Here is a 55,208-nt window from a genome sequence, read left to right on the forward strand (position 1 = left end):
TAGGCGTCCTGACCCCGGAGTTGATGGTAGCGTTTGGCTGTATCAGCCACAATGGTGGTATAAGCGTGCCCCAGGTGGGGACGGGCGTTTACATAGTAAATAGGAGTGGTTATGTAAAATGGTGAAGCCATGATGCTTCCTCCTTATTTTTTTGCTATATTTCTAAAGGCGCCGGTTTAAGAATCGCCTCCGGTGTTATTTTTCGGGGCCGGCTGGTCAGCATTCGCCGTATTCTTTTTGTCCGGGTTTTGCCTGTTTCGTTTTTTATTTCTTGGACGCCGGGGCTTCCCTTTGCCTTGCTTTTGATTGGGATTTCCCTGCTTTTGCTTCGGTTTGTCCTCTTTAGACTGATCCTGGTCCTGATTTCCTTTGGTCTGCCTGGGCTTTTTCTTTCTCCGAGGCCTTCTTTTCTTTTCAGGCCTGTCCGGCCTTTGGTCCGCCTGAGCATCTTCGGCCATGGACGGCCTTTGATCATTTTCCTCAGGCGCGGGAGCGGCGATTTTGGGGGCAGGCTCGTCAGGCGGAGCGCAATGATCGGCGGGCAGTTCGATTTCGGCCCCCTCTTCCAGGCGCACGGACACCAGCCCTTTCAACAGATTATGGCGAATCACCTTGCCTTTGCCGGAAGGCGTATTGACCCTTTTGCCCAGTTTGGGAAAGCCGTCCTTGAGCTCTTTATAGATTTCGTGCTCAAAGGTCAGACAGCACATGAGCCGCCCGCACAATCCGGAAATCTTTGTGGGATTGAGGGACAGGTTCTGGACCTTGGCCATTTTGACGGAAACTGGAACAAAGCCGCTCATAAACGAGGTGCAGCAGGTTTCCCTGCCGCATCGGCCCAATCCTCCGCACATTTTAGCCTGATGCCGAACCCCGATCTGACGCAGTTCAATGCGCACCCTAAAATGGCGCACAAGCGTCTTGACCAATTCCCTGAAATCCACACGCCCATCAGCCGTAAAAAAGAAAGTCAGCTTGGAGGAATCAAAGGAGGCGTCCACGGAAAAGAGGTTCATTTCCAATTTAAGCTCGCCGATGGCCTTTTCGCAATAATCAAAGGCGTCCTTTTCCAGCAAAAGAACGGACTCGTACTGGTCCAGGTCCTCCTGAGTGGCGATCCGGTGAATTTTCTTTAAGGGCAGCTTGAGCATTTCCTCCGAAACCTGGCGGGCTGTTGTCGCCACGGTTCCGAAGCCCAGACCCTGCTCGGTCTCCACCACCACTTTGTCGCCCTTGGCTAGGACGTATACGCCAGGGTCAAAATCATAGGTTTTACCCTGGGGTTTGAATCTAATCCCGACTACCTTACCCATCTATCCTCCTGACGACAAACGCATGCACAGGTTTTCCATGGAAAGCCTGGTGTTTACGTTTCTTGTCAGATCATTTTCACAATCCGCGACGGCCTGGAGCTTTTCCAGCAGAACTTCCGGGGCGGTTTTAGCGCTCCGGCTGTTCACCAGGCCCATGAGATCCCTGTTAATCACCCGCTGAGGCGCGTACCGGCTGACCAAAAGGTCCCGCAGCCAGGTGCGAATCCAATTCAAGTCTTCCTGGGCGGCGTTTTTGTCCTTGGCCAGAAACTCCGCCAAAAGCAAGGCCTGTCCCATGCCCTGGTCCTCCAGGGCGCAAAGCTGATTGACAAGCCAATTCCTGCGGGCCAGCCCCTGGTCCGAGGCCAGAGCCCGGGCTTTATCCAGACTGCCCGAGGCTATAAAAGCGCAGGCATGGGCCAGATCCGGGTCGACTCCGTCATTTTCCAGGCTTTCAATAAGAAAGGAAACCGGCAAAGGAGAGAAGCGGATTTCCTGACACCTGGAAACCACGGTGGGGAGCAACTCCGATTTTTGCCCGGCCAGCAGAACAAAGCAAGTGGTGTCCGACGGCTCCTCCAAGGCTTTTAGCAGGGCGTTGGAGGACGAAGCGGTCATGTCGCCGGCGCCCGAAATCAAAACAACCCGGGTCTTCCCCTCGGAAGGCCGCATGGCCAAAACGGATAGAAGATCCCGGATTTGTTCGATTTTTATAGACGCGCCTCGTTTTTCAACAAAAAGAACGTCCGGATGATTGCCGGAAAGAATCTTGCGGCAGGAGCCGCAGACCCCGCAGGGCCCCTGGCTTCCAAACATGGCGCTTTCCGGGTCGGGAGTTCCCTCGCAATTGCGCGCCATGGCAAAGTGCACAGCCGCCTGCCTTTTGCCCAGTCCCGCGTCGCCGGTAAAAACCAGGGCATGGGCGACATTGTTCTTTGCCAGGATTCCCGACAAAAAACCCAAAGCCCGTTTTTGATGCCGAACCGGATCCATTTGCAGGGCGCTGCCTAAATGCTTCTGATCAATAATCCACCCGCTCTTTGAGTTCTTTGCCGCACTTGAAGAACGGGAGCTTTTTGGGACTTATCTTTACGGGCTCTCCAGTCTTGGGGTTCCGACCGGTGTAGCTTTTGTACTCTTTGACGAAAAAGCTGCAAAGCCCCCGGATTTCCACCCGCTCGCCTTCTGCGAGAGCGTCAGCCATGGAATCAAAGAATATCTGAACGATTTTGGCGGCATCGGTTTTGGATATGCCAGCCCTGTTTTTCAACGTGGACACCAGTTCCAGCTTGTTCATATCGCCTCCTGGAAAATCATCTTGCGCAAGGAATTTCGCCCCGTTCATAAGCCAGCGCCGTTCTTTCAAGGCAGGGGGCCGCCTCTATGGCCGGCGCCCGCCGCGGGGCTAATTAGCTTAACAATTCTTAATGCTTAATTTCAAATGGCCAAAAAGTCAAGCCATGGAAAAACCAAAGATTAAAATTACGGAAACCATTCTCTCACACCTTGCTATCTGTGTAAAGCAAAGCATGGTTTTTTATTGACAATTCTTGCAGCAGCGGGTACGAAAAGGACGATTTATCAACGTCCGGTAAAGGACAGCACTGGAAGGAGGGGTCTAAGAGTATGTTGAAGAAAGCTGTTTTATTGTGCGTGTTTTCGGCCTTGATTGCGGCGGCGTTCGTCCCCGGGGCGAATGCTGAGGAGCAACAGACTTATTGGAAGTTCGCCACCCTGGCGCCCGACGGAGTGGGTTGGGCGAAACAAATCAAAATCCATGTGCTGCCAGCCGTGGAAGAGGTGACCGACGGCTCCATCAAAATCAAGATATATTGGGGCGGCGTCATGGGCGATGATGAAGACATCATCAAAAAATTGCGCATCGGCCAGTTGGACGGGGTCGGCCTGTCCGGTCAGGGCGTAACCCTGGCCTGCAAGCCCATGTCCGTTGTGGAACTGCCCTTTTTGTTCCGGTCCTGGGAGGAAGTGGACTATATTAAGGAAAAAATGCGCGCCCAGTTCGATCAACTGCTCGCAGACGACGGATACATGGCCCTGGCCTGGAACGACCAGGATTTCGATCAGATGTATTCCACCAAGTCCCCTCTGGCCAACTTGGACGACTTCCGCGCAGCCAAGTTCATCACCTGGTACGGTCCGGTTGAAGAAGCTCTGCTGACCAACCTGGGCGCCTATCCGGTCAAGGTGAACGTCCCGGAAGCCGCCACATCCGTGCGTCAGGGCATCGTGGACGCCGCCATCGCCCCCGCCGCCTTTGTGGTGGGCAGCCAATTATACGCCAAGATTCCTTATGTGAATCCCATTAAGGTGCGTTACTCCCCGTCGCTGATCCTCCTGTCCATGGACGTGTGGGAGGACCTGCCCGACGAGTATAAAGAGGAATTTTTCAAACGCCGTCCCGATGTGGAGAAAAAGTATTGCGAAGCCGTTCGCAAGGACAATGAAAAATCCCTGGCGGCCCTGATCAAATACGGCCTGAAGGAAACCAAGATGACGGAAGAAGACTTCGCCATCGTCCGGGAGAGGGCGACAGCCATCTGGGACGAACTGGCCGGCGAGGAATACCCCGAAGAGGTCCTGGAAGAAGTCAAAGGGCACTTGGCGGACTATCGCAAGGCCCATTCCGGATAGACCAGTTTGTATAAGCGGATTAATAGGCCGGGCTTGCGGCGCTCCTTTTTGGCGCCGAGCCCGGCTTTTTTATCTCCTGTCGCCCTTGCGGGAGTACGCAGGATATTGGTTTAAGCTAACCAAGTCTGCGTTAACGCAATTCATCATAAAATACAATTACCTAATAATATTAGAAAACACAATTGACAACCTTTATCGGCGGCGGAATTTCATTTCCATACTTTTCCATGGACAAGGAATCTTATGATGTTATATAGGCAACCATTATGCCAAGGAACCAACGCAAAGAAGCCTTTGACCTAAAAGGCAGCATAGACAGAAATTCATACGAACCCGCCTACGTTCAACTGATGAATCTTTTAAAAAGCCAGATAGCCTCGGGCCAGTTTCCTCCGGGAAGCCGCCTGCCCTCAGAGGCGCAGCTTTGTAAAAAGTACAACATCAGCCCCATGACCGTCCGCAGGTCCATCAACCTGCTCATTGACCAGGGCATGGTGGATACGACCCAGGGCAAGGGCACCTTTGTTAAGCCCATCGCCTTAAGCTCGGTTAATTTCTCCCTGACGGAGTTTGTGGACATCCTGAAAGAGGACGGAGCCAGCGTGCGCTTGCTGGAGTTAAACGCCGTGAAAGCCTCATCGGAAGCGGCGGCTCATCTGGCCATCGATCCCGGAGACAGGATTATTTACATCCGCAGGCTGATCTATCTGGATAAAGACCCTGTTTTGTATCATCAGGAGCAGCTGGTGTGCGACCCCAAAAGGCCCATTGTGGAGGATGAAATGGAGGTCACCTCTTTAAAAGGGCTGTTCACCGGCTTGAATCAAAGCGGCTTGAAAAAAGGCCAGGTCGCCATCAACGCAACCCAGCTCAGCGATCAGGAAGCCGGATGGTTTAGGTTGCCCATGGGGTCGCCGGCCATCCGCCTGGAGCATTTATTTTTTGATTTTGCAGACCAGCCCGTAAGCTGGGGTTGGTTTGTCTGTCATAGCGAACGCGTCCTGTTCAGGGCGGCCGTAGGGCCGTGGTAACAGCAAAGGACGAGCGCCCGCCCCAAAGGCCGGAACAGCCCGGCGCAGCAACGATTCTCAACGAGGTCCAAACCATGCCGAACAACATTTTTAGCCAGCCCCTTCCCGAACTGGTCACCGCCCTGAAAGAGAAAGAGGTCCACGATCAAGTGCTCGCCCGTCTGGAGCGAGGGGACGATCCCATGGAGATTCTCAATGAATGCCAAAGGGGCATGGAGGGCGTGGGCCTTTTATACGAAAAAAAGGAGTACTTCATCTCGGGACTCATCATCGCCGCCGAGATACTCAAGGACGTGGTCAACCTCACGGCCCCGCACATCCGGGAAATCCATTCGGGAAAAAGCGCCGTGACCGTGCTGATCGGCACGGCCCAGGGCGACATCCACGACCTGGGCAAAGACCTGTTCATCACCCTGCTCCAATGCTACGGGTTCCACATCATTGATTTGGGCGTGGACGTTGCGCCCCAGACCTTCCTGGAAAGTTTTATTGAACATAAACCGCAAATCGTCGGAATTTCCGCCCTGTTGACCAGCGTGATCGACGCCATGAAGGAAACCATCGCTCTGATTCGATCCGAAGTCCCGCAAGGCGCCTCCGTACCCCTCTTTATAATAGGAGGCGGCATCGCGGACCAAATTTTCGCCGACATGGTGGGGGCGGATTTTTGGACCCAGGACGCCATGGCCGGGGTTCGGTTTTGCCAGGACGCCGTGAAGGCATGATTTTTATTCTTTTGGATCTCCGAAAATGAAAAATCCGGTTTAAAAACCCTCGATTTCGCCTTTCAACGCCGAGATTATCTAAATTTAACCATTTGATATAGCAATAGAAACAAAAAAAATTGAGGCGGCGAAATTTTTTCTTTGACAAACTTCCCTATAGAACTATATATTTAGACCGCTTTGGACAAGGAAGAAGCCGAAAGGCCCTTCCAGGGCTCTCAGCCAGGATGGAAAAGCCGACAGGTTTTAAAACCATGAAACAACCGTCGCTCCATCTGAACAAGATGCAGCCAATACGCGCTGCCCAAGCTCTTTAAAAAGAAGACGCCAATTTTGCATTGCGGCGGAAACCAAATGCCATGCCGTCCTCCAAGCTGCAACCGGATGGTTCCGAAAATAAAACGTCGTGTATCCCCTAAGCGTACGTCCTACTTAACCAACCTGCCGCACATGCAAAACCACCGGCTCCCTTTTTCCGGCGTGAGGCCTTTCAGGCCCTCTTCCGCCAAGATCTCGCCGGAAAAAGGGGAGTCCGGAATTTTTAATATGCAGGTGAAAACGGCCGGCCTTTTTTTGGGAATCCTGAAAAAAGCCGGCCTATGAATAATTTTAAAACGGACAGGTCCGACAGAGTCATGAACCAAATAGCCTCCGAATGCCAAATAGAAATCCAGCCCATGGGGTTGCGAGCCTACGCCTTTTACGGCGCCGGTTTGCATGAATTTCTGGTTGATGCCGGAGTCGCCCTGGCGTCTGACTGCGAGAGCGGGTCTTGCGGGCTTTGCAAGGTCGTGGACTTGGGCGCCGGAGTCAGTATGATGCTGGGATCATTGCAGTACAGGCTCCGGGCTGGTCGCATCGCCTCCTCCGCTATACACTTGAACATAAAGAAGCATCCGGGCTTTAACCGGCGTTTCGCTTTGTCCCTGCGTTTTCCACCCCCCCAAAGCCACGGGGCGTTGTCAGTAAACGCGGGTTCAAGCCCGGCGCTTCCTTATGCTTTTGGAAACTCGGCAGCGCACGGCCTCAACTATCTGCAAGACCATAATCAAGCTGCTTGCAAACTATATCGAGGCCGGAATAAAGCGTTTGCAGAATAAAAATTTTGCGCACCCGCGAAAAACGCCAATTTCAATCGGCGCGCAAAAGGCCCGGCCCGCAGTTAGCCGGGCGGTATTGGTTCTTGCATTGTCAGCAGGACTAGATACAAGGCCGTAAGGAACATAACAGGCAAAAAACGAAAGAACGCCCCCCCCTCTTTCGTCAACAATTTTGACCTGCCGTTGTTTTACATGGCCGAAGCATGAACTTTTCGCTCAGGGCCCCCAAACCCTGCCCCCAACAGCGAAAAGTCTGATCTCCTCTCTCCATCCAGGACGCCCATCCCCGTTTTCGGGGATGGGCGATCCCCTTTTTGGCTTACAAAAAAATGGGCGGGAAGCCCAAGGCCGCCGCGCCCATTTAAAATGTCTCGTTCCCTTAAAACCAATGGGAACTATCCGATTATGCGAATCATGCTTTCGTGGGGAATATACGCCTTGTGCGGCAAGCCCGCTTCCTTGGCGATATGCTCCGGGACGATCATCCCGGAATCGAACTGAGCGTGGCGCGAGAATCCCCGCCCGTCAAACATGACTTTCATGCCCGGCGCCGAGTCTTTCAGGGGCGCAAAGGCTGTCGCCCCCCGGTATTTATCCCGGATTGCGCCGTAGCCCAGTTTTTCGGCTTTGCTTGCCAAATCCACTTCCAGCAAATAGGTGGAATCCTGGCTGATAGCGGACTCATACTCCTTGCCTATGCTCTTGATGACTTCCTGCAATTCGTTTTTCATGGAATTTTCCTCCCCGCCCTTTACCCTGTCTAGGAACAGACAGGGCGCATAAAGGTTAAAATCCCGGCCAGGGTATATAAATAATAATCATTATCGATTAAATAACAAGGAGGTTTTGAAAAGCAAGCAACGAAGCAAAAAAGGCGCCCTTTCGACGGCTTGCTATTCGGCATAGTCATTGCAATAAAAAGATACTTGGCCGTTGGTTTTTAGAAGAAAGCAGAGATTAATGGGAAACGAAGTGCTTATATTAATTGCGGAAGCCATGGCGGTGTATTTTCTGGTTCTATGGGCGCACTCCCTGCGCCACCGATTCGGACCGGTGCATTTTTACGCTATCATCGGAGGGATAACCGCAATCATGTCCTGGGTTACGGACGCGGGGCTGAGCGTTCAGTTTGGAGGAGTCACCTTTGTTATTGGGTCCACGGTGTTTTATACCTCGTTGCTGTTGGGAGTTTTTGTCGTCTACGTTTTTGACGGCCCCCGCGCTACGCGCATAGCCATTTCCACGGTGGCCGGGGTTTCCATCCTGGTCCCGATGATCGCCGTGGCCTTGCACATCCAAATGGCTTTGATCGGCAAGCCCAACCTGGCCTATATTCCCCTGCCCAGTTTAAGGATAAACACGGCCTCGGTCATAACCACCTTGATTGACCTGATTTTCTTGGGCATTGCCTGGGAGTATCTTGGACGCCCCGGATTGGGGCTGAAACTCTGGCTCCGGGCGTACGCCACCCTGCTGGCTGTCATGTGGCTGGACGTCATCCTGTTTTCCACAGGCGCCTTTGCCGGAACGCCCCATTACCGCGGAATCCTTGAAGGCACGTTAATCAGCAGGTTCATTATTTCCCTGTTCGCCCTGCCGTTTTTATACGGATACCTGTATTGGCAAAACCAAAAAAAAGGCCTGGCCATTGAAAACCGGCCGGTCCTGGCCATTCTTAAACAGGTTGCGGAAATCGAGGTGGAGTTGGGCGCGGCCCAGCAGGAAATTGAAAGAAGAAAAATAGCCGAGGCGGAAAGGGACAAGTTGATCGCGGAGTTGCAGCAGGCCCTTTCCGAAGTGAAAACCCTCCGGGGCTTTTTGCCCATCTGCTCGCACTGCAAGAGCATCCGGGACGACCAGGGATACTGGAATCGCCTGGAGGCCTATCTTTTGGAGCATTCCGACATCGAACTGAGCCACGGCGTTTGCCCGGAATGCGCGAAAAAATTCTATCCAAACGTCAAAATGTACGAAGACGAGTAACGGCCAAGGGGAAATTTACAACGAGGGAAGGGCGGGAAGTCCCCCCTTCCCTCGTTTATGCAAAAGATCAGCTAATATCCTGGTGGTATTGCTGGAGAGGCTTGACCTCCGCTTGATCCTCAATGTGGGCCGCAATGCCCCTGACCGCTGCGATGGCCGCCGCCGTGGTGGTGATGTACGGCGTCTTGAATTTAATGGCGGTCTTTCGAATATAGGAATCGTCGTACTGGCTCAGCCGGTTGCTCGGGGTGTTGATCACTAACTGGATTTCGCCGTTCTTTATGGCGTCTGCGATATTGGGCCGCCCCTCGTGCATTTTGTTGATCAGCTTGGCTTCCAGGCCGTTTTCCTGAAAATAACTGCACGTGCCTTTGGTGGCCCAAATGCCGAATCCCATGCTTTTCAGCCTTTTTGCAGCTTCAAGAGCTTCGGATTTGTTATCGTCCGTGACGGTTAAAAGGACGTTTCCCGACGTTGGAAGGGCCGTTCCCGTAGATTCCTGGGCTTTGTAAAAGGCCCTGCCAAAAGAATCGGCGATGCCCAGCACCTCGCCTGTGGAACGCATTTCCGGCCCCAGGACCGGATCCACCTCCGGAAACATGTTAAAAGGAAAGACCGACTCCTTAACCCCAAAATGGGGCACGGTCTTTTCCGTCAGATTCAGGTCCGAAATCTTTTGCCCCAGCATAAGGCGGGTGGCCAGCCTGGCCATGGAGACGTTGCACACCTTGGAGACGATGGGCACGGTCCGCGAAGCCCTGGGATTGGCCTCCAGGACGTAAACCCTGTCCTCGCAAATGGCGTATTGGATGTTCATGAGCCCCACCACATTCAGAGCCTTGGCGATCTTTTTTGTGTACTCCTTGATGGTCTCCAAATGCTTGGCCGGAATGCTGATGGGAGGAATTACGCAAGCCGAATCGCCGGAATGTATGCCGGCCAGCTCGATATGCTCCATGACGGCCGGCACGAAAACGTCCACGCCGTCGGACAGAGCGTCCGCCTCCGCCTCGATGGCGTGGGGCAGGAACTTGTCAATGAGGATAGGCCGTTCGGGTGTGACGCCCACGGCCTTGCCGACGTAGTGTTTGAGCATTTCCTCATCGTGCACCACTTCCATGCCGCGGCCGCCCAATACATAGGAAGGCCGAACCATGAGGGGATAGCCGATTTTCGCGGCGACCTGAAGTGCATCGTCCAGGTTGCTCGCCATGCCGGCCTCGGGCATGGGTATGTTCAACTCGGCCATCATGGAGGCGAAGCGGTCCCTGTCTTCGGCAAGGTCAATGGATTCCGGCTGGGTCCCCAAAATGGGAACGCCCGCCTTTGCCAGCTCTCCGGCGATATTCAACGGAGTTTGGCCTCCGAATTGAACGATAAGGCCTTCGGGTTTTTCCTTCTCGTAAATGGACAGCACGTCTTCCAAGGTCAAAGGCTCGAAATACAGGCGGTCGGCCGTATCGTAATCCGTGGAAACGGTTTCCGGATTGCAGTTGACCATGATGGACGACAGGCCTTCGTCCCGCAATGCAAAGGCCGCATGGACGCAGCAATAGTCGAACTCGATGCCCTGGCCGATGCGGTTTGGGCCGCCGCCCAGGACCATGATTTTCCGGCCGGGCGCCGAGTCCACCTTGTCCGGGGCGTTGTAGGTGGAAAAATAATAGGCCGCGTCTTCCACGCCCGAGACGGGCACCGGCTCCCAGGCTTCGGCCAAACCCAGCCCAAGCCGTTTTTCGCGGATTGCCGCCTCGTCAAGCCCAAGCAACTGGGCCAGGTACCTGTCTGCAAAGCCGTCTTTCTTGGCCTGCAAAAACAGTTCGTCCGGCAGGCTCTGGCCTTTGTACTTGAGAATTTCCTCCTCCAGATCCACCAGTTCCTTCATCTGCTCGATAAACCAGGCCTTGATAAAGGTCTTTTTATGCAGATCCTCCACGGAAGCGCCTTTGCGCAAAGCCTCGTACATGATGAACTGACGCTCCGACGTGGGCTGAGCCAGCATATCCATGAGCTTTTCCAGGGAGGCGTCGTGGAAACCCTTGGCGAACCCCAGGCCGTAGCGCCCGGTTTCCAGGGAGCGGATCGCCTTTAGCAGGGCCTCCTTGTAATTTTTTCCGATGGACATGACCTCGCCTACGGCCCGCATCTGGGTGCCCAGCTGATCCTGGGCGTCGGGAAATTTTTCAAAGCCCCAGCGGGCGAATTTCACCACCACGTAATCCCCGGAAGGCGTGTATTTTTCCAAAGTTCCGTCGCGCCAGTAGGGAATCTCGTCCAAGGTCAGGCCGGCGGCCAGGAGGCTTGAAACATAGGCGATGGGGAAGCCCGTGGCCTTGGATGCCAGGGCCGAACTGCGGGAGGTCCGGGGGTTGATTTCAATGACCACCACCCGGCCGGTTTCGGGATCGTGGGCGAACTGCACGTTGGTTCCGCCGATGACCTCGATGGCCTCCACGATGTCGTAGGAGTATTTCTGCAAACGGTCCTGGAGCTCCTGGGATATGGTGAGCATAGGCGCGGTGCAGTAGGAGTCGCCCGTATGCACGCCCATGGCGTCCACGTTTTCAATAAAGCAGACCGTGATGCGCTGATTCTTGGCGTCGCGCACCACTTCCAGCTCCAACTCCTCCCAGCCCAGGACGGACTCTTCAATGAGCACCTGGCCCACCCGGCTGGCGGACAACCCGCGGGAGGCGATGACGTCCAGCTCCTCCCGGTTAAAAACCATGCCTCCGCCGGTGCCGCCCATGGTGTAGGCGGGCCGGACCACCACGGGAAAGCCCAACTCGGCGGCCGCCTTTTGCGCGTCCTCCACGGTGGTGACCACGGTGTTCTTGGGCATTTCAATGCCCAACTTATTCATGGTGGCCTTAAATTCGTCCCGGTCCTCGCCCCGTTTGATGGCGCTTTCCTGCACGCCGATAATCTTTACGCCGTATTTTTTCAGGACGCCTTGCTGAGCCAGTTCGGACGAAAGATTCAGGCCCGACTGCCCGCCCAGGTTGGGCAGAAGTGCGTCCGGACGCTCTTTTTCTATGATGCGGGTCAGGCTTTCCACGTTCAACGGCTCAATGTAGGTGGCGTCCGCCATTCCCGGGTCCGTCATGATGGTGGCCGGGTTGGAATTGACCAGAACGATTTCGTATCCCACCTGCCGCAGGGCTTTGCAGGCCTGAGTTCCTGAATAGTCGAATTCACAGGCCTGGCCGATGATAATGGGGCCTGATCCGATAATGAGAACCTTGTTTACGTCATCCCGTTTGGGCATACGAGCCTCCCTTTTTCTTTGAGTTAGTATATTTGAATTTTAAATGGCATTCTTAAAAATAACTGGAGCCGTCCCAGCAATGGGTGCAAAGACGGGATTTAGGCAGGCCGATGGCCTCCACCAGATCCTCGAGCCTTTGGTATTTGAGGGAGTTCAGGCCGATCTCCCCGCCGATCCATTCATTGAGGGCCTGCTTTTTTCCCCTGCCGGAGACGGCGTAGTCATGGACCTTGTCCAGCCCTCCGTCCATGGCCATGACCGCCCTTCTTCCAATAAGATCCATGGAGGACTGGGACGTGGAGAAATTGAGAAAATCGCAGGGAAAAATAAGGCAGGGGCAGGCCAGGCGCATATGCACCTCTCGGGCGCCGGCCTTGAAGATGCCCTGGATGGTCCCTTTAAGCTGGGTTCCCCGCACCACGGAATCGTCGCAAAACAAGGGGGCTTTCCCTTCGATGAGTTCGGCGACCGGGATGAGCTTCATCTGAGCCACCAGATCCCTGACCTTCTGATTTTGAGGCATAAAAGAGCGGGGCCATGTGGGGGTGTATTTGACAAAAGGCCTTTGGTAGGGGATGCGTTTTTCATTGGCGTAGCCCAGGGCGTGGCCGATGCCTGAGTCGGGTATGCCGGCCGCGTAATCGGGCCTTACATCGTCGTTTTTAGCCAAGGCGGCGCCGCACTTGTATCGCACGGCCTCTACGTTGATGTTTTCATAGGATGACGCGGGATATCCGTAATACACCCATAAAAAGGAGCAAACCTGCATCTTGTCCCCGGGCGGCAGTTTTTGCTCCCAGCCTTCCGGGTCGATAAACACGGCCTCTCCAGGCCCTATGAAATAATCCAGCTCAAAGCCCAGGTTCGGAAAGGAGCTGCTTTCCGAGGCCACTGCATAGGCGCCGGCTTTCTTTCCGATTACCAGGGGCGTGCGCCCCAGCTTGTCCCTGGCCGCCCACAATCCCTGGGGCGTCAGAAGCAGGATGGAGCAAGAGCCTTGCACGGAGGCCTGGACGTTCCGGATTCCCGCCTCAAAACTGTCTTCCTGACAGATCAGCATGGCCACCAATTCCGTGGGGCTGGCGCCGCCGATCTTTGACTCCGTGAAAAAATTGCGCGAGGCAAAGGCCTGCTCAATCAACTGCTCCATGTTGACAACGCGGCCTACGGTGACGATGGCGAAAGGGCCCAAATGGGAATTGACTACCAGAGGCTGGGGATCGTTGTCCGAAATCACTCCAATGCCTTTGTTTCCGGAGAACTTGTCCAGATTCGGCTCAAACTTGGAGCGGAAGTAATCGCTTTCAATATTGTGAATGGAGCGGTGCACGTCCGCGCCGTCCATAAAAGCCATACCGCCCCGTCGCGTCCCCAAGTGGGAATGATAATCCGTTCCGTAAAACACTTCGCTTACGCATTCATCTTTTGAACAGCAGCCGAACAACCCTCCCATAAAACCTTCCCCCTGCTTACGATCTCAGTTATGTAGTAGAAATGAAATATTACGGTTAATATTTGATTTTGCTAATATAGAATTTGCGAACAAATGGCAAGAGAAGATCCCAAACAAACGCCCGGACGCCATTTCCCCGATCCATGAAAAATCAGCCCAGAGGCCCTTTCCCCCTTTTTTTGTTGACCAGCGGCAAAAATGGGCTAAACATAACGTCCGAACCATGACAATCGGTCCTAACGGAATTCATGCAAGGCGGCGCAAAAGGAGCCGCCGGGCGCCGTCGCCCGCCTTGTTATAAAAAAGGGGAAGCCCTGGAGAAATTATGGCTCTACGCCTCATACGCATCGTCATTCCAGAGCAGGAAGAACAGGCTGCAAAAAACCTTTTGGAGGACCAGGGCGTCAAACGGTTTTGGCTGGAAAACGCCCCGGACGGCCTGTTTGTCGCCAATGTGCTGGTGAGTTCGGAGTCCACGGAATCCTTGCTGGACGTTATGGAAAAACGGTTTGCTTCATACACCCGGTTTCAAATGGTGATCCTGCCCGTGGAGGCGGCCTTTCCCAGGGAAATCAAAAAACCGGGCGGCGCAACCGGGAATGGAAACGGCGAGGAAGACGGCAAAGCGACTGCGGCGAAAAAGAACCGGGGCCGGGTGCATCGCCAGGAGTTGTATACGGACGCCCGGGACGTGTCGTCCCTGACTTGGAATTACTTGATCATGGTGCTGCTGTCATCCTTTGTGGCGGCCATCGGGCTGTTGCGGGACAACGTGGCCGTGGTGATCGGCGCCATGGTCATCGCGCCGCTTTTGGGGCCTAATGTGTCCCTGGCTTTGGCGGCGACCCTGGGAGACCCCGACCTGGCCAAGCGGGCGATCAAAACCCTCATGGCCGGAGTGGCTTTGGCCTTTGTTCTGAGCATCGGTCTGGGGCTTAGCCTTCACGTCGACGCCGCCGGGAGGGAAATCGCCTCCCGCACCACCGTGGACTTTATCGACCTGGTTCTGGCCCTGGCGGCCGGAGTGGCCGGCGCATTGTCCTTTAATCAGGGAACCTCGTCTGCGTTGATCGGCGTGATGGTGGCGGTGGCTCTGCTGCCGCCCCTGGCGGTCTGCGGCATGCTGTTGGGCTCGGGGCATACGCCCCAGGCTGTGGGCGCGTTCCTTTTGTTCGGCGCAAACACCATTTGCGTGAACCTCGCCGGGGTGATCACCTTCGCCGCCCAGGGCGTGCGTCCCAACACATTCTGGGAGGCGGACCTGGCTAAAAAATATTCCCGCTACGCCGTGGAATTCTGGATTCTTCTTTTGTGTGTATTAGCCTTTTTTTTGGTTCAATCCCGGTGATGCGGATAAAAGGGAAGGATTCGGAAGGCCCTTATACGCCTTGACACTCAACCGTTTAGGAAATATAAAAATTCCTGATTATTAATGATGCGCAGACTTTGGCGGCTTGAGGCCTCTTCCGGAGGGGGGCGGGAGGACGAGAGGATTCACCGCGTCGGGCGCCGCCCATCATTAAGCCTTTCCCCCCGCAGTATAGGCCCGAAAAGCAGCTTCGACAACACCCTATGAAAAATAATACGCCCAAAATCAGCATTATCGTGGTCAATTATAACGGCCTAAAATTCCTTGAAGACTGCTTTACCTCCCTGACGCAAACGGACTGGCCCAAGGAAGCCCTGGAAGTCATTTGCGTGGATAACGGATCCACGGACGGCTCTCAGGAATATCTGAAAAAGAACTTCCCGGACGTCGCGGTCCTGGACCACCAACCCAACAACTATGCAGCCGCCAATAACGCGGGAATAAAACGCGCCTCCGGCGATTACGTCATCCTTCTCAATAATGACGTGAAAATGGACCCCGGCTGGCTGCGGCCTCTGGCCGCGGCCATGGAGCTAAATCCGCGGTTGGGGGGAGTGCAACCCAAGCTGCTTTATTTTGACGGCATGATCCAAAGTTTGGGCCACATAAAAAGTCCTGATTTTTACTGGACGGACCGCGGGATGGGGGAGCCGGACCTGGGACAGTATGGGGATGCTCTTATGGAGGCGGACAGCCTGTGCGGGGCGTGCGCAATGTACCGCCGGGAATGCCTGGACCAAGCAGGACGCCTGGACGAAGACTTTAACATGTTTGTGGAAGATGTGGATTTTGGCGTGCGATGCCTGGACCATGGATGGCCTCTGGCCTGCCAGCCTCAAAGCCGGGTGCACCACCTTTTTCATGGTTCCATAGCCGGCGAAAGCCGGGCCAGGCTTTTGATTGAGTCCAATCGCCTGCTTCTCATCGCCAAACACTGGCCGGACAAGCTGGCGGAAAATCTGACCGGCCGTGGTTTTTTCTTGCAGCCCGATCCCGAAAAGCAAAGGGCTTTTATCCCGGCCGCCTCCAAGGCCTGCGGCAAGTTATTGACCGAGCATCCCCCTGAAAAGGCCCGGCGAATCCTGGACGATGTTTTTATCAAACTCGCCCAGGCGCTGGACCCGCAAAAGGACGCCCTGGTCCGCAAAGCCATGCTCCATCAAAAGGAGGCGGCCAGGGAGTTGGAGGTGCAAAAGGAGCGCGCCCGGCTGGACTTGCGGGATGTGGAATCCCGGTTATACGCGGAGATAGACCGGCTGCGGGACCTGGTCATCCAAAGGGAAGAGGAGTTGCGGCTTCTGCGCGAGTCTTTATCGTACCGGTACGTTCTTAAACCCGTGCAAAAGGCTGCGGACCGCGTCAAAGGCGCCCTGCCCCGAACCCAAAACGCTCCTCCGCCCTCCCCTGCCCTGCCCCGGATCGTTTCCATGAAGTTCACGAACAACTGCCAGTTGAAATGCCGTATGTGCGGCATCTGGTCTCAGGAAAAGGAAGCGGAGCTTCCCGGCGAGCAATGGCGTAAGGCAATCGACAAGGTTTTTCACTGGCTGGGGCCGTATCGCCTGGACATTGCAGGGGGAGAGCCTCTTCTAAGACCGGACAATGACGAACTCACTGCCTACGCTTCGGCCATGGGCGTTGAAACGGTGTTACTGTCCAACGGCGCGCTTATCACCAAGGCCAGAGCGCGCAAGCTGCTGGATTCGGGCCTGGACTCCATTCACGTCTCCCTGGACAGCCTGACCCCGGAAGTGCACGACCGGATGCGCGGGAAGGCCGGAACCTTCGCCAAAGCGACAAAGGCCCTAAAGCATTTGCAGGAGCTTCGGCGTTACAGGAGCAAAGACTTCTCCATAGGGGTGGCCTCAATTGTCATGGCGCCCAATGTGGAGGAACTGCCCGCCCTGGCCGAATTCGTGTATCAGGGAGGCGCGGATTTTATCAGCTTCCAGGCTTTGGATCAGAATTTCCATGACAAATACGATCCACAGTGGTTCGCCTCCAATCCATATTGGATCAAGGATCTGGACGCTTTAAACCGGTCCATGGACAAACTGCGGGCCATGAAACTGCGAGGCGCCCCCATAGACAATAGCCTGGCCCAGTTGCAGGCCATGAAGCGCTACTTCGCCGATCCACAGGATTTTTGCCGCCGGTTTCAATGCCTTTCGGGAGAGAAGAACTTCATCATTAAAAATAACGGAGACGTGCTTCTTTGCTGGAACCTGCCGCCCGTGGGCAACATCCTCCACGACGCGCCGGAACGCATCTGGCAGTCTTCGGAAGCCAAAAAGCGCAGGGAGCAAATCGCCGCCTGCACCCGGACCTGCCGAATCCTTAGCTGCCATGTCACTGAGGAGGCTTTACAAAACGCATGACGGGACCGGGCTCCGAAAAAAATCGGGTGCGATGCATCCGCCCTTTCACCTCCATGGAGCTTCAGCCAGGCGGCGAGGTCAGCTTTTGCTGCGTGGAATGGGCCAAGGTTCCGTATATCGGCAATGTGCAGAACCAAAGCCTGATGGAAATCTGGAACAGCGATACGGCCCAATACATCAGAAGGAAAATGCTGGCCGGGGAATGGGAGGACGTCTGCCGGCCCGATGTCTGCCCCACACTGGTTAGCGAGGGTTGGAAGGAACTGACAACGGACGGCGCCGGGAAAAAACTTTTTGTCCTGACCGAGCAGCATATCAAGGATATTCAGGCGGGGCGGACGCGCATGAGCGTTTCGCCCACCTATGTGCTCATGTCCAATCTGGAGGCTTGCAACCTGAAATGCCCCATGTGCGGCCCCTTTCGGAACATTTACGCTGAAAACAGAAACAACGCGCCCTTTGATTGCGCCGTGGGGAAGCAGCGGGAAATCATGGAAGGCGAGAACATGGCCGTCCTGGAGAGGATCTCCCGGGACGTTGTGAACGGGCTTCCGGACCTCAAGGTGCTTGGGTTGTGCGGCGCAGGAGACCCCCTTTTCCGGCCTGATACGCGTAAGATTTTGTTTTCAAAAGACAAAAGAGTCAGGCCTGAAATTGCACTTTTCTCTAACGGCCTGCTTTTTAATTCAAAAATGTGGAAAAAAATCAAGCATAATGCGTTCCGTTATGTTAATGTGTCCGTTGATGCTGCCGCCAGGGATACTTATGAAAAGGTCAGGCCCCCGGGAAAATGGGACGACATCGTCGCTAATCTGGAGTTTTTGTCCGACCTAAGAGCACAGGGGAAGATTCCCCAGCTTTTTATTAACTTCACGGTCATGCGCAGCAATTTGGAAGAAATGACGGATTTCGTCCGGTTGGGCGAACGCCTAAAAGTGGATTCGGTTTATTTTCAAAAAATACGTGGAATCATTCGAAATAGGGAAAATTTTTTCGACGGCCCGGACAAAGACCAGGAACTTTTGGACAGGCTGGAAATTATCAAGCCGCAGGCAAAAAAAGCGGCAGGCGGCGAGACCGCCGTTGCTTTTGGAAACTTGTAACCAACAGACGCCATGATCCGAAAAAAAATACTCATAAGCGACACAGCCCCCCTTTATCCTCCCATGTGGGGGGGGCCCAAAAGGATCTGGGGACTGTTTTCCAACCTGACCCACAAGTACGACATTATTTATGTGGGCGTGGATACTGGCCAATACGAACTGGTCAAAGGTATTGAAGCCAGCGAGGATTTCTTTGAAAAGCGCTTTTCCATGCCCGAATCCTATTACAAGTACTGGCTTCCGATTTACGAGCGTCTGTTTAAAAACCTTAATTTCGATCCATACACCTATTTTTTCATCGATAACGCCAAGCATTACGTGGACGCTCTGGAAAGTCAGCCGGCCGACGCAATAGTCTGCAGCCATCCCTGGTCCTGGAACACCCTGAAATACAGAACCGACTCTCCGGTAATATACGACGCCCACAACTGCGAATACACGTTGATGCGGTCCCTGGCCGAGGGCAATCTTTTCAAGCCCATTCTGACGCATAAAACCAAAGTCCTGGAAGGGGACCTCTGCCGCCGGGCTAAAGTCATCCTGGCCTGCTCCGAAGAAGACAAGCAGGCTTTTGTGGACGTATACAAGCTGGACCCGGGTAAAATATCCATTGTGGAAAACGGGACGGACATCCCCCCCCTGCCGTCCCTTAAAGAACGGGTGGCCGCCAGAGAAGAGCTTGGCTACGCCAGGCAGCCGGTCGTTTTATTTGTAGGCGCCTATTACAAGCCCAATATCCAGGCCGTGGATTTTATAGTCAATCGTCTGGCGCCCAAACTGACCGCCTGCCAGTTTGTCATTGTAGGCACGGTCACCAATGCGTTTTCCGACAGCCAGGCGCCGGAAAACGTGAGCTTTGCAGGCATCCTGACCGACGATTATCTGGAGCACTATTGGAGAGCGGCGGACCTGGCGGTAAACCCCATGTCCAAAGGCTCCGGCGTAAACATTAAAATGCTGGATTACATGGCGGCGGGCATTCCCACGGTTTCCACCCCCTTTGGATGCCGCGGCCTGGACGTGGAAAATGAAAAGCATGTAGTCATTTCCGAACTGGATAACTTTGCAACGGCCATTTGGGACACGCTGAAAAACCCGGAGTTACGAGGCCTGATGCGGAAAAAAGGCTACGATTACGTCTCGACAAAGTTTGATTGGAAAATACTAAGTAAAAAGGTCGAGCACATTTTGGATCAGCTATTGTTCGACAGGTAATCTTTCCCTGGCGGGACCGGTTCTATAGGTTCCCTTATTCAATATTCTTACATAGTCTTCCACTAATAAATCAATGCATCTTAGGATTCCCGATAAACGAACTCTCGTGATTGTTTTTGCGCTGGCGATCACCACCTGGGTTGCGCATTTCCTTTGGGTTCGGGACTTTCTATTGTTTGAAGACGATTACTCCCATGTGGGCAGGAGCCTGGACGGCGAGTGGAGCCAAATATACTATCTCCTGAAATGGGCGTGGGAAGCCTGGCCTCAGGGGCGCCCCCTGCATTTTTCGCTCATGCCCGTGTTTACGGGCCTTGGAATGCACATGGGCGGGCTGCCCTGGGTGTATTTTTTCGGGTTCCTGTTCATCGCAGGCAACGCGGCGCTTTTTTACGTCACCGCCCTGAAAGTGGCGCCGCCCGGCCCGGCTTTGGCGGGCGCATGCGCGTTTTGCCTGTTTCCGGCGGATACGACCCATGCCATGCTGACTCATAACATGGCGCTTCAGGCCTCGCTCATGTTTTTACTGGCCGCCGTCCATGCCTATTTAAGCGACAAAAAACTTCTTTCCTACCTATTAATTGCGGGAACCCTGATCTCTTACGAAACCGCCATCGTCCCCTTTATCGCCGCGCCTCTGCTAAAGTCGCCCTGGAACCGCAAGACCATCAAAGAACTTGCAACCACAACAGCCGTCGTCGCGCTTCTTATGTCGGGGCACGCCTTACTGAGAGCCGCCATGAACGAGCACCGGATGATGGAGCTTGTCAGCGATAATCCCTGGCGGCTTGCAGGCCATGTTCTGGCCTCCATGGTTATCGGGCCGCTGACCGTGCTAAAAGCCTTTTTCCTCCGGCCCGGCTACGCCCTGAGCCACGCAAACGCCCTTACGGCGTTCTCAGGACTGGTTTTTGCCACAGGAATGGGATGGGCGCTTTGGCGGCTTCCTTTGCCTTTGGAACTGAAATGCCTGTCCTTTTCGGCCCTGTCGGAAAAATACGGATTGAAAATGCACGGCAGCCTTAAAATCCCGCAAGGGCTTGCGCCGGGCGGCAGGCTGCTAATTGCCGGGGCTCTCGCCCTGTGTTTGGCGTACGTGCTAACCTTCACCCGCTGGCCGCCTACAAGCCTGGGAGGACGCGACACATGCGTGCATCTGGCTGCAACCTTCGGGGCATCCATTATCATAACCGGGCTGGCTTGGATGATTCTGGAAACTGCCGGCATGTTCAGGCTTAAACTTGCAGCCGCCGGGGCTGTCGCTGTTTATCTGGCTTTTCTGCTGGGCTTTTCCATGGCCGTGCAAAAGGATTTTGTTAACGGCTCCGAGTTTCAGCGCCAATTCTGGAGGGAAGTCCTGCAGCTTTGCCCGGACCTGGAAGACGGGACCACGATTTTTGTCAAGGAAAACATAAGGACGACATCGGACTTTGTGATTCCCAATGCATGGTCCGTGCGGCTGGTGCTGGAGCAAATGCTTCTATTTCCCAAAGACTGGACTTCCCCCCCGGCCCTGTTCATTTTAAATGAAAAAGTAATTGCGGGCGTCACACCCGATCCGGGAGGAGAGTCATGGACCTTGCTAATTCCAGGAGAGGGCCGGGAAACCCGGACCGTCAAGCAAGGCCAAGTCATTGCTTTGGAATTGAACGCAAACGGATTGGTCCGGCTGGAATCCGCAGAGCATCGGCCCGGGTGGGAGCCTCTGGAGGGTCTGCATGTCAAGCCTGAGGGAAAGTCCTCCATCCAAAGCCTTGAAAAAAAGGCGCTATACCGTATAATGATCGAGCGCGGCCTGCGTTAACGATTGTGGAGGGGGGACGGACCGTGAGGGTGGTCTACATCGGGGAGCGCATACAACACCATGCCGGGCGCTCGGGCTACGACCAGTTTGCCCGGCGCGTCCGCTCAAGGCCTTTATCCCCTGCAATCCACCATGCATTGACGTCCATCTTAGAAAGGACGCCCTCCAGCGCCGTCAAGGCCCGCCTGGACTCTCCCCCCTACTCCTGGTATTGGAGGCCGGAGCAGCTTGCACAGGAGCTGCACGCAATGGGATCTATGGCCCTTGCAGGCGGCGTTTACCACTGGCTGTACGGAGAAAACGACTTTCGATGGGCGGGGCGCTTTCCCCGGCGGAAAGGCGCCAAAATTGTTGTCAGCATGCACCAGCCGCCTCAGATCTTTGAGAGGGTTTTTCCCGACCCCAAGGCCCTCAGGCAAGCGGACGCCGTGCTGGCGTGCTGCCGCAGCCAGGGGGATTATTTGAAGAATTTGGCGGGGGAGGATAAGGTTCATGTAATCCCCCACGGCGTGGATGCGGATTTTTTCACGCCCGCTCCAAAGCCTGCGGAGGAAAAATTCATCGTGCTGGCCGTGGGAAGCTGGCTAAGGGACTTTTCCCTGCTGATGGAAGTCATCCGGGAAGCCGACAGGCGCCAGTCAGGACTTTGCTTTCACCTGGTTCCGCCGCAGGACCGGATAAAGGACTTTGACGGGGCGCCAAACACAAAAATTTTTTACGGCGTTCCGGATGCGCAATTGCTTAGCCTGTATCAATCCGCCAGCGTTTTGTTCATGCCGGTCACGGATTTTACGGCAAGTAACACGTTGTTGGAAGGCATGGCCTGCGGACTGCCCGCAGTTGCCACGGACGTGGGCGGCATGGGGGATTATATGGACTCATCCTGCGGCGTTCTTGTACCGCCTTCCGACCCCGAGCAGGCCCTGACCGCACTGCTGAATTTAAAAGAAAATCAAAACTTGGCGCCCGCCATGGCCGAATCCGCTCGAAAAAGGGCCCTGGAATTCGATTGGAAAAAAATCGCCCAGTCAGTCATGAAAGTCTATAGAGGCCTCTATGCCCGATAACGCCTCGAAAAATACAGGCCCTGCGGTTTCCGTACAGGGGATATGCAAGGATTTCAGGGTCTCCGTCTCTGAAAAGCCGGGATTTCTCCGCCGTTTCGTCCCAGCCCCCTTGAGACCGGCCGAAAAATTCCGTTCCCTGGACAACGTGAGCTTTGGCGTCTCCATAGGCGAAACTCTGGGCATTGTGGGCAGAAACGGGTCGGGCAAAACCACCCTGCTTAAAATCATTTGCGGCATTATGACGCCGACTCAGGGAGAGGTTCGGGTGCGCGGCAGAGTGTCCACACTCCTGGATCTGGGAGCGGGGTTCGACCCGGAGTTCACGGGCCTGGAAAACGCCTACACAAACGGCGCGTTCATGGGGTTCTCCCGGGAGGAGATGGACGAAAAAATGCCGGCCATCCTGGACTTTGCCGACATCGGGGAATTCATCCACAGGGCGGTCAAAACCTATTCCAGCGGCATGTACGTGAGGCTGGCCTTTGCCGTGGCAATCCACGCCGATCCCGACGTCCTTGTGGTGGACGAAACCCTGGCCGTGGGCGACGAATCCTTCCGCAGGAAATGCTTCGCCCGAATCAACCAGATCCGCCGCAATGGCGGTACGGTCATCCTGGTTTCCCACTCCCTGCAAAACATTGTGGAGTTATGCCACACGGCCCTGTGGATGGAGCGGGGAAAAATCATCCTAAAAGGCGCGCCGTCTTTTGTTGTAGGCGAATACGAACGGTTCGCCAATTCGTCCTTTGAAAACCAGAAAATCATTCTGGACCGGATTGCGGACTGCGCGGAACCCCAGGTTCCCGCCCAGGGCGATCGTCTGGTGGAGGAACTGGCCGGCTTTCATCAGCCCCGGGTGTACGAAACCAACGGCGCATGCATCCTAAACCCGCGGATTATCGGCCGGGACGGCAGGCCCGTGGGCAACCTGATTATGGGCAGGGACTATTTTTACACCTATGACGTGCGGTTCGACCAAGACGCCAAAAACGTCAGGTTCGGCATGATGGTCAAGACCCAAAGCGGGCTGGAGGCGGGCGGAGCCGTCTCCCATGGCGCGGGCGACGCGCTGGAGTTTGTGGAAAAAGGCGCCTTGCTTCGCCTGCGTTTCGCCTTCAAGTGCCAGCTTACGCCCAATGTGTATTTTATCAACGCCGGCGTCCAAAGTGTGGGAGATGAAAACTCCGTATATCTGCATCGCATAGTGGACGCCGTTATGTTCCGGGTGACGCCGGTCCCTGGACTGTTGGCCACGGGGATCATGGATTTCGCCGCCCACCTGAAAGAAGGCGAACGGGTCAGCGTGGAACGGGCGCCCGAAAAAGGGGCGCCCGAAAAAGGGGCGCCAAAGCCATGAAATCCAGGGCCGTCGCCATATTGGGCATGCACCGTTGCGGAACCTCCATGGCCGCCCGGATCGTCAACCTGCTGGGCGCCTATCTAGGCCGGAAAGAAGACCTCATGGGGCCGGCCTATGACAATGAGGCCGGTTTCTGGGAGCGGTGGGACTTGATGGAGTTCCACGACAAAGCCTTGCAGTCCATGGGCAGAACCTGGGACGATCCATCCCCCATGCCCGATTGGGGCGCCCTGTCCCAGGCCCGAAGCCTGGAGCGGGAGTTGATCGCCAAAATTGAAGATGTCTTTACTGGCCAGCCTCTCTGGGCATTTAAAGACCCCAGGGCCTGCCTGCTTTTACCGCTATGGAAAAACGCTCTGTCCGCCTTAAACATTGACTGGCAGATCGTGGCGGCAGTGCGCAATCCCGTGGACTCCATTGGGTCTCTGGCCCGGCGCAACGAGTATTCCTGGGAAAAATGCTGCGCTTTGTGGGAGCTGCACTATCGGCAAGTTTTGGATCATATAAGGGAAACCCCTCACGTCATCGTCCTCTTTGAAGAACTGTGCAACGCCCCGGCAGTTCAGATCGCAAAATTGGCTTCCGCCTTGGAAATTGATGTGGATGAAAAAGCGCTTGAGAACGCGGCTCGCTCCATCAGGCCGGATCTGATTCATAATCATTCCAAGGAGAAATACAGGCTGCCCGCTCAGGTGGAAGAAACATATGGACGCCTAAGAAAGAAGGCCCTGAGCCTCAAGTAAAAACTATCCCGCAAAAAACGCATTTAGGGGGTAGACTTGAGGTCAATTCATTTGCTATAGAAATTCAGCCGCGGGGAATTGCCTCCCGCCAGTCGTTTCAAATCAGTTTCACTAGTCCAATCACTTTTTTGTTTTTACGTTCCCTCAACCCAACTAGCCGCTGCCAGCCAGTGCACAAAAAAACCAATTACTAAACGGCCTTGAGGATTAGTCCCTCTATACGGCCAAAGGTCTTGCAGGAGGATTTTCAATGATGGGTAAAACACCGAACATGACCGATTATCAAAAAGAGTACGACGAATTTAAATGGGAAGTCCCCGAGTATTTCAACTTCGCCGGAGACGTCATCGACAAGTGGGCTCAAGACCCTGAGAAACTCGCCATGTTGTGGGTGGACGACGACGGAAACGAGGTTCGCAAGACCTTCGCGCAATTGAGCGCCGCCTCCAAAAAGCTGGCCAACCTGCTGACAAGCCTGGGCGTGGGCCAGGGAGACGTTGTGATGGTCGTCCTGCCCCGGAACATCGAGTGGTGGGAAGTCTTCACCGCATGCATCCGCATGGGCGCCCTGCTGGCCCCCGGCACCACCCAGTTGACCTCCAAGGACCTCCAGTTCCGGGCCAACAAAGCGGAAGCCTCCTGCATCATCACCAATCCGGAGTTGGCCGAAAAATTCGATAAGGTCGCCGACGAGTGCCCCACGGTCAAATCCAAAATCATCATCACCGAACCCAGGGAAGACTGGACCTTCTACACCGAGGCCGTGGAAGCCGCGTCCGACCAATTCGAGACCGCCAAGACCAAAAGCAGCGACAACTGCCTGGTTTACTTCACCTCGGGCACCGTGGGGTTCCCCAAAATGGCACTGCACACCCATGCGTCCTATCCCATCGGCCATCAGGTGACCGGCAAATACTGGCTGGACCTCAAGCCTGAGGACATGCACTGGAACGTGAGCGACACCGGCTGGGCCAAGGCCGCCTGGAGCAGCTATTTCGGCCCTTGGAACATGGGCGCAGCCCAGTTCATCCACCATACAGACCGGTTCGATCCCATCAAAACCCTGGAGCTTTTGGCTCAATACCCCATCACCACCATGTGCGGCGCCCCGACCATCTACCGCATGCTGGTGCTTCAGGACCTTGCCAAGTTCAAGTTCCCCACGCTCCGGCATTGCGTGGGCGCGGGCGAGCCTTTGAATCCCGAAATCATCGAAGTCTGGAAGAAAGCCACCGGCTGCGTGATCCGCGACGGCTACGGCCAGACCGAAACCGTGCTTTTGGCCGGCAGCTTCCCCTGCATCGAGCCCCGGTTCGGCTCCATGGGCAGGCCCACCCCGGGCATTGAGCTTAAGGTCATTGACGAAGATTGCAACGAATTGCCCCCCAACACCGAGGGCGACATCGCCATCAAGGTCAAGCCCAACCGGCCCGTGGGGCTTTTCAAGGAATACTGGAAGGAGCCCGACCGCACCGCCTCCGTGTATCGCGGCGATTACTACCTCACCGGCGACAGAGCTTATGTGGACGAAGACGGATATTTCTGGTTCGTGGGCCGCGCCGACGATGTGATCCTGACCTCGGGATACCGCATCGGACCCTTTGAAGTGGAAAGCGCCCTCATCGAGCATCCGGCCGTGGCCGAGTCCGCCGTGGTTTCCAGCCCGGACGAAACAAGGGGCGAAGTGGTCAAGGCATTCGTCATCCTGGCGGGCGGTTTCACCGCAAGCGACGAACTGGCCAAGGAGCTTCAGGAGCACGTGAAAAACGTGACAGCGCCCTACAAGTATCCCCGCAAGATCGAGTTTGTGGACGTCCTGCCTAAGACCGTGAGCGGAAAGATCCGCCGGGTCCAGCTTCGTAACCAGGAATGGGGCAAGGAATAAACGGAATATATCTGATTGACTGAAAACACTGCGGCCGCATCCTGTTTGATTATAGAGGGTGCGGCCGTCCGCCGGTAAGCGCCAAATTAACGCGCACAGCGCGTTTGGGCAAGGATCTTTGGTGTGCATAGGGCGTTCAAAATCAACGGCGAGGATATTTTATAAATCACGCATTGTCATTAACATGAGCCAAGGGCAGGCGGATTATGAAATTGGCGCCATTGCCCGACGAGGAAACCACATCCATGGTTCCGCCGTGATTCTGCGTGATGATGAAATACGAGACGGACAGCCCAAGTCCGGTTCCTTCACCCACGGGTTTTGTCGTGAAAAAGGGTTCAAAAATCCGGGACACGGTTGCCTTGTCCATGCCAGGGCCGTTGTCCTGGATTTCCATGCGCAGCATGTTTTCTTCCCTGGCAAGCCGTAAGACAAAACAGGGCGTGTACCCGCCGCTTGCATCCAAGGATTGCATGGCATGGGCGCCGTTTCGGAGAATGTTAAGCAGGACCTGCTGGATTTTAGTCCCTTCACAAGAAATTTCAGGAAGATTTTCCTCATATTCTTTGATGATTTTGATTGTTTTGAAATCCTGCTGCTTTTTCAAGTCATAATCCGTGGACGCCAGTTCAAGGATTTTATCCATAAGGTGCACCGGATGATGGAGTGAAAAAGTCTCATTGGATTTCCTGGCGAAGCTGAGCATATTTTTGACGATTTCCGCCACCCTTTTGCCGGACTCATCAATGGCGTCCAGCATCCTGAATATGCTTCTCTTTTCCATGTACGCCATGATCACATCCATGGACGCTCCCGCCTCTTCTGCGGCGCGGATGTTTGCCGGCAATTCCAATTGCTCCAGCCTTGACCGCATCACATTCGCAGTCTGTATGATGCCGGCCAGGGGGTTGTTTATCTCGTGAGCCATGCCTGCAGCCAGCCCGCCAACGGACAGCATTTTTTCATTCTGGATCATCAACTCCTCAAGCCGCACCTGTTCCGTCACGTCATCCACCCGGATAACGGCGCCTTCCACGCCATTGGCTACCAGGGGATAAATGGTGATATCCTCGTAACGGGTTTCCTCCTGGCTTCGGCTGGGGGCCTTTGAATTATGGAGCACCTGGCGGTCCCGGATGGAAGCCTGGATGCGTTCCATTTCAATTGACAGGCCGGAGAACACCTTGGCCAGGGGTTGGAACCGGGCGTTTTCCGAGCGTATCCCGGTGACCTGCTCGGCCCGTTTATTCCACTGGGTGACCCTCCCTTTGGAGTCCACCCCCACCAGGACCGAAGGCATGGAGTCAATGATGTTGGACAGGTAGTTGCGCAAGCGGCGCAATTCTTCTTCGTCCTTCTTTTGTTGGGTGACGTCCACGCCGACGCCTACTACGCCGATGACCTTTCCATCGGAATCCTTTAACGGAGAATAGGACCCTCGCATCCACAACTCGGTTCCGTCCAATTTAGGGACCTTAATCTCAACGCCGCCAACCATCTCGCCTTGCATCGCCCTGTTCATATAACGCCATGCCGGCGTCTCTTTTACGCCGGGGAAGAGATCCCAAACAGTTCTGCCCACCACATCCCGCCTCGGTTGATCGAAACATTCTTCATGCCTCCTATTGACAAGCTGATAAACAAATTCCTGGTCTATCGTCGCCACGGACTCATCCATGGATTCCAAAATATTGCTGAGCAGCCGCCTGCTTTTTCGCAATTCCTCTTCCGCCTGTTTGCGCTCGGTGATATCCTGAATAAAGGCGACCGCATATCTCAGCCCTTCGTATTCGAACAGGCTGCTGCTAACTTCCACAGGAACCTCGGAGCCGTCTTGCCTGAGGTGCACAGATTCGAAGCACTCCCCTTCTTTTTGGGCTTTTGCAATATTCCAGGCCGCCTCGTCGTCTAACTTTGCCTGAAAGGGATCAACCTCCCAAGTACCCATGGAGGCCAGTTCCTCCCGCGTATACCCCAGCATCCGGGCGGCGGCCTCATTGACATCCAGGATGCGCCTGCCTTCGCCGATCAGGTAGATCCCCAAGGGGGCGTTTTCGAAACTGAACCGGGTGATGCGCAAGGATTCTTCCATTTTTCGGCGTTCGGTGATATCCCAAAAGATGCCTAGAACGCCGCTGACTTCCCCCGCATCATCCCGTATCGGAATTTTAACGGTCTGAACAACCATGGTTTCTCCGTCTTTGATATAGGATTCCTCAATTTCCTCCGATTCCCCCGCCGAGAGTATCCGTTCATCATCGGACCGGTATTTTTCGGCAATTTCCTTTGGAAACAGATCAAAGTCATTTTTCCCTTCAATCTGCGCCTCCGTCATATTCACATCCTGTGCGTAATTCCGGTTGCATGAAACATATTTAAAATTTTTGTCTTTAAGGAAAATTCGCTGCGGAATATTATTGACGAGAGTCTTGTATTTGGACTCGCTTTCGCGAAGCCCTTGATTCAGCCTCGACATCTCCGCAACTTTGGACGTGATCTCCGCCGCCATGGCATTAAACGCCCAGGCAAGTTTACCGATTTCATCCTTGGCCCGGATCGGGACCGCTACATCAAAGGCGCCGTCTTCAACCCGTTTCATGGCGTGCATCAGCTGGCTGATGGGACGCAAAATAATCGTATTCAAGCCAAAAATGCCAAAGATAATTACGAGAAGAGGAACCAAAAAAAGAAAAACAAACACCGCCGTCAGAGTGGAGCGGCTTGCATTTTCCAATTTCACATTGGCGGCGTCCAGATCTGATTTGGCTTTTGCAACAACGGCGTTCATCTCCGTTGATTTGGCGGCCGAGTCAAAAGCGTCTCTTGCTTCTGCAATCTGTGTTTGGTAGCGCAAAAGGGTCGCATCCGACTCGCCAATCAATCGCTCAAGGGATTCGATTTGGGCGAACAGTTCCGAAAACAAGGCGAGAAGACTGCCGTCCGAATCAATCAGTTCAAGCTGCGAGGAAATAAATCGCTGATTTTTCATGACCACGCTTTTGTGTTCGTTGGAAAAATTTCTGGATATCAAGCTGTTGAGCGCAACCAGCGTCAGTTGATTCAGGCTTTTTAAGACATAAGGCGCCAAGGCGCCTTTTTCGGAAGCATCCCCTCCCATGACGCGTTCCAACTGAAGGATGGCCAAAACCGTGGATATCCTATCATCCAATTGATAATACAAAGAATTAATTTCAATCCTGATATCGTCGAAAGCCTCATCAATATCCGCCGACGCCTTTTCCTTCGATGCAATCAGATCCACCAGCCGCAGCCTTGACTCAGACAAAATGTCATAACCTGGCATTTGCTGTCCGGCGGGCAGGAGGAATTGCTCCCTGGCAAGGGACGGGACATGTTCCTGGGCCGCGATGTCCGAAACCGAACGAATCAAACTGGTCTTCCATTCTTCAAACTCCTGAATATCCGCCAGTTTTTTGTCTACACTGTCCCGGATGTTTCGATTTGCCAAGACTTCGTGTTGGGTCCAGATGCTCATAAAGGCGAGGAGGACGAAAACAATAAAAAATACGGCGCCTGCAGCAAAAATTTTACTTTTTATCGTCATGCTGAAAATCCTTGTTTTTGTTTTTCCAGAACCCGCATCCCACCCAGGCTTTTTGCCCGTCTTGCAGGGTAATCCCCCTCACATAGGAATATTTTGACATAAGCGTCTTCGTATAAGGGTTCAGCCAATCATATTCAATCCATCCCTCGCCGTCCTTCTCAATCATCCGGGCGATCTCAAAAAAAAGCAGCCTGCCGCTGGGCGTTCTCAGATTCCACATATTCTTCCCAACAAGCTCCGGACGACTTCCCTGCCCGCAGCATACGGCCTCTTTTTTTTCGATATTGTAGCAATGTATAAAAACATAAAGACCATTTTCCCGGTCGAAAAAATCCGGGTTGGTTTGAAGGGCGTGCTGCACCGCGGGCATGTCGCCGGAATGCAGGCGGACGTAATCATAAGCCGCGTCGACAATCCCTTTTGTTTTTGCGGCGATGTCCTGAATAGGCTCATTGTCCTGGGCAGTCGATGCAGGCGCGAACCCTAAAACCAGGAGTATCATTACCATTAAAACAGGCCCCGTGCATTTCATGGGCAAATACCTCCCCGCTTGCGGATCAATTGGAATCGGTTTGCTCACCTGTTAGGAGCGAAACCAATATGCAACTAACATACTACCAAGCCGGAAGGGATGAGGTAAAGCAATGTGAATACTCGGGCCCGGTCACGAAAAGACCGGTTTCAAATAAGTTGAGGCCCAAGGGATAGCTGAGAGCCTCCCACGGTCCTCTTTGGGAATAAAATTAATGGTGAGATAATGATTGACGAAGCCCCGGCCTGTCATGTACCATATACTAAACGATAAACATATTACGACAAATTCATGCAACTGGCATAGGGTTGACGAATCTCAAAGAACTGAAGCGGCGCGCTAAGTCGAAGACCGGTAATGAATATCCATTCTCTTGCCGACGGGCGCCTTTGCGCAGACTTTGTTAACCATTTGGTATATTGGGATTTTTGCCAAGCTGATAGTTTAATCAATGATCCGTAAATGGGCTTCATGGGGCCTTTGTTTTTTCGCCCCTTGATAGAGGCGTTAAAACAAGGCTTTTTAGATGCGTCATGATTCGCCCCGGGTGTGAGAGGCGAGTCATGATTTTTTTAAAATCATTATGTGTATTATGTACTAAACAATAACAAGGAGGCGGCCATGGAAAAAAGAAAATGGATCTCAGCGTCCGGAAAAGCCGACATCGGCAAGGAAGCGGACAAGTCAATCTCCAAGACGGATTACTCCAAAGTGCGCAGTCTGGGGGTTGACGATCAGGGCGGCGGCGCCACAATCGTAACATACGAATTGACCGGCGCCTGGATGGATGAACTGGAGTATCGGGGGAATGTGTATGACCTCATCGACATTCCCAGCGCGGGGGTGCACACGCAGCCGGGCCATCCGGCCGTCCCCCAGGAAGGGCTCTTTGTGGCCATTCCGCCCAACGCAAAGGTTACGGCGGTAAAGCTGCTCAAGGAGACGGATCGCGAGCTTGACGGGAAATACAACCTGATTCCCGTGGCGGAGCCCTCCATCGAAGGTCATGCGGAGGTGTACAAACCGGACCCCGGCATATACGGGAAAGACGCATTTGCGCCGGATCAGCCCTTCGAGTTCGTGGGGGAAAAACGGGTTTCCGGCCGTTTGGTGGCGCACATATTGGTTTTTCCGGCCAAGTACAATCCCCAGACTGGCAAGGTCGTTTTGGTGGAAAGTTTGGAATTGGAAGTGACCTACGACACCAAGCCCGGCATGGACTGCGCCCCCATGAAACGCGGCCAGGCATCCAACGCCATTCTGGACTCCCTGATTCTCGACGCGGAAACGGCCTCTAAGATGGAAGACAAGCTGGGCGCAGACGTGGACGTAAAAGCGGCAGAACCCAAAAAGCTCAAGGACCCCGGCAACCACGGCGATTTTGTCATCGTGACCACCGGCGATCTCAAGGACGCCTTTAAAAATTTCATCGACATTCGCAACCTGGACCACACGGTCAAGCTCGCACTGCTGAATGACATCAAGAAGGAATTCCCGGCAACCGGGGACGATGTTTCCATCAAGGATTTTCTAACCTATGCCTACAATAACTGGGCGCTGCGCCCCAAATGGGTGATCCTGGGAGGAGACGCGGACAAAATCCCCACCCACCATACGGCCTGCGCAACCTGGAACGATCCGGGCGACGAGCCGCATCATGGGCTCATGGCCTCGGATCATTTCTATGCCGACATATCCGGAGATATTCTGCCGGAACTCCTGGTCGGCCGCTTTCCGGCAAGCGACTCCGATACCATGAAAAAAATCTGCGCACGCGCCCTCGCCTTCGGCCGGCACGGCAGCCAATGGCGGGACGTCATTATGCTCACCACCTACCAGCGCAACGATTACGAGCAATGCAAGGACGCCATTGCCGTCGCCATTGACGGGGAAAAGCGCAGGGACTACAACGCCGCCCTGAAATACTACGGCAGCGATCCCGCGGCGACCAAGGCGAAGATCATTGAAAGGCTCAACGAGCGGGACAACCACCACGTCGCCAAAAACGGGGGCGTGGATATCGTGAATTATCGCGGACACGGCTCCCAGACCGCCTGGCAGGCTTCCAACGGATTGAACATCAACGACGTCACCAACCTGAAAACCGGAAGCAAGACGCCCTTGGTTCTCAGCATCTGCTGCCTGAACAACTTCATTGACTGGACGAGCCCGTGCTTTGGCGAAACATGGATCAGCAAGCTGAAATCCGCGGGATTCTGGGGCGCGTCGCGGCCCTCTTACACTGCTGTTAATCACAAATTCGACAAGTTTTTGTGGGAAGGAATCATCAACGAACGGTACACCAGCATCGGCGATATCGCCCAATACGGCACGGCCAAGTTATGGCAGAATGATACCAGCGACCTGGCCAAGCAGAACATCAAGATGTACCTGCTCCTGGGCGATCCTACGGCCGACGCCAAAAAGGTGAAAAACTACTCGGTCAGCTTCAAGGGCAATGACGGCTCCTATGCATCGGTTCCCAACTCTCCTGAAATCGCCACGGCCAAGGAGATTACGGTTGAGGTAATGATGCGCGCCGAATCCTTCAACGGCGGAAACTGGCAGGACGCCGTGGTTTCCAAGCACGGCCCGGAAAGCGGATGGGAGCTGCGTGTGGGGGAAGCCATTCCCCGCATGATGGTCACCATTGGCAAGACCCATTATTACGCCCAGCCCGACGATCCGGCAAAGTCCCCCAAGCTGCAAGCCAAACGCTGGTATCATCTGGCGGGAACCTTTGACGGCAAAACCATCAAAATGTATGTGGACGGAGAGCTTTGGTTCAGCAAATCCGTCAAGGGGAACATCACGCAATACAGCGGAGACCTTGTCTTCGCCAAAAACGCCAATCCCGAGTGGGACAAGCGGTGGTTCAAGGGGGACATCGCAAACGTGGCCTTGTGGAACAAAGCCCGCTCCCAAAAGGAAATCCAGGGCGATATTTTCGACAATATCCTCGCGGACGAAATCGACCGGCACAATGGCCTGCTTGGCTATTGGGCCATGAACGAAGGCGGCGAAGAAGGCGAAATCGTCTCCGATAAGTTCAACGTGCTTTACGACCAGGTGCAGACCAGCATCAATATCCTGAGCGCCAATAACAGCGGCCGCATCCACAAAGCCTCCTGGGAAAAGCAGCATCTCAACTTTTATTTCACCGGCAAATACACCTGCGGCGTAAAATTCGGCGGGGCGACCGGGACCTGGCACGATGCCTCCAACCTGGAAATCAAACCCGACGGAGCCATAACCTATGCCGGAAAAACGCTCGTCAAACCTCTGATCGAAGCGAATCGAATCGCCTGGTGCATTGAAGACGGGAACGACTCGGAAGGCGCCATCGAGTTGATGTTGGGCAGCGACTCCCGCTATTTCTGGCCGGAGGGGGATCAGACAGACAGGCTCTTCCAGGGCTGGATCCGAGACAAAGGCCCGTCAGGCCCTCTCGACTTCAGGGGCAGGACCTCCTGATATTCCGGGACCGCTGCGGCGGCCGGCTTCCTGGGCAATTCTCTGCAAACACAGATATACGGACTTGAAAAAGCCCAAACGTTATATGCCTGCGGGAGACTGCACGTCTCCCGCATTTCTTTGGGGATAAAAAAAGGCTTTAGGTCTCCGGCGGAAACATCTTGCCGGGGTTGAGGATGTGGTTGGGGTCGAACACGTCCTTGATCTGGCGCATGATTTCCATCTGGGCGGGGGGAATTTCCATGTCAAAATACGGAGCTTTGGATATCCCCACGCCGTGCTCGCCGGAAATGGTGCCGCCCAGTTTCAGGACGTAGTCAAAAAGCTCCACCACGGCGGACTCGGCCTTTTCCAGGGCCACGGGGTCTTCCTTATCCAGCATGATGTTGAAATGGATGTTTCCGTCCCCGGCATGGCCGAAGCTGACCATGGTCAGGCCGGTTTTAGCCCGGAGTTCGTTGATCCTGCGCACCACGGCGGGAATTTTTGTGCGGGGCACCACAATGTCTTCGTTGATTTTATGGGGGCCGTATTTGAAAAGCGCCGGCGACAGCCCTTTGCGGGCTTTCCAGAGGTTGGCGGCGGCTTCGGCGTCGTCCACGCCTGACACGGTGCGGGCGTTTTGGTCCCGGCAGACCTTGGCTACGCGTTCGGCTGCGCGCTCCGCCTGTTGGGGATCGCCATCCACTTCCAAAAGCAGAATGGCTTCCGCGTCCGTGGGCAGGCCGATTTCCAGGTGGCTTTCGGCGCATCCTATGGCCGCCTGATCCAGGTATTCGATGCTCCGGCATATAATGCCGGCGGAGAAGACGGCGGCCACGGTTTTGGCGGCGTCGTCGATTTTATCGTACACCGCCGTGATGGTGCGCACCGACTCGGGCAGGGGCAACAGGCGCACGGTGATCCGAGTGATGACGGCCAGGGTGCCTTCGGACCCGGTGATCAGGCGGGTGAGGTCGTAGCCCACGACGCCTTTGGCCGTGCGCACGCCGGTGGCGACTACCTCTCCTGCGCCGGTGACCGCTTCCAGGCCCAGGACGTAATCCCTGGTGACGCCGTATTTGACGGCCTTGGGGCCGCCCGCGCATTCGGCCACATTCCCGCCCATGGTGCAGTAGGCGGAGCTGGACGGGTCCGGGGGATAAAACAGGCCCTGGGCTTCCACCAGCTTCTGAAAATCTCCGGTGACCACCCCGGGCTCCACGTCCGCCGTCAGATTGGCCGGGTCCACGCCAAGCACCTGATCCATGCGGGTCAGGGGCATAACCACCCCGCCCTTCACGGCCAGGGACCCGCCGGTCATGCCCGTTCCCGCGCCTCGGGGGATGACGTAAAAATTATTGAGATTGGCCAGATTGATGATTTCAGCCACGTGGGCTGTGGTGGCCGGAAAAACCACGGCGTCGGGTGCAAAATCCCTGTTGGATGCGTCATAGGCGTAAGCCGCCCGCTGATGCCACGAGTCGTGAACGTGTTTGGGACCCACGATTTTTTTCAGGATTTTTATAATGGCGGCGTCTATAGGCATAATAAAAAAGGGCCTCCCCCGCAGCAGGCTGCAGGGAAGGCCCAATAGGCAGCTTCATGACTGCGGAAAAAATGATATCGTCAGGTTTTAAAACTCCCCGGCTTCAATTTTCCCGCACAGGAAAAGGACAGGCTCCCGCATGTCCCCATTTTCGCGGATGTGGCGTTCCACCACGCCCACAGCATGGAGGGCTGTGGCGTGATAGCGGTTGAAGGTCCGCCCAATGGCCTGCAGGGACTGATCCGTATAGCGCCGGCCCAAATACATGGCGACCTGCCTGGGACGGGCTATGGCTTGCTTCCGGGACCGGGACCGCAAATCCTCTTCGGTGACCCGGTAATATTTGCAAACCATCTTTGTTATGACGCCCAGAGTCAAGGCTTTTCTGTTCCTGACGATGTTCCCCACCACTTCCCGAGCCATTTTCAGGTCGATGCCGCGCCCCATGATGGAATTTCTGGCGGCCAGGCCTTTGATGCCGCTTTCCAGGTGGCGGATGTCCCCGGTGAGTTCGGAGGCCATGAATTCGGCCACGTCCATGGGCAGGGCAATCTTGGCGGAATTGGCTTTGCGCTGAAGTATGCGCATTCGCATTCTGAAATCCGGGGCTTCCAGGCTGGAGATGACTCCGGCGTTGAGCCTGGACCGCATGGAATCGTGCATCTTGGGGATTTCCGAAGGCAGATACGCACTGGTGAAAACCAGGCGCTTGTTGGTTTCCATGAGGGAATCCAAGGTAAAAGCCAATTCATCCTGGGTCCGATTTTTTCCGCTCAAAAAATGGACGTCTTCCAGGATCAACGTGTCGCAGTTCCTGCGGTATTTTTCCTTGAACGAGGAAATGGTTCCCGTGTTTAGGGCCCCTATCATCTCGTTGGTGAAATCTTCCGCAGTGATGTAAAAAACCCGCTCCTCGGGGCTTTCCTGCATCACCTGGCGCCCCACCGCCTGAGACAAATGGCTCTTGCCCAACCCGGTCTGGGCCAGGAGATATAAAGGAGCATGGAGTTTGGAACGTTTGGAGGCCACGGACAACGCCGCCGAATAGGCGAAGTCGTTGCAATCCCCCACCACAAAACTGTCAAAAGTGAAATCCCGGTTAAGGAGCCTCCCCGAACTGGGCCGGGGAATGTCGGCGAAGGCAGGCAGGCACAACTGCTGAGGCGCCTCCTCGGGCGTCTCCGGGGCCTCGGCCGCGCACTCCGCCACCTCCAAAAGGACTTTTAACGGTCGTTGGGCCGCCTGCTGCATCGCCGATTCCAGCAAGCCGCGATAGTGGTCCATCAACCATTTCTTAGCCAAGGGGTTTGGGCATCCCAGCACAACCGAGTCGGCTGCGGCTTTGACTACCCTCAACGGATCAATCCACATGAGATATCCCTGATCCGGCACCTGCGAACGAATGGCTTCCTTGGCCTTTTCCCAGACTAGCCGCATAGAATCTGTCATCATGGATATTCCCTACGAGTAATTTAATAGGTTAAAAATTTCTAAGGCTTTTCCCGACCGCAAAGGTATCCTGTACGGTTTTGATCGGGTTTTTGCCGTCCCCTTTTCATCAACCGCTTATAAAATTTTTTTTGGCCGCTCCCAAAAAATTTGAAAAAAAATATCCTTTGGGTGTGCTACAATAGCCCCTGATTGCCCGGACGTCTCACCGGGCATGGACGCAACTAAACATCTGCGCCGGTCCAATTGGGAATGTTTTCAGATATTTTTTCGCGGTTTTTTTTGAAGCGGGCCGAAGTGACCCAAGCGTTGATAGCGTTATAAGCGCAGAGGCCCTTTGACGTCAAATCGGATAAGAGCGATTTTCTTCTTAAAAGCATCTCAAACATCCGGCGGGCGTCCTAAAAATAACTTCCTGATTTTTTAATCAAATTTTAACACACAAAATTTAAACCGCCAAAATCACACTTGTTTCTTTTATGGTTTCTTTTCCCAAGCATATTGGGAACATCCGTGCACCTGTGAAGTTATTAACAATTTTACGATCTCCCATTTCCTCTGATTTCCTCTGAATTATTCCGATTATCGGCCCTATCGAGGGCCGGGGCCTCTTTCCGGCCCCGTTGGACTTTGAAAACATTATGTTTTGCGCAATTCGGGGTTGATCTTTTTTTTTCAAAAAAAAGTTGTATTGAAAAAACCTATATCAGCGCTGCTAAAACGGACTAAAACCCTTGTTGTCATCCTTAAAGTAATTGTTAAAGTTGTTTGCGCGTGCTTAGACGCTTGAAATCACTGAATTCCTGCACTATGATCCTTTTCAGGAGGAGACTGAAATGAAATCATTGCCAATCATCGGAATCACCATGGGAGACCCTGTGGGAGTCGGCCCGGAAATCATAGTTAAAACCCTTAAAAACAAAGATATTTATAAGATTTGCCGACCACTGGTTATCGGTGATTTAAAGGTTATGGAGCAGGCGGAATCTTTGATCCGGTCCGGCCTGAACTTCCGTCCTGCAGGGTCCCCGGAGGATGCCGCCTATGAGTACGGCCGGGTGGACATACTGCCTGTATCCGACCTGGATCCAACCCGGCTTGCGCCTAAAACGCCTTGCGCAAAGACTGGCGAAGCCATGGTAAAATATATCACCACAGCGGTGGATTTTGCCAGGGATAACCGGATACAGGCTGTTACGACCGGCCCTATCCAGAAAGCGGCGGTGCATGCGGCCGGCTACACTTTCGCCGGCCATACCGAACTGTTAGCCCAACGAACCGGGACCAGCAGGTATGTCATGATGCTGGCGGGAGACAAGCTGCGGGTGGTGTTGGTGACCATCCACATGGCCGTCAGCGAGATTCCGGCGCATGTGACCCGGGAAAAATTTATTGAAACCGTCGAAGTGACGGGCCAGGCGTTAAAAGAAAGATTTGGAATTCCCCACCCCAGATTGGCGGTGGCCGCCCTCAATCCCCACGCCGGCGAGGAAGGCGCCTTCGGTACGGAGGAAAGGGACGTGATCATCCCGGCCATGGAGCATTTCAAGGGCAGTGACATCGCCCTGGACGGCCCCTGGCCCGCGGACACCCTGTTTTACCACGCCCAGCAGGGCAAATGGGATGCCGTGGTCTGTATGTATCACGACCAGGGGCTTATCCCGTTCAAGATGATCCACTTTCACGATGGGGTGAACACCACTCTGGGGCTGCCTATCATCCGCACCTCGGTGGATCACGGCACGGCCTACGACCTGGCCGGAACCGGCAAGGCCGACCACGGCAGCATGGAAGCGGCCATCCGCATGGCGGCTTTGCAGGCCTCCAACCTCAAGTAAAGAAAGGGACGCAATGTTTCGTTGGTTCGCAGATCGCCGCAGAAAAAAACTCACCCAGGCCCCCTTTCCGCCGGTCTGGAAAGAAATCCTGCGTCAAAACGTGGCCTATTACAGCATGCTGAAGGCGGAGGAACGGGCAAAGCTCCATGCCCTGATCCAGGTGTTTGTCGCAGAAAAAAACTGGGAGGGAGCGGGAGAGCTGGAGCTGACGGACGAAATCCGGGTCACCATTGCAGCCCAGGCCTGCCTGCTTCTTTTGGGGCTGCCCCATAATTATTACCGGAACGTCCAATCCATCATCGTGTATCCATCCACCGTCACTCCGCCCCAGCGCAAGCGGAGCTTCTTTGAAAGCTCCCCCACGTCCGTCGAGGCGCCCCAGCCTATCCTGGGGCAGGCTTTCAAGGGCGGTCCCGTGATTTTGTGCTGGGATGCGGGCCTGCGGGGCGGACGCAACAGCGAAGACGGCCATAACCTGGTTTATCATGAATTCGCCCACAAGCTGGACATGCTGGACGGAGCGGCCGACGGAACGCCGCCCCTGCGTGACAGGGCCGAATACAGGGATTGGGTTCAGGTTTGCTCCGAGGAATTCCTGCGCCTAAAAAAGAACGCCAAAAATGGAAGAAAATCCTTTTTAAGAAGTTACGGGGCCGTAAACGAAGCGGAGTTTTTCGCCGTGGCCACAGAGCAGTTTTTCGAGCAGCCCCAAAAGATGGTAGAGCACGCCCCGGAATTGTATCGCGTGTTGAAGGAGTACTACCGCCAGGATCCATATCGGCGCGCTTCCCGCAAAGCCTGATAGCATGGGGTCAGATCTACGTTTGACGTTTGAGCCGTTTTTCGCCCCCGTTGCTTTTGCCAAAGCCCGCGACTTTTTATCCATGGTATGAATTATGCATAGTTTTTCGAGTGCAAATTCCAGTCAATCCTATTGTACAAGGAAGATATCATGGACGACTCAAACATCATTCAGGCGCTGTTAGAAGGTGCCTCCCTGTCCACCGTCATGATGCCGGACGCAAACATCCCCACCAACCGCCCAAGGCATTGGGAAGGCTTTCTTCTGCCCAATATACTCATTAACAATGGGCTGTTCTGGGGCTTCACCCGCGCTGCGCACTGCGTCCATGTTCTGGGCCAGTTCGTCATCAAAGAGCCAAACACATTCTGTTACGGGAATAATGAGGAAAAGGTATTTTTCAGTTTTTCCGGCGAGTCGGACACTGTCTGCTGGATGCCTTTGGAAAGGTATGAACACCATAATTTTGTCATAAAAAATGACTATGAACCCATTTGGAGTTCAGACGCCCCGGATAATCTGCAGCCCATAGAAGAGGCGGTGAAATCCGCCCGCATCCTGAAAATGGTCTTCCTGGACGAAGACGGGCTTTGGAACGTCCACCCCGTGGATCTTTGCATGTTCCATTTTGAAGAGGACAGCTTTGTCTTAAAAAGCGAGTTATTCCATTACCCCATTTTATTCAGGGATGACGGCGAAACCACATCCGCCATTCAAGGGGTGAGAAATTATTTTCAGCAGCATCCTCAGGAGATATTCGTAAACACCCGGGTGGCGCAGTACCCGTGCCTCTACGGGTGCTACTCAGACGGAACCTATTATAATTACTATGATATTTGCAGGAACTCGCGCAAGCGATATAAAGAATTAAAAATATTCGCCAAAAAAGAATGCGGTTAGGCCATAGGGGCGAAGGCCAAGCACACACGCCCCCCGTCCCGGCCTATTGCCGCCCATGCTTGTGATGTTTTTTTTGACTCTCTCCCGCGACAAGGCGAGGAAAATTCCGGGTTACAACATACTATTTTTGTTGGGTTTCGCAAGCTCAACCCAACCTACATCGCTATGTTAATAATAACCTTTTATTCGGTAATACCCAAACAACTCGTTCATTTTCCTATGGGCATAATCCCCCATTTTTTCAAATTGTTTGGCTATTGTATCTGCCTTTTCCAATAATTTTGTTGGCGCCTCTGTGGTCTTGCTTTGTCTTGCCAAACTGATTATTGTTTCTAAAACCTCTATCTCTGTTGACTCATCCGGCAAGCCAATTAAAAATTCAATAACGTCATCAATTGCTTGAAATGCGTCCGCCGTAGACATCGTACCAACAAAATGTTGTCGGAATGTCTCAAACAACCACTCATCTTCATTAGAATCCTTGTTCCATTCAGTTATGGTTTGCTTTAATTCACTCACAAAGTTCATGGGTAATCCTGAATTTATTGGCTCAAACGTCAAACGTAGATTTGACCCCATTCTTAGTCTTGAGAGGATTTAACGCAGTTGCGGCCGGATTTCTTGGCTTTGTATAGGATTTTGTCAGCCGCTTTCATGACCTGCTCCGGCTTGGTCAAGGCCCTGGTGGGCTCGGCCACGCCAATGCTGACCGTGACCTTTACGCGTTTGGTGGTTGGAGCGGGTTCTTTGCCCCTGGCGCTGGCGTTGGAGGTTTTCCGGCCCTTGCTGCGGATAATGAACGGGGTGTTTTCAATATCCAGGCGGTATTTCTCGATGTGAGGCAGGGCCTCGAAAATCTCCTTGCCGGGAAAAATGGCCGTAAACTCCTCGCCTCCGTACCGGAAGGTCTTGGCTCCGCCGCCCATCTTGCCCAAACGGGTTGCAATCATCTTTAACACCTGATCCCCGGTTTTGTGGCCGTAGGTATCGTTGAACTTTTTAAAATGGTCGATGTCGATCATGGCGATGACGTATTTGCGGCCCAGGTTGAGCATGGTTTCGTTCAGGCTGCGCCTGCCGGGCAGGCCGGTGAGTTCATCCATATAAGCCATGGAAAAGGATGCTTCGATGGAAGTGACGAGCAGGATGAGGCCGGCCGTGAAAAAGAAAATCATGTAAGCCTGGGGCGACCCTATGACCGCCCCCAAAAACACGGCGCATAAAGCGCCGAAAAAGCCTGTGCCAAGCTGGTCGGGCGCAAAGTAGAGGCGTGCGATAAAAACGATGAAGGACCAGCAAAACGCTACTTGGCCTAAAATAGAGAGATGCTCCATGCCCAGGGGGGAGTGGTTGTTAAAAAGCAGGTTAAGCCGGGTTTGAATATTGGCGAAGCGTTTTCCCAATTCCGGAGAAAGCTGCTGGGTGGTGTTAACCAGATCCGTCAGGCCGGGTTCGCAAAAAATCCAAATCGCCAGTATCTGAAAGACGAGAACCGACAAAGCCGCCATCCCCAGGCTTGTGAACAACCTGCGCTTGGTGAGCAGACTCAGCAAAAACAGGTCTATGGGCAGCATCACCAGGACGCCGGCGCCCATGACCGCTCCCGGACCGGAGCCTGTTGCCGCCAGGCATCCGTAGCTTAAGGCCAATGCCGCGGACCCCAAAATCATGCCCGTGTTGCTATACCTCCATCCCATGATCACGCCCGCGCTGAACACGGCGTAAGGAAGGACGGGCAGGAGTTGCAGCAGGGCGTTCGCCTTTCCTGCGTCCCCCACCGTTCTCACGAGATCAGGCCACCAATAGACCATGATGCTCGAAATGATTATCAGGAGACCTGGAACCAGAAGGGGATAACCGACTTTCTTGATGGAAAAACCCACACGCACTCTCGCAAGTTGCCAAATTTGAAGGCTGAATCGGGACGCTGCCAAGTTGACGTATTCCTTCTTTATCAGGCCTTGGGTGGGTCTTTCAAGTCCGGACTTTAAAAAGGTGATTTTCCTTAGCCCGCCCCGCGCCTATGGAATGCTTCTTGCAAATTCCCCCTGTGTACGAAAATCCTTACGCCCCATATTCCTTAAGGAGCTGCCAACATGCAATTGGATAACGAAACCCTGCAAGATATTGTAATAACGGTAAAAGAAGTCCAACAAATTTTTCAGGCCCCAGCCCCGGACCCGGAGGGCATTGACAAATCCAAGGCGCAGGTCGGCGAATTATTGACGACCCTGGAAATGCTCATGGCCGAAGAACTGATGGAAATATGCGACAATCTTCTGGTCTATATGGACGATAAATTGGGCGACGGGCCGGCCCTGGAGGCCTGCGCAACGCTTTCTTTCGCCTTGGACGCGTTGTTGGAAAGCCTGGACCGGGCTCTGAACGGAGACCATGGGGATTACGGCATGGCCGAGGTCATGGCCATTTTGTCGGGACAGACGCCTTTGCCCGCTCAGGAGCCGGAGGCCGCCGCCGAGGATGCCGCAGCGGACATCATAGCGGATGCGTTAGGGGAAGACTCAGGGGACGGCCTGCCGGACGTTTTGGACATGTTGGAGGACTCCCTGGCCCCGGTCGAAGCCTCGGGCCGCGCCTTCGCAGGCGAGTTCCAAACGCCGCCTCTTCTCCAGGAAGCGTCCTCCGCCCCCAAAGAAACCCAGCCCAAAATCATGCCCCCCATTGTGGAAATGTGGAGAATGGACACGGAAGATTTTATGGATACCTTCCAGAAGCATCTGGAAGTGGAAGGCGGGTCCGTATGCATCAGTCAAGATGAAAACGGCGAGCCCACTGTCACGCTATCCATTCCCCGGGATAAAATCGGAGGCATCCAGGCCGCCTTCACAGGAACCCTGGCTTCCGGCATGACCAAAGAGGCGGGGATGGATCCGGCCATGGACGGGACCGAAATTATCACCAAGATGCTGGAATTCATGAAGGCACTTTCTGCGGGAGATATTGACGAGGCGGAAACAATCCTGGAAGGCGTTACCAAAGGCTCCCCGGGCTTTGGCCTCTTTGGTGAAATAGGCCAGATGGCCAGAGCGCTGCATGAATCTTTGCGGGAGTTCTCCAACACCCTGGATCCGGAAATGAAAGGACTGGTGGAGGAAAAGCTGCCCGACTCCAGCCTGCGACTGGAGCACATCATCGAACTCACGGAAAACGCCGCCTCCACCACCATGGACCTGACGGAGGTTATTCAGGAGAGAAATGAAAAAAGCATGGCCCTCATGGACAAGCTGAAAAGCTCATCCAGCGACGTGGAAGTCCTCATGGCCTCCCTGGACAAATTGATGGACCTGGCAACGGAGAACAAAGACCAGCCCAGCGCTGAAAATATCCCCATCATGCATGGCCTTTTGCGTATGGCCCGGGAAAAAGTCCAGGCCTGCGGCGCCGCGACCGACTCCATCATGGAGTCCACCACAGCCACCAACAAGGACCTCGTGGACATCTTTACGGCCCAGGACTACCAGGACCTCACCGGTCAGGTGATTCAAAAAATCATCACCCTGATCAAGGAACTGGAATCCAAACTGCTGAACCTGGTCACCAAATTCGGCGTGAAAGTCTCCAAAGACAAAACCGGGGAGCAGCAGGAGGAATTGTACGGCCCCTCCCACGCCCAGCGGGACGACGCGGTTCACTCCCAGGACGAGGTGGACGCCTTGCTCAAGGAGTTCGGTTTTTAATCGGCGCCACGTCCTTTTTGCCTCGCCCCCTTGATTTTTAGCTCCGAAAATGCTCAAAAAGAGTCCGGCTTGAGAAGTTCCTCAAGCCGGACTCTCAAGGACCGAACCCGCGCTTCACGCGTGCGGTCCCGAAACCATGTAAAACCATAAGGAGCTTTACGCCATGGATATGTCCAGCATGAACCGGGACGAATTGTTTATGTATGTAGAAGGCCTCATCAAACAAAAAGGTTACTCCAGCGTGACCGAAACCTGGAGGCAGATTGCAGCCCGCATCCAAAAGGACGACCCTGAGTTCGCCGCCTTTTTATGCGAGGCCGAGGACAACTGGGACGATGCAAACTGATCCTCCCCCCTCCCCTGTTTAGAAGACAACCAATTCAGCTTTAGCCAGGAGGCTCAGCCTTGCTCCAACGCACCTTTATGCACATTCAGGGAATCGGCGAAAAAACGGAAAAACGCATTTGGAGCAAGGGGATAGCCACCTGGCAGGATTTTCTCGACTGGCCCGGCCCCGTGTTCTCCCCGGGGCGGGACAGGGTGATCCGGGCCGCCCTGGAAGAGTCCCTTGTGCACCTGGACGATCCGGCGTATTTTAAAAAACTGCTGCCTTCCAATCAAGCATGGCGGATGTATCGCCGCTTCAAAGGCAAAACCGCCTTTTTGGACATCGAAACCAGCGGCCTGGACCAGGACATGCACGAAATCACGGTCATCGGCGTGTATGACGGCCAAAAGGTTTTCTCCTACGTGAACGGATTCAATCTGCCTGACTTTGAAATCGACATCGCCGAATACGACATGGTCATCACCTTCAACGGAGCCATGTTCGACCTGCCCTTCATCAGGCGGTCCTTTCCTTCCATCACCCTGCCCGAGGGGCACATCGACCTCATGCATGCCTTGCGGAAACTGGGATACCGGGGCGGCCTGAAAAAAATCGAAAAGGACCTGGGCATCAGCCGCGGAGAGGATATCGACGGGCTGGGAGGCTACGAGGCCGTGCTCCTGTGGAGAGATTGGCGAAACGGCGATAAGGCCGCCCTGGACCGCTTGATCGCATACAACACGGCGGACATCGTCAACCTAAAGCCCCTCATGGAACTGGCCTACGACAGATTGTCCTCCCAGACGCTTGCGCCTATTCAGTAGCCCTCGCGTCACGGTCATGCAAGAAGCCTGATCATAAAAACCAGCAATCGCAACCTTTTCCATATCTTGAAAAACGACGCTGGGTCCCCGCTTGCGGTCGATCCTGAAAAAAACGGATCTCCCTTGCGGGGATGACGGGCAATTTGGGCGATGAAAATTGAGCCGGGCGTTTGCCGCCGCCTGCTTTTGTTGGGTTTCGCAAGCTCTACCCAACCTACGCCTTTTCATGTAAAAATAGTAGGTTGGGTAGAGATAAGAAAATCGCTTCCAGGGCTGGAGCTCTCTTAGCACAGGAACAATAATCGAAGTCATAAAACTATGTTCGAAACCCAACAACTGGCTTTATTCCACTTGCGCGGCGGCAACTCGCCCTAACTCAAAAACTCGGTGCGTTCGATCAACTCCTCCTGCATGTTCCGGTTCAGCTTGACGAAATACGCGTTGTAGCCCGAAATCCGCACGATCAGCCACCGGTAATCCTCGGGGTGGTCCATGGCGTCTTTCAGCATGTCCGTGGTGAGCACGTTAAACTGCCATTGCATGCCGCCAAGCTCGAAATAGCTTTGCAAATAGCTGGAAAAATAATCCAGGGTCTTGGAGTGGGAGTCCCCGGCGTGAGGCGCCAGCTTGACGTTAAAGGCGATGTTGTTGGGCATTTTCAAATGATTCAGGGCCGCCACGGACCGGATGTTGGGCAGCACCTGCTCGGCCGAGCCGGGCGCCGGGGTCAGGCCGGGGGTGAACGCCTTGCCTCTTTTCCGTCCCGAAGGCAGGGCGCCGGACAGCATGCCGAAGCCCACATGATAGCTGATGGACCAGAATCCCGGCCAATAAGCCCCGCCCCGGTAGTTCTTTTGGGGAATGTACACGTCGTAGCAAAAATCGATCAGGTCCTGGGCGATGGAAATGGCTTCCTCGTCGCCGGAACCGAATTTGGGGATGCGGTTCACCCGGGCGTGAACCACGTTGGCGTCCCCTTCGAAGTCCCGGGCCAGGGCGTCCAGGAGAGCGGGAAAATCCAGGGCCTTTTGCTCGTAAATGAGCTTTTTGATGACCATGAGGCTGTCCACCACGTCCGTGAGGGACACCATGGCCACTCCGGAGGTGTTGTACATGGCGCCGCCGTCGATGAGGTCCTTGCCGTTTTCCATAGGGCCGGTGCTCATGGCCGAAAGCACGGGCGTGGGATGAATGTATTGATGGCTTTTACCCAGGTAATTGTTGATCTCCACGGACATGTCGCACAGGTATTTCAATTGGGTCTTGTAGGCCGCCAAAAAGTCTTCGTAGGTCGTAAAGTCGGCGGCCGCCTCTCCGGTCCGAGGGCCGATCAAATCCCCCATGACCGGATGCACTCCGTTGTTCAGGGCCATTTCCAGGGCCGCCACCATGTTCACCAGCATGCAATTGGTATGGCCGTAATGCCTGCCTACAATGGTGGGCTCCACGCATCCGGTCACGCCCCAGTCCCGGGCGTCTTCTATGGGGATGTCCTGGTGAACCAGGGCGTCGATCATGGCTTTGTCGTTATGGATGCTGGGCGAGGCCACCATGTTGATGTTCACCTCGGCCAGCCGGCGCAGGTATTCGGGGGAGTTGATTCCCTCATAATACCTGGCGTTCAGGTTGGGGTCCTGAAAGCAAAGCATTTCGGCGGTTTTCAAAATGATGTAGCTCATGTCGTTGACCGCGTTTTCCCCCTCCCGGGTGACGCCGCCCACGGTCACGGTGTCGTCGGATGAACTGCCGCCGAAGAGTTTGTTGCCCACACTGGGCATGAGGGGGTCATGATCGTTCAGCTTAAGAAAAAACGACCCCACCAGTTCGATGGTTCTTTTGACCACCTCCTCGCGGCCCTTATCGGTCTTGACCCGGGCCATTTCCTTAACCAGCAGGGGTTGGAGAATCTGGTCCAAACGGCCTATGGAGAGAGCGGAATTGGCGTTCTCCACATGCAGGCAGACAAAACTGATCCAGATGGCCATGAGGCCTTCATATACAGTGCGGGCCGGCTTGGCCGGAACCCTTTCGCACACCTGGGCGATTTTCTTCAACTCCGCGATGCGGACGGCCTCCTCCGGATCTTCCGGGTCCATGGCCGCAATTTGATCCACGGCCTCGTATTTCAGGTTTTCGGCGTAGGCCAGCACCCCTTCCACGGCCGCGTACAGGGAACGGTAAAAAAGGATCTGATCCTGATCCGTCGCCTCCTGCTCCCGCTTCCGGGCTTCCTTGCCCACGGACTCCAGGCCTTCCTCCACCACCTTCCTGAAATCCGGAATGGTGTGGGAAATGGCGTTGTTCTTCATCATAAAATAAAGGACGAACCGCTCCTCCAATTGCTGGCTCACGGGGTTGCCGAACTCCCGGCGGCAGTGCTCCCGCACGTTCCGGTCCATCCAGTAGGGAAACACCTCAAAGTTCAGGATGCGGGCTTCCTCCTCGCTCAAATCGTTGGGATTCAGCTCCCGGTCCATGATGGTGGTCAGCTCAGGCCAGATGGTGGTGCCGATCAATTCGGGATACACGGGCACGCCCACTTCCTTGGCTGTGGTGGAGCCGGCGATGAGCTGCTTGTCCGTAATGATGGGCTTTTTGCAGCTCATGACGTGCTTCATGGCCAGGGCCTGACGCAGGCCCGGATGCCAAGGGGCGCCGCTCTGGTCGGTTTCAAACCCCTTTTTTCGGTGAAACTCGGTCAACAGCCTGGCCCTTTCCGAGCATACGGCGGGCTTGGTGGAGAAGCGTTTGTTCTTCAAATATTTCAGGCGGGGAAAATCCTCCAGGGTCAACCGGCCCAGGTATGGATCTTCCAGGAATTCTACGGCGTCCACTTTTTTATCCAGGGTTTCGTTTTGGAGCTTACGCCGTTTTTCCCCCTGGTCGATATCTTGAATACGGGCGAAGAGCTTACTTTCCTCGGACGCCTTTTTTTTGCTCAAAAGGTTGTTCGCCAGGGTGGTAATGTAAGAAAATCGGGTGAGGTAGGACATGTTGCCTGTATAGGACATTTCGTTGCTGAGCAAATAGTCCAGGGACTCCTCCGGGCTTTTGGAAAAAATCCGGGCCAGGGTCTCCTTGTCCTTATAATAGATGATCACGTCCGGGTTGGAAATTTTGCCTGGGCCCGTGCGCACGTTCCCCTCGTTGATGATTAAAAAAATGTGGACCTTATCGTCCCTTGTGGAAAACTGATACCGGGCGTTAAACACGAATCCCGTGTCCTTGTTCACGATTTCCTTGCGAAAGGCGGGGCTGATCCTGAACAGCAGGGCCAGCATTTTCAGGGACATTCTAAAAGAAGCAACCCCCAATTCCGTCTTGACAGCCTTGACCATAATTCTTCCCCCCTGTATGTATGATGGTAGTCTGAGCCATAATTGTTCGTATGGGTGAAAAGCCCTATTCTTGTAGGTTTGCGACCGCTTATATAAATGCAGGAGTCCCAAAAGATGATCCAGATGAATCCCATTGGAACCATTCATACGCCGTTTAAAGAAACGCAAGGAATGCCCATCCAGCCGGCCGGCGCCAGGGGGGTTGAAGGTGCGCTGGAGGTGCTGCCGGAACTCGCCGAGGGGTTAAAAGACGTGGACGGGTTCTCCCATGTCATTATATTATATCACTTTCACCAAAGCAATGGCTACAATTTAAGAGTGACTCCTTTTTTGGATAAGGAGGAGCGGGGCGTGTTTTCGACCCGGGCGCCCAAAAGACCCAACCCCATCGGGCTTTCCGTGGTGGAGGTGGTCAAGGTGGAGGGAAACATAGTGCACGTGAAGAACATCGACGTCCTGGACGGCACGCCCCTGCTGGACATCAAGCCCTATGTGCCCAAGTTCGACACGCCGGAGTTCTCGCGCACCGGATGGCTGGAAGAAGCCCAAAAGAACGCCCGGAAAACCCGTGCGGACGAACGGTTTAAATAGACCCTAATAAGGAAGCAATTATGAAAACGATCAAGCGGTTAACCGTTTTGATGATGCTTATCCCGGTCCTTTTCTGGACGGGATGCTTATACAACGAAAACGCTGCAACATCTCAGGCGACGCCCGAAGCCGTATTCACACTCCGGCTCATGCACGTGAACGACGTCCATTCCCATTTGGAGGAAATTCCCGCCAGCCTGATTCTGGACGGAGAAAAAACCTACCTGACCTTGGGCGGCATGGGCCGCCTGGCTTACAAGGTCAAGAAAGTTCGGGGGGAATATCCCCAATCTTTGCTCCTGTGCGCCGGAGACGCCGTGCAGGGGACTTTGTACTTTCCCACCCATAAAGGAAAGGCCGAGGCCGATTTTATGAATCACTTGGGATTCGACGCCATGGTCTTGGGAAATCACGAGTTCGATAAAGGAAGCGTTTTTACGAGACAATTCGCCAGCGAAATGAATTTCCCCGTCCTGGCGGCCAATATGATCATGAAAACGAACGGAGCGGGGGTGTTCAAGCCGTACACCATTAAAAAAGTCGGCGGAGAAGAGGTGGCGATAATTGGGCTGATAACGCCGGAAACGGCCACGATTTCCAATGCCGGGCCCTACGTAGTATTCAATGATGAAATCAAGACAGCTCAACAAATGATCGCCAAGATTGAAGAACAGGGAATCAATAAAATCATCGTCCTTTCCCATTTGGGATACGGCCGGGACATGGCCCTGGCCAAGGCGGTCCCGGGCATTGACGTGATCGTAGGCGGGCATACCCACACCCTTTTGGGAGATTTTTCATCTGTAGGCATGAAAGCCAGCGGCCCCTATCCCACCGTAATCATGAACCCGGAAAACGAACCCGTGTACATTGTCCAAGCCTGGGATTGGGCCAAGGGATTGGGAATTCTCGACGTGAAATTTGACCAGGAAGGAGAAGTGGTCCAATGCGGCGGCCGTTTCACCCTTCTGGCCGGGGACGATTTCCTGAGAAAGAACGCTTCCGGAAAAAAGACGCCGGTCTCTCCGGAGGTTAAACAGGCCATTATGGCGTCCATACAAAGCAATCCGGAAATCGAAGCGACCCCGAAAGACCCGGAAGCCATGGCTCTGTTGGCCAAGTATTCCCAGGGAGTGGAAGCATACCGCCATCAAGTTGTAGCAAAGGTCGGCCGGGATTTGCTCAACGTGCGCATTCCGGGCTCCGCCCATCCCGAAACCGGCGAAGTACTGAAACAAGGAAGCATGGTCGCGCCCCTTATCGCCCAAAGTATGCTCGATAAATGCCGGAGCGTGGGCCAGAACGTCCAATTGAGCATCCTAAACGCTGGAGGAGCAAGGACTGACGTCCAGGCCGGCCCCTTGACCGTGGCGGATGTTTATAACCTGCTGCCTTTCGGCAACACCGTATACGTCCTGGACCTTTCCGGCCAGGAAATCAGACGGGCCATTGAAGAAGCCGTGGATCAGGCCTTTGATCCGGTCAAGCCCAATGCCGGAGGATTTCCTTATCTGGCCGGCGGCCGGTTCGATGTTGTTAAGGATAACGCCCCCGGTCAGCGGGTTTCGGGTTTGGAGTATATGGACGATGCGGGAAAATGGACGGCAATCAAAGACGGCGAGTCTTATAAAGTTGCGGTCAACGGATTTATGGCCCATGGCGGGGACGGATACTCGATCCTGGCGAAATCCAAGGGAGAACGCCTGGACACGGGCTTTGTGGACGCCGAAGTGTTCATGGAATACGCCAAAAGCCGCCGTGTATTGCAGCCCTTGCCGTACGCTTGTGTAGAAATGAAATGATGTAAAGCAACAGGGCGAACCCGAAAGGATTCGCCCTGTATTGTTTTCAATGCTTTTTTTAGGAACGCCGTCTTAAAAGCCGGGCAAGAGGGCGCACGCCTCTCCCAACCCTGTTCAGTCTCCTAAATCGCCGCCCTTTTCCTTACTGAATGGGCCGCACTTCAATTTCCACCCGGCGGTTCATGGCGCGTCCATCCGGGGTGTCGTTGCTGGCGATGGGCATGACTTCGCCCAGGCCGATGGCGGTGATCCGATGAGCCGGCACGCCGTAGGAGATGAGAATATTCTTCACCACATTAGCCCGGCGTTCGGACAGTTGCTGGTTGTACTCTTCGGAGCCCGTGCTGTCGGTATGGCCTTTGACCATGATCTGGGTGTCGGGATACTTGACCATAACCTGGGCGATGTCCCGCAAGGTTCCCTGGGCGGCGGGCTGAACCGTGGAGGAATTCACGGCGAACAGGATGGAGTTATCCATGGTGACAACCACCTTGTCTTCCTGCACTTCCACCTGGGTGTTGGGAATCTGTTCCAGTTCCTGGGCTTGCTTGCCCATTTTATGGCCAACCGCTGTGCCGACCGCCGCGCCGGCCACGCTTCCTATCAGGGCGCCTTTGCCCATTTCGCCTTGGGTGGAGCCAATCAAAGCGCCTAATGCAGCCCCGGCCGCCGTTCCGACCGCGGCGCCTTGTGCGGTCTTTCTTTGGGTGGTGTTCATATCCGCACACCCCAGCATGCCGAGACTCACAATCAGAATAATCGTAACGGGGATGCCAATGCGACGCATAAAAGTCATTTATCATGCCTCCTTGAAAGATTTTTTTTATAAACCGGCCCGCCTGATCCATTTCCCGGCGGCCCGATCCTCCGAATCCAAAGCACTGCGTTCGTAATATAATGTCGCAAATGAATTGGAAAAGGACAACAAGAATTTTTCCAATCATTCCTTAATTTGCCCTATTTCACCATAGAGCATTGATGCAGATCACTATCCGGGCTTTAATAATTCGCCTAACAGGCTAAAAAGATATGAAAAAACACCTGGCGCATGGACGATTACAGACTCCGGACCGGCCAGGCGAAAAAATCCTCGCCGGTCTTAAATCCCACCCCGATCCTGCCATCCTGGGTGTACAGGACCCAGGCGTAGGAAGGATCAAACACGCTGGTGGTGGAGGACCAATATCCCAACTCCACATGGGGAAAAGGATGTCTTGGAGCCAAAGCCGGGGTGTGGGCGGTCAGGTCTATCAGGCTGTCCAACTCCCGGATATTGGGCAGGCGCCAGTCGTTAAAGCCCATGGCATCGTCTTCGTTCAATTTTCGGACAAGCTCCAACGCCTGGGGCCAGGATACGGGCTTGGCTGGCAAAGAACTCGTCTGCATCCAGCCAAGGCCGGTCAGGGAATCCTCCGCCCAGTTTTCATGGGTGATAAAGCGGTCGGCTGATGGATCGGTCTTTCGCCCTGAACCGGGTTCGTCTTCGCGGACCGGCCAGACCATATAGGAGCCGTGCTTCATGCCGGAAAACACCCGGGCGCCGCCCAGATGCAAGTACCACGCCTGATTGGGAAACCGGGCGCAGGAGTCCGCAGTCCAGTAATATCCGGCGAATACGTTTTCAAAGGGATGCCCCTTGGGCAAGGCCGGATTGATCTCCGTATGGCTGATAAGGGAAAAAAGCTGGGGCCGCGTGGGCAGTCGCCAGCCGGAATAGCCGTGGGCTTGGTCCCGGTTCATGGCTTGCACGGCTGCCAGGGCTTCCTCCCAGGAAAGGGGAAACTCCTCGGGGTTGGCGTCCTTGGTCCACATGAGGCCGGTGAGGTTATCCAACACGCACGGGCCTTCGTCCGTAAAACGCAGCTCAGGCCAGGGCGCGCCGGTTCGAGTTTCTCCGTCCTGGCCCGTCCCCTGGCAAGGGATCGTCTTTCCGTCCTGGTCAAAGCATTGGGTCTGATCGGTGGCTATGGGCTTGGACATTATGCATCCACTCCATTGGATTGTTTTGCATCTTGCATTTTAGCAGGCATGGCATGTTCAAGGAAAGGAGGGATGATAAACATTGCATACTGATTATTCTCAATTCGCCTCAAGCCGATAGTGCTCTTTTAGTTGGTTAACAGCCATTCCCGTTCGATTTCAGAGGCGGAGACGGCCAGATCCAAACGTTCCGGTCCGACGTCTATGGTAAGCCTGTTGCCGTCTTCAAACTCCCGGAGTTTCAGGCTATTAAGCTGCTCGGAGGAGAATGAAACCTTTTTACGCTTTTTGAAAACGTCTTTCCAGAAATCCATGCCGTTATTACGCCCCAAGGATCTCCTGTTAAACATAAACGGCTTGGCGCCCGGATCGTATTGCAATTCGGGATAGCCCACTACCATGCTTTCGGGGGAACTGGGCCTAAGCATTCTATACAGCATGAAAAATGCGAAAATCCCCCCGATTGTCCATCCTCCCAGCCAAAAAACCAAAAACCATTGAATGTGTTCCAGGCCTCCGCTAACCAGCCTGATAAAAGCGGTGATCCAACCGACGGCCCATCCCATGAGCCAAAACATAAGGAACCCGGCCGAAAAAAAGCGCATTATGCCGCCCGAAGGGTGAGGGATGACGATTTTTTGGCGTCCGTTTTCCACTTCCAATTTAATTTTCGAGCCGTTCGGAGGCGCGATCATGGCTGAGTCCTTTCAAAATAAACGTGGTTTTTGAAACTGTTTTGCATCGTTAAATAGTGAAACGCCCCATTAAGCAAGGCAAATGAACCTGTAAATGAATATCAATGAATATCAATGAATATCAATGAATATCAAAAAAGCATACGGATATCCATGATAAAGTCTCATCAAATGGCGTGTTGATGGAGTTAAGGAAAGATGCATGACTTTGGAGAAAAAATGGGGGGCGGAAGGAGGATTTACTTTTTAGGCAATCTTGCCTATGTTAGTCGATGTTTGGGTGGGGCTGGAAGCAATAAGCGCAATGCGGCGACTCCCTTAAGTCGTCTTCCAATTTTCAAAAATTAAAGTCGGTGCTAAAAACCATCAAGGCCATTGTAGGGGCAAGCCATGAAAACCGTAAAAAAAACGACGCTGGGCGATAAACTTTTCGACCTTTTATCCTCGGGCAAGGTGTGCCTGGGGCTTCTGGTTTTGTATCTGATCAATCAGTGCATAATCGCCGTGATTGTCCATCCCCTGGGCGCGAACATGCTGAACCTGCAAATGACCATGAACGGCCCCATGTTCGCCAAGATTGTCCAGGGCTGGACCCCGGATCAACTCAGCGCCTACTACCACCATTTCTATTTCGACTTTCCCCACCCCTTTATTTACGCAGCTTTTCTGGCCTCGGCCGTGGCGACCCTGTCCAAACAGCTTGGCGCTGCCAAGGCGTCCATGCACCGTTTTTTGTTTTATATGCCTTTTGTGGCCGCAACCTGCGACCTATTGGAAAACTGCCTGCACCTTGTGATGATTCCCATGGTCCCGGACGTTCCGGGCATCCTGGTAGTCATCAGCGGGGCAGCCACGAACATCAAATGGTTTTTAGCGTTTACCTGTTTGGGAGGCGTGGGATACCTGGGCCTTAGAAGGCTGTTGATCAAAAAGGTTACGGGGAAGTGAGAAGCGGTGAAAGCAACGTTTAAAGCCTGATGTTTCGCCATACTGTCATGAATCGAGTCAGGCGCACTTATGTTGGGTTCGAAGTCCAAAATCAGCGAAGGCTGCGTGATGCTTGAAAGCCGGACTTCTTAACCCAACCTACGATCCTGTTCGACGCGACGTAGATATTATGGGTAATACGGGCGGCGATTCAGGCCAAGGGGGTTGACCCGCTCCTTGAAACCGTGGGTTAAGTAATTGGAAGCTGTTAGTTTTCAATCACTCAGAGCCACATCAAGGAGGGGTCATGAACAAGGTACTTTATGTCGGAATGGATGTCCACAAAGAAAGCATCGTTGCAGCAACGGCGGAAGGGGCAAGCGGAGAGGTTGACATGTTCGGAACATGGCCTAACAACACGGCGGCGGTGGATAAAATACTGCATAAGCTGTCTTCCAAAGGGAGAGATCTTCGGTTCGTGTATGAGG

At 54.3% G+C, this 55,208-nt stretch carries 41 protein-coding genes and 1 pseudogene (1 of these 42 only partly in view); 25 read left to right on the forward strand and 17 right to left on the reverse strand.

Features of this window, described 5'->3' with window-relative positions; translation table 11 throughout:
• The 4 genes in view from metG to G491_RS0106025 are tightly spaced (at most 45 nt apart) and all read right to left on the reverse strand, a layout consistent with a single transcriptional unit that may run on beyond the window.
• Window positions 1-131: the beginning of a methionine--tRNA ligase gene (gene metG, locus G491_RS0106010; protein WP_028313927.1), read on the reverse strand. The gene continues 1,801 nt to the left of window position 1, outside the view; only the first 131 of its 1,932 coding nucleotides appear in the window; it begins with the start codon at window positions 129-131; its stop codon lies off the left edge, out of view.
• Between the two features lie 45 nt (window positions 132-176).
• A complete protein-coding gene (locus G491_RS29625; protein ID WP_084511342.1) occupies window positions 177-1,313 on the reverse strand; it encodes a PSP1 domain-containing protein in 1,137 nt (378 codons plus the stop codon).
• Window positions 1,314-2,306 (reverse strand): DNA polymerase III subunit delta', encoded by a 993-nt coding sequence (gene holB / locus G491_RS0106020; protein WP_012609174.1) that lies wholly within the window; start codon window positions 2,304-2,306, stop codon window positions 1,314-1,316.
• A 28-nt stretch (window positions 2,307-2,334) separates the two neighbouring features.
• On the reverse strand, window positions 2,335-2,610 hold the full coding sequence (locus G491_RS0106025; protein ID WP_012609173.1) for an HU family DNA-binding protein: 276 nt from the start codon (window positions 2,608-2,610) through the stop codon (window positions 2,335-2,337).
• A 329-nt stretch (window positions 2,611-2,939) separates the two neighbouring features.
• On the opposite strand from G491_RS0106025, the gene G491_RS0106030 reads away from it, so the two are divergent.
• From G491_RS0106030 to G491_RS35335, 4 genes are all read left to right on the forward strand, one after another.
• Complete coding sequence (locus G491_RS0106030; protein ID WP_028313928.1) at window positions 2,940-3,965, forward strand: TRAP transporter substrate-binding protein; 1,026 nt, start codon at window positions 2,940-2,942, stop codon at window positions 3,963-3,965.
• A gap of 266 nt (window positions 3,966-4,231) precedes the next feature.
• Window positions 4,232-4,996, forward strand: a complete 765-nt coding sequence (locus G491_RS0106035) for a GntR family transcriptional regulator (RefSeq protein WP_028313929.1) — start codon at window positions 4,232-4,234, stop codon at window positions 4,994-4,996.
• The gene (locus tag G491_RS0106040) at window positions 4,990-5,721 is read left to right on the forward strand and encodes a cobalamin B12-binding domain-containing protein (RefSeq protein ID WP_051327063.1); all 732 of its coding nucleotides are present in this window, start codon (window positions 4,990-4,992) and stop codon (window positions 5,719-5,721) included. Before G491_RS0106035 ends, G491_RS0106040 begins: the two co-directional genes overlap by 7 nt.
• Window positions 5,722-6,320: 599 nt before the next feature.
• Window positions 6,321-6,821 carry a 2Fe-2S iron-sulfur cluster binding domain-containing protein gene (locus G491_RS35335; protein WP_157468011.1) on the forward strand — a complete coding sequence of 167 codons (501 nt, stop codon included), beginning with the start codon at window positions 6,321-6,323 and terminating at the stop codon, window positions 6,819-6,821.
• A gap of 395 nt (window positions 6,822-7,216) precedes the next feature.
• Here the strand turns inward: G491_RS35335 and G491_RS0106055 are convergent, their stop codons facing one another.
• Complete coding sequence (locus tag G491_RS0106055) at window positions 7,217-7,552, reverse strand: hypothetical protein (RefSeq protein WP_012609169.1); 336 nt, start codon at window positions 7,550-7,552, stop codon at window positions 7,217-7,219.
• A gap of 229 nt (window positions 7,553-7,781) precedes the next feature.
• Between G491_RS0106055 and G491_RS0106060 the strand changes: the two genes are divergently transcribed.
• On the forward strand, window positions 7,782-8,804 hold the full coding sequence (locus G491_RS0106060; RefSeq protein WP_028313933.1) for a VUT family protein: 1,023 nt from the start codon (window positions 7,782-7,784) through the stop codon (window positions 8,802-8,804).
• Window positions 8,805-8,871: 67 nt separating this feature from the next.
• Here the strand turns inward: G491_RS0106060 and carB are convergent, their stop codons facing one another.
• Window positions 8,872-12,072, reverse strand: a complete 3,201-nt coding sequence (gene carB, locus G491_RS0106065) for a carbamoyl-phosphate synthase large subunit (RefSeq protein ID WP_028313934.1) — start codon at window positions 12,070-12,072, stop codon at window positions 8,872-8,874.
• A gap of 52 nt (window positions 12,073-12,124) precedes the next feature.
• A complete protein-coding gene (locus tag G491_RS0106070) occupies window positions 12,125-13,525 on the reverse strand; it encodes an amidophosphoribosyltransferase (protein WP_028313935.1) in 1,401 nt (466 codons plus the stop codon).
• Window positions 13,526-13,850: 325 nt separating this feature from the next.
• On the opposite strand from G491_RS0106070, the gene G491_RS0106075 reads away from it, so the two are divergent.
• The 9 genes from G491_RS0106075 to G491_RS0106115 all read left to right on the forward strand — a co-directional run bounded on the left by G491_RS0106075 (window position 13,851) and on the right by G491_RS0106115 (window position 26,449).
• Window positions 13,851-14,873: a TIGR00341 family protein gene (locus tag G491_RS0106075; RefSeq protein WP_028313936.1), complete on the forward strand. Its 1,023-nt coding sequence runs from the start codon at window positions 13,851-13,853 to the stop codon at window positions 14,871-14,873.
• Between the two features lie 224 nt (window positions 14,874-15,097).
• Entirely contained in the window at window positions 15,098-17,272 is a 2,175-nt protein-coding gene (locus tag G491_RS33450; RefSeq protein WP_051327064.1) for a glycosyltransferase, read from the forward strand.
• A complete protein-coding gene (locus G491_RS0106085) occupies window positions 17,269-18,375 on the forward strand; it encodes an SPASM domain-containing protein (protein ID WP_028313937.1) in 1,107 nt (368 codons plus the stop codon). Before G491_RS33450 ends, G491_RS0106085 begins: the two co-directional genes overlap by 4 nt.
• Before the next feature lie 12 nt (window positions 18,376-18,387).
• Window positions 18,388-19,590 (forward strand): glycosyltransferase family 4 protein, encoded by a 1,203-nt coding sequence (locus tag G491_RS0106090; RefSeq protein WP_028313938.1) that lies wholly within the window; start codon window positions 18,388-18,390, stop codon window positions 19,588-19,590.
• Window positions 19,591-19,696: 106 nt separating this feature from the next.
• Complete coding sequence (locus G491_RS0106095; RefSeq protein WP_028313939.1) at window positions 19,697-21,394, forward strand: hypothetical protein; 1,698 nt, start codon at window positions 19,697-19,699, stop codon at window positions 21,392-21,394.
• Window positions 21,395-21,417: 23 nt separating this feature from the next.
• Complete coding sequence (locus G491_RS0106100; RefSeq protein WP_169829396.1) at window positions 21,418-22,461, forward strand: glycosyltransferase family 4 protein; 1,044 nt, start codon at window positions 21,418-21,420, stop codon at window positions 22,459-22,461.
• Window positions 22,451-23,818 carry an ABC transporter ATP-binding protein gene (locus G491_RS29640; protein ID WP_051327065.1) on the forward strand — a complete coding sequence of 456 codons (1,368 nt, stop codon included), beginning with the start codon at window positions 22,451-22,453 and terminating at the stop codon, window positions 23,816-23,818. Before G491_RS0106100 ends, G491_RS29640 begins: the two co-directional genes overlap by 11 nt.
• Complete coding sequence (locus tag G491_RS0106110) at window positions 23,815-24,564, forward strand: sulfotransferase family protein (RefSeq protein ID WP_028313941.1); 750 nt, start codon at window positions 23,815-23,817, stop codon at window positions 24,562-24,564. The genes G491_RS29640 and G491_RS0106110 overlap by 4 nt, the downstream gene beginning before the upstream one ends.
• A 250-nt stretch (window positions 24,565-24,814) precedes the next feature.
• Window positions 24,815-26,449 carry an AMP-binding protein gene (locus G491_RS0106115; protein ID WP_248635324.1) on the forward strand — a complete coding sequence of 545 codons (1,635 nt, stop codon included), beginning with the start codon at window positions 24,815-24,817 and terminating at the stop codon, window positions 26,447-26,449.
• Between the two features lie 166 nt (window positions 26,450-26,615).
• Here the strand turns inward: G491_RS0106115 and G491_RS34870 are convergent, their stop codons facing one another.
• A complete protein-coding gene (locus G491_RS34870; RefSeq protein WP_084511345.1) occupies window positions 26,616-30,014 on the reverse strand; it encodes a PAS domain S-box protein in 3,399 nt (1,132 codons plus the stop codon).
• A complete protein-coding gene (locus G491_RS0106125) occupies window positions 29,998-30,522 on the reverse strand; it encodes a cache domain-containing protein (RefSeq protein WP_169829397.1) in 525 nt (174 codons plus the stop codon). Before G491_RS0106125 ends, G491_RS34870 begins: the two co-directional genes overlap by 17 nt.
• 645 nt (window positions 30,523-31,167) lie before the next feature.
• Between G491_RS0106125 and G491_RS0106130 the strand changes: the two genes are divergently transcribed.
• Window positions 31,168-34,020, forward strand: a complete 2,853-nt coding sequence (locus G491_RS0106130; RefSeq protein WP_028313944.1) for a C25 family cysteine peptidase — start codon at window positions 31,168-31,170, stop codon at window positions 34,018-34,020.
• 139 nt (window positions 34,021-34,159) lie between these two features.
• Here the strand turns inward: G491_RS0106130 and G491_RS0106135 are convergent, their stop codons facing one another.
• Window positions 34,160-35,548: an FAD-binding oxidoreductase gene (locus G491_RS0106135; RefSeq protein ID WP_028313945.1), complete on the reverse strand. Its 1,389-nt coding sequence runs from the start codon at window positions 35,546-35,548 to the stop codon at window positions 34,160-34,162.
• A gap of 87 nt (window positions 35,549-35,635) precedes the next feature.
• The gene (gene dnaA / locus G491_RS0106140) at window positions 35,636-37,000 is read right to left on the reverse strand and encodes a chromosomal replication initiator protein DnaA (RefSeq protein WP_051327066.1); all 1,365 of its coding nucleotides are present in this window, start codon (window positions 36,998-37,000) and stop codon (window positions 35,636-35,638) included.
• Between the two features lie 833 nt (window positions 37,001-37,833).
• Here dnaA and pdxA point away from each other — a divergent pair.
• The 3 genes from pdxA to G491_RS0106160 all read left to right on the forward strand — a co-directional run bounded on the left by pdxA (window position 37,834) and on the right by G491_RS0106160 (window position 40,537).
• The gene (gene pdxA, locus G491_RS0106150; protein ID WP_028313947.1) at window positions 37,834-38,835 is read left to right on the forward strand and encodes a 4-hydroxythreonine-4-phosphate dehydrogenase PdxA; all 1,002 of its coding nucleotides are present in this window, start codon (window positions 37,834-37,836) and stop codon (window positions 38,833-38,835) included.
• Window positions 38,836-38,848: 13 nt separating this feature from the next.
• On the forward strand, window positions 38,849-39,637 hold the full coding sequence (locus tag G491_RS0106155; protein ID WP_028313948.1) for a M90 family metallopeptidase: 789 nt from the start codon (window positions 38,849-38,851) through the stop codon (window positions 39,635-39,637).
• 150 nt (window positions 39,638-39,787) lie between these two features.
• Window positions 39,788-40,537 carry a hypothetical protein gene (locus G491_RS0106160; RefSeq protein WP_028313949.1) on the forward strand — a complete coding sequence of 250 codons (750 nt, stop codon included), beginning with the start codon at window positions 39,788-39,790 and terminating at the stop codon, window positions 40,535-40,537.
• Between the two features lie 168 nt (window positions 40,538-40,705).
• Here the strand turns inward: G491_RS0106160 and G491_RS0106165 are convergent, their stop codons facing one another.
• Window positions 40,706-41,065, reverse strand: a complete 360-nt coding sequence (locus G491_RS0106165) for a hypothetical protein (protein ID WP_028313950.1) — start codon at window positions 41,063-41,065, stop codon at window positions 40,706-40,708.
• A 53-nt stretch (window positions 41,066-41,118) separates the two neighbouring features.
• Entirely contained in the window at window positions 41,119-42,420 is a 1,302-nt protein-coding gene (locus G491_RS33455; protein ID WP_157468017.1) for a GGDEF domain-containing protein, read from the reverse strand.
• A gap of 213 nt (window positions 42,421-42,633) precedes the next feature.
• Between G491_RS33455 and G491_RS0106175 the strand changes: the two genes are divergently transcribed.
• The 3 genes from G491_RS0106175 (at window position 42,634) to G491_RS0106185 (ending at window position 45,387) form a co-directional block, all read left to right on the forward strand.
• Entirely contained in the window at window positions 42,634-44,235 is a 1,602-nt protein-coding gene (locus G491_RS0106175) for a protein phosphatase CheZ (protein WP_028313951.1), read from the forward strand.
• A 163-nt stretch (window positions 44,236-44,398) separates the two neighbouring features.
• Window positions 44,399-44,581 (forward strand): hypothetical protein, encoded by a 183-nt coding sequence (locus G491_RS0106180; protein WP_015949989.1) that lies wholly within the window; start codon window positions 44,399-44,401, stop codon window positions 44,579-44,581.
• Between the two features lie 59 nt (window positions 44,582-44,640).
• Complete coding sequence (locus G491_RS0106185; RefSeq protein ID WP_028313952.1) at window positions 44,641-45,387, forward strand: ribonuclease H-like domain-containing protein; 747 nt, start codon at window positions 44,641-44,643, stop codon at window positions 45,385-45,387.
• 371 nt (window positions 45,388-45,758) lie between these two features.
• Here the strand turns inward: G491_RS0106185 and G491_RS33460 are convergent, their stop codons facing one another.
• The gene (locus tag G491_RS33460; RefSeq protein ID WP_051327068.1) at window positions 45,759-48,725 is read right to left on the reverse strand and encodes a pyruvate formate lyase family protein; all 2,967 of its coding nucleotides are present in this window, start codon (window positions 48,723-48,725) and stop codon (window positions 45,759-45,761) included.
• Between the two features lie 114 nt (window positions 48,726-48,839).
• Between G491_RS33460 and tsaA the strand changes: the two genes are divergently transcribed.
• Together tsaA and G491_RS29660 are read left to right on the forward strand one after the other, a co-directional pair.
• Window positions 48,840-49,316 (forward strand): tRNA (N6-threonylcarbamoyladenosine(37)-N6)-methyltransferase TrmO, encoded by a 477-nt coding sequence (tsaA, locus tag G491_RS0106195; protein WP_035217819.1) that lies wholly within the window; start codon window positions 48,840-48,842, stop codon window positions 49,314-49,316.
• Window positions 49,317-49,336: 20 nt separating this feature from the next.
• Window positions 49,337-51,118 (forward strand): bifunctional metallophosphatase/5'-nucleotidase, encoded by a 1,782-nt coding sequence (locus tag G491_RS29660; protein WP_051327069.1) that lies wholly within the window; start codon window positions 49,337-49,339, stop codon window positions 51,116-51,118.
• A gap of 142 nt (window positions 51,119-51,260) precedes the next feature.
• Here G491_RS29660 and G491_RS0106205 read toward each other — a convergent pair whose 3' ends face one another.
• From G491_RS0106205 to G491_RS33465, 3 genes are all read right to left on the reverse strand, one after another.
• On the reverse strand, window positions 51,261-51,914 hold the full coding sequence (locus G491_RS0106205) for a YiaD family glycine zipper/OmpA-like lipoprotein (RefSeq protein ID WP_028313954.1): 654 nt from the start codon (window positions 51,912-51,914) through the stop codon (window positions 51,261-51,263).
• Between the two features lie 260 nt (window positions 51,915-52,174).
• Window positions 52,175-53,098 carry an Lcl C-terminal domain-containing protein gene (locus G491_RS0106210; protein ID WP_028313955.1) on the reverse strand — a complete coding sequence of 308 codons (924 nt, stop codon included), beginning with the start codon at window positions 53,096-53,098 and terminating at the stop codon, window positions 52,175-52,177.
• A 128-nt stretch (window positions 53,099-53,226) separates the two neighbouring features.
• Window positions 53,227-53,793, reverse strand: coding sequence for a hypothetical protein (locus tag G491_RS33465; protein ID WP_028313956.1), 567 nt, complete (start codon window positions 53,791-53,793; stop codon window positions 53,227-53,229).
• Window positions 53,794-54,183: 390 nt separating this feature from the next.
• Here G491_RS33465 and G491_RS0106220 point away from each other — a divergent pair, with 390 nt between their 5' ends.
• Entirely contained in the window at window positions 54,184-54,741 is a 558-nt protein-coding gene (locus G491_RS0106220; protein ID WP_028313957.1) for a hypothetical protein, read from the forward strand.
• 286 nt (window positions 54,742-55,027) lie between these two features.
• Window positions 55,028-55,208 (forward strand): annotated as a pseudogene (locus G491_RS0106225) (IS110 family transposase); the annotation flags it as partial.

This window comes from Desulfatibacillum aliphaticivorans DSM 15576 (assembly GCF_000429905.1).
Classification (GTDB): Bacteria; Desulfobacterota; Desulfobacteria; order Desulfobacterales; family Desulfatibacillaceae; genus Desulfatibacillum; species Desulfatibacillum aliphaticivorans.

Coding starts and splice junctions, on each gene's coding strand:
- G491_RS33465 (WP_028313956.1), bottom strand. CDS start 53,793: ATGATCGCGCCTCCGAACGGCTCGAAAATTAAATTGGAAGTGGAAAAC.
- G491_RS0106030 (WP_028313928.1), top strand. CDS start 2,940: ATGTTGAAGAAAGCTGTTTTATTGTGCGTGTTTTCGGCCTTGATTGCG.
- G491_RS0106155 (WP_028313948.1), top strand. CDS start 38,849: ATGTTTCGTTGGTTCGCAGATCGCCGCAGAAAAAAACTCACCCAGGCC.
- G491_RS0106135 (WP_028313945.1), bottom strand. CDS start 35,548: ATGCCTATAGACGCCGCCATTATAAAAATCCTGAAAAAAATCGTGGGT.
- pdxA (WP_028313947.1), top strand. CDS start 37,834: ATGAAATCATTGCCAATCATCGGAATCACCATGGGAGACCCTGTGGGA.
- G491_RS0106090 (WP_028313938.1), top strand. CDS start 18,388: ATGATCCGAAAAAAAATACTCATAAGCGACACAGCCCCCCTTTATCCT.
- G491_RS0106205 (WP_028313954.1), bottom strand. CDS start 51,914: ATGACTTTTATGCGTCGCATTGGCATCCCCGTTACGATTATTCTGATT.
- G491_RS0106035 (WP_028313929.1), top strand. CDS start 4,232: ATGCCAAGGAACCAACGCAAAGAAGCCTTTGACCTAAAAGGCAGCATA.
- G491_RS0106165 (WP_028313950.1), bottom strand. CDS start 41,065: ATGAACTTTGTGAGTGAATTAAAGCAAACCATAACTGAATGGAACAAG.
- G491_RS33460 (WP_051327068.1), bottom strand. CDS start 48,725: ATGGTCAAGGCTGTCAAGACGGAATTGGGGGTTGCTTCTTTTAGAATG.
- G491_RS29625 (WP_084511342.1), bottom strand. CDS start 1,313: ATGGGTAAGGTAGTCGGGATTAGATTCAAACCCCAGGGTAAAACCTAT.
- G491_RS0106060 (WP_028313933.1), top strand. CDS start 7,782: ATGGGAAACGAAGTGCTTATATTAATTGCGGAAGCCATGGCGGTGTAT.
- G491_RS0106075 (WP_028313936.1), top strand. CDS start 13,851: ATGGCTCTACGCCTCATACGCATCGTCATTCCAGAGCAGGAAGAACAG.
- G491_RS0106175 (WP_028313951.1), top strand. CDS start 42,634: ATGCAATTGGATAACGAAACCCTGCAAGATATTGTAATAACGGTAAAA.
- G491_RS0106115 (WP_248635324.1), top strand. CDS start 24,815: ATGATGGGTAAAACACCGAACATGACCGATTATCAAAAAGAGTACGAC.
- carB (WP_028313934.1), bottom strand. CDS start 12,072: ATGCCCAAACGGGATGACGTAAACAAGGTTCTCATTATCGGATCAGGC.
- G491_RS29660 (WP_051327069.1), top strand. CDS start 49,337: ATGAAAACGATCAAGCGGTTAACCGTTTTGATGATGCTTATCCCGGTC.
- G491_RS0106025 (WP_012609173.1), bottom strand. CDS start 2,610: ATGAACAAGCTGGAACTGGTGTCCACGTTGAAAAACAGGGCTGGCATA.
- G491_RS0106220 (WP_028313957.1), top strand. CDS start 54,184: ATGAAAACCGTAAAAAAAACGACGCTGGGCGATAAACTTTTCGACCTT.
- G491_RS0106180 (WP_015949989.1), top strand. CDS start 44,399: ATGGATATGTCCAGCATGAACCGGGACGAATTGTTTATGTATGTAGAA.
- G491_RS0106070 (WP_028313935.1), bottom strand. CDS start 13,525: ATGGGAGGGTTGTTCGGCTGCTGTTCAAAAGATGAATGCGTAAGCGAA.
- holB (WP_012609174.1), bottom strand. CDS start 2,306: ATGGATCCGGTTCGGCATCAAAAACGGGCTTTGGGTTTTTTGTCGGGA.
- G491_RS0106125 (WP_169829397.1), bottom strand. CDS start 30,522: ATGGTAATGATACTCCTGGTTTTAGGGTTCGCGCCTGCATCGACTGCC.
- G491_RS0106160 (WP_028313949.1), top strand. CDS start 39,788: ATGGACGACTCAAACATCATTCAGGCGCTGTTAGAAGGTGCCTCCCTG.
- G491_RS0106085 (WP_028313937.1), top strand. CDS start 17,269: ATGACGGGACCGGGCTCCGAAAAAAATCGGGTGCGATGCATCCGCCCT.
- G491_RS0106130 (WP_028313944.1), top strand. CDS start 31,168: ATGGAAAAAAGAAAATGGATCTCAGCGTCCGGAAAAGCCGACATCGGC.
- G491_RS0106210 (WP_028313955.1), bottom strand. CDS start 53,098: ATGTCCAAGCCCATAGCCACCGATCAGACCCAATGCTTTGACCAGGAC.
- tsaA (WP_035217819.1), top strand. CDS start 48,840: ATGATCCAGATGAATCCCATTGGAACCATTCATACGCCGTTTAAAGAA.
- G491_RS0106110 (WP_028313941.1), top strand. CDS start 23,815: ATGAAATCCAGGGCCGTCGCCATATTGGGCATGCACCGTTGCGGAACC.
- G491_RS35335 (WP_157468011.1), top strand. CDS start 6,321: ATGAATAATTTTAAAACGGACAGGTCCGACAGAGTCATGAACCAAATA.
- G491_RS29640 (WP_051327065.1), top strand. CDS start 22,451: ATGCCCGATAACGCCTCGAAAAATACAGGCCCTGCGGTTTCCGTACAG.
- dnaA (WP_051327066.1), bottom strand. CDS start 37,000: ATGATGACAGATTCTATGCGGCTAGTCTGGGAAAAGGCCAAGGAAGCC.
- G491_RS34870 (WP_084511345.1), bottom strand. CDS start 30,014: ATGACGATAAAAAGTAAAATTTTTGCTGCAGGCGCCGTATTTTTTATT.
- G491_RS0106055 (WP_012609169.1), bottom strand. CDS start 7,552: ATGAAAAACGAATTGCAGGAAGTCATCAAGAGCATAGGCAAGGAGTAT.
- G491_RS33450 (WP_051327064.1), top strand. CDS start 15,098: ATGAAAAATAATACGCCCAAAATCAGCATTATCGTGGTCAATTATAAC.